Genomic DNA, 57,443 nt, shown 5'->3' with positions numbered 1-57,443 from the left:
TGAAGTCCATGACGACGGAGGGGCGCCCCGGGCGATGCCTCACGTCAGCCCCAGCGCGAACACCGCGAACCCCGCCGCGAGCAGCCCCGCCAGCGCACGGCGGGCGTTCGCGGCGCGGGTGCCCGCCTGCCACGGGGCCTCGAAGTGGCGCGCGTACCGGGCGATCAGCACCAGCAGCCCCGCGAACACCGGCAGCCAGGCGATCCGGGCGAGGATCCAGCCCACCGTGTCCGGCGCGGTCGTCAGCCCCGCCACCGCCGTCCCCGCCCCGGCGAGCGAGGCCGGTACGGCGGCGGCCAGCATCGCGGTCTGGTGCCAGCACAGGATCGTCATCGCGGACAGGTTGACCACCACGACCGGCGCCCAGAGCTGCGGCTTGCGCAACAGCCGCCCGAGCCGGTCGCGCAGCAGGATCGCCGCCCCGCTCTGCGCCGCCGCCAGCGCCACCACCAGCAGCGACGGCGGATGCGAGTTCGTCCGCGCCTCGCCCGGCACCCCGACCATCGACGCCGGGTAGTGGAAGGCGAGCAGCAGCGCGGCGAACAGCACCCCGCCGCCGATCAGCAGCAGCCGGGCCCCGCGCCTCCCGATCCGCCCCTCGCCCCAGGACACGCCCAGCTGATACGCGAAGAGCCAGCCGGGCAGGATGTTGAGCATGCTCAGCCACGACGGCATCGCCTCCGCGAACGGCCCGTAGCGCAGGAAGTCCACCACCGAGACCGACGCCAGCAGCGGCAGCGCGGCCCACCCGCCGAGCTTCCGCGCCAGCGTGACGCAGACCGGGGTGAGCGCCGTGACCACCGTGTACACCCCGACGAACCAGAGCGGCTGGATCACCAGCGTCGACCCCGTACGCAGGGTGTCGCCGGGCACGCCCAGCGCGGACAGCACCGCCAGCAGCACCGCCCACACGGCGGTCACCCCGAGCACCGGCCGGCCGAGGCGGGCCAGCCGGCCGCCCAGCCAGGCGGCCGTCGTCGAGGCCCGGCGGCGGAAGGAGAGCACCGAGGCGTACCCCCCGACGAGGAAGAAGATGCCCAGCATCTGGAGTACCCAGCTCGCGGGTGCGAGACCGGCGAACGTCGAGAGCGGGCTCGCGTTGTGCAGGCCGTCGGCGTCCAGCCGGAACCCGCCGAGCATCCAGTGACCGAGCGGCACGGCGAGCAGCGCCAGCGCCCGCAGGCCGTCGATCGCCCGGTCACGGTGGGCGGGGGTGGACGCGTCGATACGGGCGGCGAGCCGTCGGCCGTTCTTCAGCAGGCCGTTCTCCAGCAGGGCGTTCATCGGGCCACTCCTTCCAGGGCCGGGACGGCATCCAGTGCCGAGGCGGCTTCCGCCGGGGCCGGGTCTGCCGCGTCCGGGGTCGCTTCCGCCGGTTCCGGCGCGTCCGGAGCCGCTTCCGCCGCTTCGCCGCGCGCGATGGCGGCGAAGGTCCGCAGCGAATCCGTCCCGGGCTCGAAGTAGCCGGCATGCCCCCGGGCCTCGTCCGCCGGCACCCGGCGGGCGCCGAACGCCGGATCGGCCGGGTCCGTCCCGTGACCGAGGCCCGCGAAGCGCACGTTCGGCACGTCGTCGATCCAGTCGGTCGGGTCTTTCGCCGCCCAGACCCGGGCGCTCGTCCGCAGCCCGCCCACGTCGTCGGCGCGCATCCCGGGGGAGCCGAGGACCACCAGGTCGGTGGCGGGGAGACGGTGCGCGGCCAGGCCGCAGACCACCGAGCCGTAGCTGTGGCAGAACACGGCCGGCGCGGGCAGCCCGTCCGCCGTCAGCCCCTCCGTGAACCGGGTCAGCCGCCCGGCCCCCGCCTCCGCGAGGCCGCCGGTGGCCGCGTCGATGCCGACGCCCACCGGGGTGGTGTACCCGACCCAGGCGATGACGGCGGTCCCCGGACCGGCCGCGGTGTGCAGGGTCCTGGCCATGCCGACCGGGGCCCCGTGGCTCGCGGTCTTCCGGTCGAAGGTCCCGGCGTCGTTGTCGGACCCGGGCACCACCACCGAGACCCGGTGCGCCGTACGCAGGTCCCCGAAGACCTCGGCGACCTGGCCGCGTCCGCGCGGGTCGAACGCGAGGATCTGGCGGCCGGGGGCGGCGAGCGAGCGGTAGCGGGGGTCGTCCTCGGCGGCCAGCGCGAGGGAGTTGGCGCGGTAGCGCAGTTCGAGGGGCGCCCCGTCGAGATTCCCGACGACGGACGGATGGCGCCCGAGGAGGAGTTGCCGCTCGCCGTCGCTCAACCCCGAGAAGAACGCGGCGACTTCGGCAGGCGTGGCACGCTCCGGATCGGGCAGCCCCGTCCCGAGCGTCCGGTCCGCCCGCCACTGCGTACTGCCCGGCGGCGGCCCGGTCAGCGCCTGCTGCGCATCTCCCGAGACCCAGCCCGCGGTCCCCGCCACCACACTGGTGGCCAGTGCGAACGCGACCACGGTCCTCGCGTATCGACGCATCGTTCCCTCCCTCTCCGGATCCGCACCGACCGGTGCGACCGGGAGGAAGGTAGGAAGAGGACGGGTGAGGGGGCGTCACACCGGAGGGCCAACCGTGAGGTGATACCGGGGTAGGGGGTGGGCCGGAAGAGGTGGGCCTCGCGGGCTTCTACACCCCCGCGTCCCCCGGCGTCACCAGCCCCGACTCGTACGCGAAGATCACCGCCTGCGCCCGGTCCCGCAGGTCCAGCTTGGCCAGCACCCGCCCGATGTGCGTCTTGACGGTCTGCTCGGCCAGCACCAGCCGCCCCGCGATCTCCTGGTTCGACAGTCCCCGGGCGATCAGCTCCAGGACCTCGCTCTCGCGCGGGGTCAGCCCGTTCAGCCGGAGCGCCTGGCCGCCGCGCGTCGCCCCGGAGGGCCGCTGCGCCGCGAAGTCCGCGATCAGGCGGCGGGTCACCGAGGGCGCGAGCAGCGCGTCCCCGGCCGCCACCACCCGTACCGCCGCGATCAGATCGGCGGGCGGGGCGTCCTTCAGCAGGAACCCGGACGCGCCGGCGCGCAGCGCCTCGTACACGTAGTCGTCCACGTCGAACGTGGTGAGCATCAGGACCTTCGGCCGGTGCACCACCCCCACGGGCGGGTTCAACAGCTCGCGCGCGGCGGCCAGTCCGTCCATCTCCGGCATCCGGACGTCCATCAGGACGACGTCGGGGTGCTGGTTGCGGCTGACGGTGACGCCCTGGCGGCCGTCCGCCGCCTCGCCCACCACGTCGATGTCGCTCTGCGCCGCCAGCAGCGCCGCGAATCCGGCCCGCACCATGGCCTGGTCGTCGACGATGATCACGCGGATGGTCACAGATCCTCCGAAGGGGGTGGGGCGGACGGCGACACGGCCGGAGGCAGCGGCATCCGGGCGGCCACCCGGAACCCGCCGTCGGGCAGCGGCCCGGTGTCCAGCGTGCCGCCGGTCAACCGTACGCGCTCCCGCATCCCGACCAGCCCGTGCCCGGTCCCGGTGCTCTCCAGCGGAGCGGCGGGCTTCGGCGCGGGGCTGTTGACGACCAGGACGTTCAGATGGCCCCCGGAGGCCCGGACCGAGACCTGGGTGCGCGCCCCGGGCGCGTGCCGCACCACATTGGCCAGCGCCTCCTGCACGATCCGGTACGCCGACAGATCCACCGCCGGCGGCACCTCGCCCAGCTCCGCGGCGAGCGACAGTTCCGCCGGCAGCCCGGCCCGTACCGTCGCCTCCACCAACTGCTGGAGCCGGTCCAGGCCCGGCTGCGGCGCCCGGTCGCCCTCGGTGCCGTCGCTGCGCAGCACCGACAGCAGCCGTCGCATCTCACCGAGGGACTCCCGCGCGGCCGCCGCGATCGAGGCGAACTCCTCCTGGGCGGGCTCCGAGAGCCCGGAGATCCGGTACGGCGCGGAGTCGGCCTGCACGGTGATCACCGACATGTGGTGCGCGACCACGTCGTGCAGCTCACGGGCGATCCGCGTCCGCTCCTCCAGCAGCGTGCGCTGCGCCCGCTCCGCCTCGCTGATCGTCTCCTGCTCGGCCAGCCGCCGTGTCGCCTCGCTCCGCTCCCGTACGGCGCCGCCGATCACGAGGACCACCGCGCCGAGGATCGGCAGCAGCAGGGCGCTGCCGGTGTTGCGGTCCGCCGGCGCGATCAGATGCAGCACCAGACCGGCCGCGCCCGTCGCCAGCCAGACGCCGACCAGGGTCCGCCGGGTCTCGCGCAGACCGAGGGCCAGCAGCAGGAAGAGGTACGCGACCAGCGCCGGGGCGGTCCACGGCCAGACCTCGTGCCGCTCGTCGGGGTTCGTCAGCAGCACCAGGGCGCCCACGATGTCGGCGGGGAAGATGATCCACCACGCCTGGAGAGGCCGGTGGGCCAGCATCAGCAGGGGAGCGGCCTGGGCCACTCCGAGCGCCCCGGCCAGTGCACCCGGCACGCCGTACTGCGAGGTCAGGACGTTGATGGTGACCGGGATGAAGGTCGCGGTCAGGGCGAGTACCACGACGTACGGCAGCAGCCGCTGCCACCGTTTCGGGGCCTCCGCCAGCAGCGGGGTGGACGGATGGGACGCGTGGGACAGCCCGTGGGCGAGCTCGCGCAGATTGCGGCGGGCGGCGCTCACGAGGCCGTCGGCGGGCGGCGGCGGCCCGGCGGGGGAAGTGGACATGGCCTGGTCAGCCTAGGCAGGCCCGGGGGCGCGGGGCGTCATACCGGGGTCGCGATCCTCGGCGGGTCCGCCTCATACCCCGGTACGGGGCCCCCTCCCGGCGCGTCAGGAGGCGCGTGTCCCCTGCCCGGCGCGGGCCCGGGGAACGGATGTCTCCCGGGGCGGGGCCCGGGGAGACGGGCCCCGCCCGGCGCGGGCCACGGGCCCATGCCCGGCGGGGGCCGGCGCGGGGTCACAGCTCGGCGAGCAGCTGGGCCTTCTTCGCGCTGTACTCGGCGTCCGTCACCAGTCCGGCCTGATGCAGCTCGCCGAGGTGATGTATCCGCTCGGCGATGTCCGCCGGATCGCGCCGCCCGGCGTTCACCAGGACCGGGGTGGAGGCGGCGGGCGCGGGCTGGGTCCGGCGTACGGATTCCAGGACGGCGGCGGCGAAGGGCAGCGACTCGTGCACCGGCCCGTAGCCCAGGCCGAACAGCACGGCCGCCGGATCCTTGTCCGCGGTGGCGACCGGAGGCTCGGCGGACCCGCCCGTGGGCGCCCCGCCGTCCGGGCACCCGCTGCCGCCGGGGCCGTGCAGATCGCCCAGGCTGCCGCCGGCGCGGTGGTCGACCGGGGCCGCCGCGCGGGGCACCAGACGCAGATAGCCGTCCAGCGCCTCGGGGGAGCGCCACACGATTCCAGCCAGTTCGCTCACCCGGAAGGTCTGGTCGCCGGCCTTCCACTTGGCGCTGGAGGCCCCGGTCCAGGACCACCGGAAGGAGATCCGCTCGCCGTCGAAGCTGGCCCGGCCGTCGTACGCCTTGAAGTGCATCGGTGCCTCGGGCGCCGCCACCAGGAACCGGTCGGCGCTCTCGCCGGACGCCGGGTCCAGCAGGGCCCGCAGCTCGTCCGCGTAGTACTCGGCGAGCACCTCCCGCTCCGCCGGAAGCACCAGGCGATAGGGGTCGCACCCCTCCTTGAGCTGCCCGGAGGCAGCCTCCACCAGAGGATCGGCACCCGCTCTCGGCACGGCACGCAGAACCACCGTGCCCCGCTTGCCGGGGGTCAGCGTCACCGACGACAGGGCCGCATACGGGATGCGGCGTTCCCGCAGGCTCTGGAAGAGCTTCGGTGTGCGGATGCCCCGTTCGAAGCGGATGAGCACGGAGTCGGTGTCGAACTCCCAGGTGGCATGAATTCCGGCCAGCACATCACCCATGTGCCTCATCGTATGCGGCACAGTCGCCCGCGTCCCCCCTCGGAGCAAGTCCCAATTAATCCGCCCGACACCGACCTCTACGCGCGTCAGCTGCCCCGCCCACCGGAAATACCGCTGTGGCACGTGCTGTCGGCACGCGCGCAGCTGACCGATCCGTACGCTCCGACGCCGATCGCGGCGAAGTTGTCCAGGCTCTCGGTGCCCGGTTCGAAGTAACCGCTGTGCCCGGCGGCGCCGGCCGCCGAGACGATCCGCGCGCCGAAGGCCGGGTCCACCGGGTCGGCCCCGTGACCGATCCCGCCGAACTCCAGATGGGGGACGTCCCCGATCCAGTCGTCCCCGTCCCGCGTCGCCCAGATCCGGGCGCCGGTCCCCAGCTGCCCGGCGTTGGCGGCCCGCATGCCGGGGCTGCCCGCCACCGCGATGTCGGCCACCCGGTCATGGGCCCGGTGCGCGGCCACCCCGCACACCACGGAGCCGTAGCTGTGGCAGAACAGCGAGACCTTCGAGGCGCCGGGCAGCGCCCCGACCATCGCGTTCAGCCGGATCGCGCCGTTCGCCGCGAGCCCGCCCAGCGCCGCGTCCATGCCGAGGCCGGCCGGGGCGGTGTAGTCGGCCCACGCGATGACGGCCGTGCGCGTGCCCGGGGAGGCCGAGCGCTCCGCCTTGTACAGGGACCTGGCCATGCCGACGGGGGCCCGGTACGCGCGAGTGCTGCGCTCCAGGGTCAGCAGATGGGTGTCGACGCCCGGAACGACGACGGAGACCCGGGCGGCCCGGTCGAGATTCCCGAACACCTCGGCCGCCCGGCCCTTCCCGGAGGGATCGAACGCCAGGATCTGGCGCTGACCCGCGAGCATCGACCGGAACCGGCCGAGACGGGCCTTCGCCTCACCGCGCCCGTCCGGCGAGAGCTTCTCGTCGCGGGCCCGTGTCCTCTCCACGGCCACGGCCTGTCTGAGGGCCACCCGGTTGGCGTGGTAGCGCAGGGTGACCGGAGCGCCGTTCAGATTCCCCACCACCGACGGGTGCTTGCCCGCGAGGGCGATCCGCTGTCCCGAGGTGAGGGTGGCGAAGAAGTGGGCCAGCCGGTAGGCGGGAGCGTCGGCGTCCGGCAGCGAGCGGCCCGCTATCCGGTCCCTCGCCCAGGAGGCGAGCGCGAGCTCACGCTCCCCGCGGGAGTGCTGATCGCGGACGGCGCTCCAGCCCGTCGTCGCCAGCATCACGAACACCACCGCCACGGCGAGCAGAGCGCGCCATGCGGCCAACGTGGGTGAGGTGTCGAAGGAAGTCACTGCGCCACACCCTAGGAGACGCGTGCCGACCCCCGTGATGCGGGTGAGGTACATCACCCGTCCGCGAAGGATTCATCACGGATTTCTCACACAGGGTCACCACCGCCCCGTGGCCCCGCTACTTCCGACGCCAGTCCCGGGCGAGGGCCGGGGCGAGCTGGTCGAGGTACTCCTCGGTCAGGTCGCGCAGTGCCTCCACGCTCGGGTCGAGCCCCCGCCCCCACAGCTGACCGGTCACCCGCATCACCCCGGAGAACGCGGCGACGGCCACCCGCGGCCGGGGGTCCCGTTCCACGTCGAGCCCCTCGCGTTCCGCGATCAGCAGGGCGATCTGGTTCTCCAGGGCGACCCCGCGCCGCATGTGGGCGGCGAGCAGGGTGGGGGTCGACTCGATCATCTGGTAGGTCCGCATATGGAGATCGACACTGACGACCTCCTCGATCGCCTCGCCGATGCTGCTCCACGCGCACAGCACGGCCCGGCGCATGGCCTCGAAGGGGGCTTCGTCCGCGGGGCGGCGGCGCAGCTCCTCGATGAAGCGGGACTCGACCATCTCCTGCACGGCGAAGGTGGCGTCCTCCTTGCTCGCGAAGTAGCGGAAGAAGGTGCGCTGGGAGACCTCCACGGCGTCGACGATCTCGTCGACGGTGGTTCGTTCGTATCCCTGGGTGGTGAACAGGTCGAGGGAGGCGCGTACCAGGGCGTCCCGGGTGCGCTGCTTCTTGCGTTCACGCAGTCCGGCTCGGGGCTCGACTGTCTGCCCGTCGGTCACGTACCGGTTCCTCTTTTCCCGTGTTTGTCCAGCTCAGCATACCTGTGCGCTACGTGTGAGCTACGTGACAGTTACTGTCTTGTGAATTGGTTTGTCAACTGTCAGTGGCTGTCACTAGTCTCGCCGTATGACTAGTCAGACCACCGTCGAGAAGGCGCCGCGGGAGCCGGAAGACAACGCAGTACCCGCCCCGGTCAAGGGGCTTCGCGGCCACCCCTGGCTGACCCTCTTCGCCGTCGCCCTCGGCGTGATGATGGTCGCCCTCGACGGCACCATCGTCGCCATCGCGAACCCCGCGATCCAGAAGGACCTCGGCGCCTCGCTCGCCGACGTCCAGTGGATCACCAACGGCTACCTCCTGGCGCTCGCCGTCGCCCTGATCACCGCGGGCAAGCTGGGCGACCGCTTCGGCCACCGTCAGACCTTCCTGATCGGTATCGCGGGATTCGCGATCTCCTCCGCCGCGATCGGTTTCTCCCAGGAGATCGTCCTGGTCGTCCTCTTCCGTGTGCTCCAGGGCCTCTTCGGCGCCCTGCTGATGCCGGCCGCACTCGGCCTGCTGCGCGCGACCTTCCCCGCCGAGAAGCTGAACATGGCGATCGGCATCTGGGGCATGGTCATCGGCGCGTCCACCGCGGGCGGCCCGATCGTCGGCGGTCTGCTCGTCGAGCACGTCAGCTGGCAGTCGGTCTTCTTCATCAACGTGCCGGTCGGCATCATCGCGCTCGTCTTCGGCCTGGTGATCCTCAAGGACCACCGTGCCGCCAACGCGCCGCGCTCCTTCGACGTCCTCGGCATCGTGCTGCTCTCCGGTGCGATGTTCTCCCTCATCTGGGGCATCATCAAGGCCGGTGAGTCCTGGGGCTGGGGTGACGGCCGCACCTGGGCGTGGCTCGGCCTCGCGATCCTGCTCTTCCTGGCCTTCGGCCTCTGGGAGACCAAGGTCAAGGAACCGCTCGTTCCGCTGGGGATGTTCCGTTCCATCCCGTTGACGGCCGGTGTCGTCCTCATGATGCTGATGGCCTTCGCCTTCATGGGCGGCCTCTTCTTCGTGACGTTCTTCCTCCAGGGCGTCCACGGCCTCAGCCCGGTCGACAGCGGTCTGCACCTGCTGCCGCTGACCGCCATGATGATCGTCTCCTCGCCGGTCGCCGGCCTGCTGATCACCAAGTTCGGCCCCCGCGTCCCGCTGGTGGGCGGCATGGTCTGCACGGCCACCGCGATGTTCGGCATGACCACGCTCACCGACTCCACCGGCACCTTCGCGATGTCGCTCTGGTTCGCCCTGCTCGGCTGCGGGCTCGCCCCGGTCATGGTCGGCGCGACCGAGGTCATCGTCGGCAACGCGCCCATGGAGCTGTCCGGCGTGGCCGGCGGTCTCCAGCAGGCCGCCATGCAGGTCGGCGGCGCGCTCGGCACCGCCGTCCTCGGAGCGGTCATGTCCTCCAAGGTCAGCTCCGAGTTCGCGGACAACTGGGCGGGCGCGGGTCTGCCCGGGGCACCCGACCCGAAGCTGGAGGAGGCCGCCGAGTTCGGCATAGTGCCGACCGAGGCGCTCGCCCAGGCTCCCAACATGACGCCGGACGTCATCGACACCATCGGCGGCGTCATCCACGACACGTTCATGTCCGGCATGGGCCTGGCCTTCACGGTCGCGGGCATCGTCGCCGTGATCGCCGCCTTCGTCGCCACCCTCACCAAGCGCGGCGAGAACGCCGAGGCGGGGGCCGGAGTCGGCCACATCTGACGGCCGAAGCGGCATCTGATACCCGAAGCGGCATCTGACGCCCGAAGCGGCGCAGATCGTCAACACAGCGCAGGCCGGAGCCCCGCCGAATCCTTTCGGCGGGGCTCTCGCCTATCAGGGTGGCGCCCCCCGGCCGCCCTTCCGCACACCACGCCCGGTGACACAGAGTGAGCGGCGGAAGCGAACACCGACCAACCACGGGGGTTGATCCATCATGCGTACGACCGTCCTCGCGGCGGCCGCCCTGGCCGTCACCGCACTCGTTCCCCAGGCCCTGGCCCACGACCGGGCGGCGGCAGCCCCCGAGCGGTCCCCGGGCGTCGCCCTCGGAGCCTGTGAGGCGGGCAGGCTCTGCCTCTGGAAGAAGCCCGACTTCACCGGGGCCCGCCGCACCTTCGAGCTCTCCGGCGTGGACATCGAGAGCTGCGTCCCGCTGCCGAAGGGCGGCGACGCCCAGTCCCTCGCCAACCGCACCGGGCGGCCCGTCACCACCTACCAGTCCGCCGAGTGCGCCGAGACGGGGGAGTTCGAGACGTACCCCGGCGGCGGCACCTGGACGCCCCGGTCCCCGTACCAGGTACGGGCCTTCAAGATCTGGGAGAACTGAGCCCGGACACGCGGGAGGGGCGGTGGCGCCTGGAAACCGCCCTCGGCGCCACCGCCCCTCCCGACCGTCCCTGCCTACGCGTCGCCGCCCGCCGCGCCCGGATCGGCCGCGGCCACGTCCAGGAGCTCGTAGCGGTCCACAGCCGTCTTCAGGGCCGACCGGTCGACCTTGCCCTCCTTGGCCAGCTCGGTGAGGACCGCCAGCACGATCGACTGCGCGTCGATGTGGAAGAACCGGCGGGCCGCACCCCGGGTGTCCGCGAAGCCGAAGCCGTCCGCGCCCAGCGACTGGTAGGCGCCCGGCACCCAGCGCGCGATCTGGTCCGGAACCGAACGCATCCAGTCCGAGACCGCCACGAACGGGCCCTGGGCCGCTTCGAGCTTCCTCGTCACGTACGGGACGCGCTGCTCCTCCTCCGGGTGCAGGAGGTTGTAGCGCTCGACGTCCACCGCCTCGCGGCGCAGCTCGTTCCAGGAGGTCGCCGACCAGACGTCCGCCTTGACGTTCCACTCGTCCGCGAGGATCTTCTGCGCCTCCAGGGCCCAGGGGACCGCCACACCGGACGCCATGATCTGGGCCGGGATCTCGCCCTTCTCGCCGGTGGAGAAGCGGTGGATGCCCTTGAGGATGCCCTCGACGTCCACGTCCTCCGGCTCGGCCGGGTGCTGGATCGGCTCGTTGTAGACGGTGAGGTAGTAGAAGACGTCCTCGTCCGCCTCGCCGTACATCCGGCGCAGCCCGTCCTTCATGATGTGCGCGATCTCGAACCCGTACGCCGGGTCGTACGCGACACAGCCCGGGTTCGTCGAGGCCAGCAGCTGCGAGTGGCCGTCCGCGTGCTGGAGCCCCTCACCGGTCAGCGTCGTCCGGCCGGCGGTCGCGCCCAGCACGAAGCCGCGCGCGAGCTGGTCGGCCATCTGCCAGAACTGGTCGCCGGTGCGCTGGAACCCGAACATCGAGTAGAAGACGTACACCGGGATGAGCGGCTCGCCGTGCGTGGCGTACGCCGAACCGGCCGCGATCAGCGAGGCCGTGCAGCCCGCCTCGGAGATGCCGTCGTGCAGCATCTGACCCGTCGGGGACTCCTTGTACGCGAGCAGCAGATCGCGGTCGACCGCCTCGTACTGCTGGCCGAGCGGGTTGTAGATCTTCGCACTCGGGAAGAACGCGTCCATGCCGAAGGTGCGGTACTCATCGGGAGCGATCAGCACGAAACGCTTGCCGATCTCCTTGTCCCGCATGAGGTCCTTCAGGACGCGGACGAACGCCATGGTGGTGGCGATCGACTGCGTACCCGAACCCTTCTTCGCAGCCGCGTACGTCTTGTCCTCCGGCTGCGGAAGCGGCTTCGCACGCACCACACGGGTCGGGACGTAACCGCCCAGACCCTGGCGGCGGTCGTGCATGTACTGGATCTCCTCCGAGTCGCGACCCGGGTGGTAGTAGGGCGGGTAACCCTCGTCCAGCTGCTTGTCCGTGATCGGGATGTGCAGCCGGTCCCGGAAGCGCTTGAGGTCCTCGACCGTGAGCTTCTTCATCTGGTGGGTCGCGTTGCGGCCCTCGAAGTTCGGCCCCAGCGTCCAGCCCTTGACCGTCTGCGCCAGGATCACCGTCGGCTGGCCCTTGTGCGCCTTGGCCGCCGCGTAGGCCGCGTAGACCTTGCGGTGGTCGTGGCCGCCGCGGCCCAGGTGCAGGATCTGCTGGTCGGTCATGTCCTTGACCATGTCCCGCAGCCGCGGGTCGTCGCCGAAGAAGTGCTCGCGGATGTACTCACCGGTCTCGGTGGCGTACGTCTGGAACTGGCCGTCCGGCGTGGTGTTCAGCCTGTTGACCAGGATGCCCGTGCGGTCCTGCGCCAGCAGCGGGTCCCAGGAACGGTCCCAGACCAGCTTGATGACGTTCCAGCCGGCGCCCCGGAACTGCGACTCCAGCTCCTGGATGATCTTCCCGTTGCCACGCACCGGGCCGTCGAGCCGCTGGAGGTTGCAGTTGACCACGAAGGTCAGGTTGTCCAGGCCCTCACGGGCCGCGATGGACAGCTGGCCCAGGGACTCCGGCTCGTCCATCTCGCCGTCGCCCAGATAGGCCCACACGTGCGACTTGGAGGTGTCGGCGATGCCGCGCGCCTCCATGTAGCGGTTCATCCGCGCCTGGTAGATCGCGCCGAGCGGGCCGAGGCCCATCGAGACGGTCGGGAACTCCCAGAAGTCCGGCATCAGCCGCGGGTGCGGATAGCTGGACAGCCCGTTCGGGGCCTTCGACTTCTCCTGGCGGAACGCGTCGAGCTGCGCCTCGCTCAGCCGGTCCAGCAGGAACGCGCGGGCGTAGATCCCCGGGGACGCGTGTCCCTGGAAGAAGATCTGGTCGCCGCCGTCGCCCTGGTCCTTGCCCCGGAAGAAGTGGTTGAAGCCCACGTCGTAAAGCGAGGCGGAGGAGGCGAACGTGGCGATGTGGCCGCCCACGCCGATCCCGGGACGCTGGGCCCGCGAGACCATCACCGCGGCGTTCCAGCGGGTCGCGTTGAGGATCTTGCGTTCGATCTCCTCGTCGCCGGGGAAGAACGGCTCGTCCTTCGTGGCGATCGTGTTCACGTAGTCCGTGCTGCGCATCTCCGGCACGGCGACGCGCTTCTCCCGCGCGCGCTCGATGAGCCGGAGCATCAGATAGCGGGCCCGCTCACGGCCGCGCTCGTCGACGGCGGCGTCGAGGGAGTCGAGCCATTCCCGGGTCTCCTCAGGATCAAAATCCGGGACCTGGCTCGGAAGGCCGCCAATGATGATCGGGTTGCGATCGGATCCGGAAGCCACACTGTTCCTTCGCTGTTCGGTGGTGCTCGACGGGGCCTGCTCCGGGGAACAAGCCCTCGGGGACAACTCTGGGTGCGCCGTCTCCATGGTGCTACCGCGAGGGCCCGAACGTCATCTCTACCGTGGGGTAACCCCGAGGTTCCGAAACGCGTCCACGGGGCACGCGTGTGGGCAGTACGCGGCTGGGTACGGGCAAACCGCAACCTTACGCCCAAGGCGTCCAAGTGTTCCCAAAGGCTGTTCGACTCCGATTAGCGGATCGAAACCGCATAAGCTGAGGAAGGACGTAAACGGATGGAGTGACCCGGGGGAGACCCCGGGAAGCCGCCGGAGAGACATGCCTGAACTTGCGGCGACGTGGCAGGGAACGTCACCGTATAGGCGGTCTCGCACGCTGGGTACTTGCGCGATTCGCCGAGCCCGTGTGGACTACGGCCAATGCCCCGCGCACGCGCGTGGCTGCAGCATTTTCCGAAGACATGATCAGGAGGCAACCCGTGAGCGCGACCGCGGACCACGCGGAGGAGCGAACCAACCCGGCAGCACGCCTGGGGTTCGAGCCCGGACAAGTGGTCCAGGAGATCGGCTACGACGACGACGTCGAGCTGGAGCTCCGTGAGGGCATTGAGGCCACTACCGGCCAGGAACTCGTCGACGAGGAGTACGACGACGTCGCAGACGTCGTCCTGCTCTGGTTCCGCGACGAGGACGGCGACCTTACGGACGCGCTGGTGGATGCCATTGGTCTGATCGAGGACGGCGGCACGGTCTGGCTGATGACGCCGAAGACCGGCCGTGACGGATACGTCGAACCGAGCGACATCAATGAGGCTGCCCAGACAGCCGGTCTCGCCCAGACCAAGAGCATCAGCGCGGGCAAGGACTGGACGGGCAGCCGTCTGGTCACCCCCAAGGGGGCCAAGGCCAAGCGCTGAACCACGTATCGCACCATCCGGGGCCCCCACGGGCGCACGCCGCGCCTGTGGGGGCCTTCGTGCGTCCGCAAGGGCGCGGCCCCCTCCAGAACCGGCCCACGGCCCCTCCGGGACCGGCACGGGGCGCCTGCGTAGGGTGGGTGTCACCCGGACGGACCCGGCCCGGGATGCGGAGAAGCGGCGAAGGGATACGTGTTCCATGACGATCGAGGTCGGCAGTCAGGCCCCGGACTTCCAGCTCAAGGACAACCACGGCCGGACCGTGCGGCTGTCGGAGTTCCGCGGTGAGAAGAACGTGGTGCTGGTGTTCTACCCGTTCGCCTTCACCGGCGTCTGCACCGGCGAGCTGTGCGCGCTCCGCGACGAGCTGCCCCGCTTCGAGAATGAGGGCACCCAGCTTCTCGCCGTCTCCAACGACTCCATCCACACCCTGCGCGTCTTCGCCGAGCAGGAAGGCCTGGAGTACCCGCTGCTGTCCGACTTCTGGCCGCACGGGGAGACCTCGCGGGCGTACGGCGTCTTCGACGAGGACAAGGGCTGCGCGGTGCGCGGCACCTTCGTCATCGACAAGGCGGGCGTCGTCCGCTGGAGCGTCGTGAACGGCCTCCCGGACGCCCGTGACCTGAACGACTACGTCAAGGCGCTCGAAGCGCTCTGAGACGATCTCCTGGCGACGCCTGGTCAAAAGCCTGTTTTGGCCGGGAACCGGTCACTAGGATCCACTCGTTGATCCGATGCCAATGAACGACGGGGAAGACGGCGTCCGCCGGCCCCTGAGAAAACTACTGGAGGACTCGTGGGAGTCAGCCTCAGCAAGGGCGGCAACGTCTCGCTGACCAAGGCCGCGCCCAACCTGACCGCGGTCATCGTCGGTCTGGGCTGGGACGCCCGCACCACCACCGGCGGTGACTTCGACCTCGACGCCAGCGCGCTGCTGGCGAACGCCGAGGGCAAGGTCGCCGCCGACGGCAATTTCGTCTTCTTCAACAACCTGAAGAGCCCCGACGGCTCCGTCGAGCACACCGGTGACAACCTCACCGGTGAGGGCGAGGGCGACGACGAGGTCATCAAGGTGAACCTGGCCGGTGTGCCGGCCGACGTGGACAAGATCGTCTTCCCGGTCTCGATCTACGAGGCCGAGAGCCGCCAGCAGAGCTTCGGCCAGGTCCGCAACGCGTACATCCGCGTGGTCAACCAGGCCGACAACACCGAGCTCGCCCGCTACGACCTGAGCGAGGACGCCTCGACGGAGACCGCCATGGTCTTCGGCGAGCTCTACCGCAACGGCGCCGAGTGGAAGTTCCGCGCCATCGGCCAGGGGTACGCCTCCGGCCTGCGCGGCATCGCCCAGGACTTCGGCGTCAACGTCTGACGTCGCTGGGCCCCAGGTCCTGTTCTCGGACTCCCGTCGTCGCCCGGAGGGGGCGGGCGGGAGTCCGACGACAGGGCCAGAGGGGTGGCCGGCCCGATGCGCCGGACGCCCCCCGACCGGGCGCTTTCGACGCCCGGCCCCGGGCGTCGAAAGCGCCCGGCAGCGTTTTACACGACTCGGGGAGGACACACATGGGCGTCACGCTCGCCAAGGGAGGCAATGTCTCCCTCTCCAAGGTCGCACCCAACCTCACCCAGGTGCTGGTCGGGCTCGGCTGGGACGCACGCTCCACCACAGGAGCCGCCTTCGACCTCGACGCCAGCGCCCTGCTGTGCCAGTCGGGCCGCGTGCTCGGTGACGAGTGGTTCATCTTCTACAACAACCTCACGAGCCCCGAGGGCTCCGTCGAGCACACCGGTGACAACCTCACCGGGGAGGGCGACGGCGACGACGAGTCCGTCATCGTCCGCCTCGACCAGGTTCCCGCCCACTGCGACAAGATCGTCTTCCCGGTCTCGATCCATGACGCGGACAACCGGGGCCAGGCGTTCGGCCAGGTCAGCAACGCTTTCATCCGTGTGGTCAACCAGGCCGACGGCCAGGAACTGGCCCGCTACGACCTCAGCGAGGACGCCTCGACGGAGACCGCGATGATCTTCGGCGAGCTCTACCGGTACAACGGCGAGTGGAAGTTCCGTGCAGTCGGCCAGGGGTACGCGTCCGGCCTGCGCGGCATCGCTCTAGACTTCGGCGTCAACGTTTCATAACCCCGCGCTCGGGCCTTTCGTTTGGATCATGCCGGACCCCGCGAACCCGGCATGATCCAAACGAGAGGCCCCAGGCGCCGGGGGACCCCGCCGCACCGGGGGAGACCCTTTACCAACACGATGAGGTAGCCAGTGGTTCTGAAAACCTTCGGCTGGTCGTTCGCGGTCACCGCGCTCGGCCTGGTCGCAGCGATCTTCTACGGGGGGTGGCAGGCATTCGGCATCGTCGCGATCCTGTCCGTCCTGGAGATTTCGCTGTCCTTCGACAACGCGGTGATCAACGCCGGAATCCTGAAGAAGATGAATGCCTTCTGGCAGAAGATCTTCCTCACCATCGGCATCCTCATCGCCGTCTTCGGAATGCGGCTGGTGTTCCCCGTCGTGATCGTGGCCGTGAGCGCCCAGCTCGGGCCGATCGAGGCCATCGACCTGTCCTTCAACGACCCGGACAGGTACAAGGAACTGGTCACGGACGCCCATCCGTCGATCGCCGCCTTCGGTGGCATGTTCCTGTTGATGATCTTCCTCGACTTCATCTTCGACGAGGACCGTGACATCCACTGGCTGCGCTGGATCGAGCGCCCGCTCGCCAAGCTCGGCAAGGTCGACATGCTGTCGGTCTGCGTCGCGCTGATCATCCTGCTCATCACCGCCATGACCTTCGCGACCCAGGCCCACCAGCACGGTGGCGGGCACGTCGACAAGGCGGCCACCGTGATGCTCTCCGGCATCGGCGGTCTGATCACCTACCTCGTCGTCGGCGGGCTCTCCGGATTCTTCGAGGGCAAGCTGGAAGAGGAGGAGGAGCGCGAGCACGAGGCCGAGGAAGAGGCCAAGAAGAAGGGCAAGCCCGTCACCGGGGTCGCCCTCGCCGGAAAGGCCGCGTTCTTCCTCTTCCTCTACCTGGAAGTCCTGGACGCCTCGTTCTCCTTCGACGGCGTCATCGGCGCCTTCGCCATCACCAACGAGATCGTGCTGATGGCCCTCGGCCTCGGCATCGGCGCCATGTACGTCCGTTCGCTCACCGTCTACCTGGTGCGCGAGGGAACGCTCGACGACTACGTCTACCTGGAGCACGGCGCGCACTACGCGATCGGCGCGCTCTCGATCATCCTGCTGATCACCATCCAGCACCAGATCAACGAGTTCATCACCGGCTCGGTCGGCGTGATCCTGATCGCCCTCTCCTTCTGGTCCTCGGTCAGGCGCAACCGCGCCCTCGCCGCGGAATCCGATGGCGGCGGCGGCTCGGCAAGCAAGTCCGAAGTGTCCTCCGGGGTGTGACCCGGTAAGGATTGAGGAACGCTCTCTGCGGGGCGGCCCACACGGCGACGGCTCTCCGGGATCTCCCGGACCCGGCCCGGTGGCCGCCCCGCAGCGATGTCCGGGGCGCGCGAACAGGTGGGGGTTGGTATGGGATTCTTCGACGGCCTGTGGCCGGGGCGCGCGGCGCAGTTCGACTCGGGCAACTCGACGTCGAGCGCGATCGTGCTGTCCAAACGCAACGCGACGATCTCGCTCAACAAGCAGGGCGCCCTGTCGGGCAACCTCCGGGTCAACCTGTCCTGGCGGATGCGGACCTCGGACATCGAGGGCCGGTCGCGCCAGAGCGGCATGCTGCGGCACCCCCTCCAGCTCTTCAAGCCCGAGGTGGTCCAGGCGCACACCCAAGGCGTCGTCAACGTCGACCTGGACCTCGGCTGCATGTACGAGCTGATGGACGGCACCAAGGGAGTGGTGCAGCCGCTGGGCAGCCTGATCGGCGACCTCAACGGCCCGCCCTACGTCCGGCTCAGCGGCGACGACCGGTTCGGAGCGCCCTCGGGGGAGACGGTCTACGTCAACCTCGACCAGCGCGACCAGATCAAGCGGCTGCTGTTCTTCGTCTACATCTACGACCGGACGCCCGCGTTCGACCGGACGCACGCCAAGGTCACGCTCTACCCGGGCAACGGCCCGCGCATCGAGATCGAGCTGGACGAGCGCGCACCGCAGGCCCGCTCCTGTGCGGTGTTCACCGTGGAGAACATCAAGGACGAGCTGATCGTGCGGCGCGAAGTGAAGTTCGTGTACGGCTTCCAGTCGGAGCTGGACCGGCTGTACGGCTACGGCATGCAATGGGGACGCGGCTACAAGACCCGGACCTGAGCCCGGGCAGCCGTGCGGTCCTGAGGACGTACGCGGGAATCAGGACGTACGGCGGGAACGGGGCGTACGCGGGAACCAGCACGTGCGGCGGGAACGGGGCGTACGCGGGAAACCGCGCGTACGCGCGGGAACCGGACCGGGGCGGCTCAGGACCGGACGAACTGCGGACCTTGTGGAGGCAGCGCGAAATGGGGGTCGGGCGCGTGCGCGGCGGCTGCCGCGGGCTGCGGATAGCCGTACGCGGGCGGCTCGGCGGCAGGCTGCGGATAGCCGTACGCCGGCTGATGGGTCACGGCGGCGGCAGCGGGGTGCGCGACCGGCGGCGGATAGCCGTAGGAGGGCTGCTGGTGCTGGACCGTGGCCTGGGAGTCCGGCCCGGGACCGGGCGGCACGGCCGGCAGCGGGGGCACAGCGGCCGGGAGAGGCCCCGGTGCCACCGGAGCGACCGGGTCCTGCGCCCCGTTCACCGCCTGGGCCCCGTTCGCGGCCTCCGACTCGTCCACCGAGATGCCGAAGGCGGTGGCCAGGCCGATCAGGCCGGTGGGATACCCCTGGCCGACCGCGCGGAACTTCCACCCCTCGCCGCGGCGGTACAGCTCGCCGCAGATGATCGCCGTCTCCTCCCCGGTCTCCGGCCGGACATCGAACACCGCCAGTGGCTCGCCCTCGGCGAACGCGGCGTCGAAGAGGAGTATCCGCAGGTCCAGGACCTGCTCGAAGGCGGCCCCGTCGGAGGAGGCCGCGATGACCACCTGGTCCACCGACGCGTCGAGCGCCCCGAGGTCCGCCTCGACCGTGTCCGTCAGCCCTTCCGGGACACTGCGCTTCGGCAGCCGCCGGACCAGGCCGGAGGGGTGCCGGGGCTGGTTGTAGAAGACGAAGTCCTCATCGGACCGCACCCGGCCGGACGCACCGAGGAGCAGGGCGGAGGCGTCCACGTCGGGAACCCCGGCGCCCGGGGTCCAGCGCAGCACGGCCCGGACGGCCGCGGCATCGACGGGGACGTTCGAGCCCTTCAGCATCGTGTGCGTCATACGGTCATCCTGCCTGCTGGGGGCCCGTGCGGACAACGCGGGGGGCGGCACGACCGTGCCCGTTCGCGGTGTGGGCAAGGCGTGAAGATACCGCGACGGGAGGCTGGACAAGGGGCGGGTAACCGGAAATTCATGTACATGGGGAACTGTTGACACCCGTCCGTACGTACTATTACCGGCCATACATTGTTCGGCCGGTCAGGCAGTTCGGGGGAAAATCATGCGTCACTTCGGGCACATATCGCCCACTGCCCGCGAGGGTCTGTTCTTCAGGGAGCCCTGCACGTTCACCGCGGACTCCCCGGCACGGATGCTCTCCGTCGCCCTGGGAGCCACGCTCTACTCCCCGGCGACCCGGCTGTCGCTCGCCGACGACGTGTTCAAGCAGGCCGCGCGCGGCGTCGTCTCCATGGTGCTGTGCCTGGAGGACTCCATCGACGATGCCGAGGTCACCGGCGCCGAAGCCAATCTGATCAGGCAGTTCGCCGAGCTGGCCGCCCGCGACGCGGCAGCGGGGACCCAGGCCGCGGCTTCGGGGACCGCCCCGCGGGACCCCCGCGAGGCCGCGGACGTCGTGGCCGCCGATGTACCGCTGCTCTTCATCCGGGTACGGGAACCGGCTCAGATCACCGACCTGGTGCGGCGCCTCGGCGACTCGGTCCGGATGTTGTCCGGTTTCGTACTTCCCAAATTCACCGAAGAGCGGGGGCGGCAGTTCCTGGAGGCGCTCGACGAGGCCGAGTCGGAGTGCGGACGACGGCTCTTCGCGATGCCGGTCCTCGAATCCCCCGAGTTGCTCCATCTGGAGACACGCGGCGAAATCCTCCAGGGCATCGCCCGCAGCGTCGAGAAGCACCGGGACCGGGTGCTCGCCCTGCGGCTCGGCGTCACCGACTTCTGCTCGGCCTACGGACTGCGCCGCGCGCCCGACATGACGGCGTACGACGTCCATATCGTCGCCTCCGTGATCGCCGACGTGGTCAACGTGCTCGGCCGGGCCGACGGCACCGGCTTCACGATCACCGGACCGGTCTGGGAGTACTTCCGCCGCCAGGAGCGCATGTTCAAGCCCCAGCTGCGCCGCAGCCCCTTCCTGGAGGGCCGGGCCGAGGAACTGCGCACGGCCCTCATCGAGCACGACCTCGACGGACTGCTCCGCGAGATCGAGCTCGACCGTGCCAACGGCCTGCTCGGCAAGACCTGTATCCACCCCTCGCACGTGGCGCCGGTCCACGCGCTGTCCGTGGTCAGCCACGAGGAGTACACCGACGCCCAGGACATCCTGAGCCCGGAGCGCGAGGGCGGCGGGGTGCTGCGCTCGGCGTACACGAACAAGATGAACGAAGTGAAGCCCCACCGGGCCTGGGCCGAGCGCACGCTCCAGCGGGCCGAGGTCTTCGGGGTGGCGAGGGAAGACGTCGGCTTCGTGGACCTGCTGGCCGCCGGACTGACGAACTGAGCGCGCGTCGATGAGCGAGCGCGTGACGAGAGAAGAGACCGTGGACGTGGTGTGGTCGGGCAGCTGGGTGGCTCAGCGGCTGGGAGTCGCCCTCGAAGGCGACGGAGAACTCCGGGAACTGCTGGGCCTGGCCCTGCGCCGCAACCCCAAGCGGGCGCATCTGCTGGTGTCCAACGTGCTGGGCAAGCATGTGCCCCAGCGGCCCTCCGTCGTCCACGGGGCCGGGTTCGAGCTGGGTGAACGGGTACGGGCGCTGCTCGGCGCCCAGGAGGCCCGCCGCGCGGTGGTCCTCGGGTACGCGGAGACGGCCACCGGCCTCGGCCACGCCGTCGCGGACGGCCTGCGGGACGCCCCGTACCTGCACTCCACCCGCCGCCCGGTGGCGGGCGTCGAGCAGGCGGGCGGCTTCGAGGAAGCCCACTCGCACGCCACCTCGCACCTGCTGCTGCCGGAGGACCGCGACCTGCTGGCGAGCGGCGGGAGGGGGGCCGACGCCTCCGTGCTGGTGCTGGTCGACGACGAGTTCTCCACCGGCAACACGGTCCTGAACACCATCCGCGCGCTGCACGCCCTGCACCCGCGCGAGCGGTACGTCATCGTCGCCCTGGTCGACATGCGCTCGGCCGGCGACCGTGACCGGCTGACCGCCTTCGCCGCCGAGATCGGCGCCCGCGTCGACCTGGTGACGCGCAGCACCGGAACGGTCGCCCTGCCGGACGGCGTGCTGGAACGCGGCCAGGCCCTGGTCACGGCCCAGGAAGCGGAACAGGCGGACCGGGCGGCACGGGGCGGGCGGGCGGAGGACCCCGCAGGGGCCGCCGGAGGTGCGGACACCGCCCCCGTCACCCGCGTCGACCTCGACTGGCCGGCCGCCGTGCCCGACGGAGGACGGCACGGCTTCACCCCCGCCCACCGGACGGCGCTGGAAGCGGCGCTCCCGGGCATGGCGGACCGGATCGCGGCCACCCTGGGCGACCACGACGGCCCCCGCCCCCGCCGGATCCTGGTGCTCGGCTTCGAGGAGCTGATGTACGCCCCGCTGCGCCTCGGCACCGCCCTCGAAGCCGCGCTGGGAACCGACGCCGAGGTCCGCTACTCCACCACCACCCGCTCACCCGTCCTGGCCGTCGACGACCCCGGCTACGCGATACGCACCCGCCTCGTCTTCCCCGCCCACGACGACCCGGCCGACGGACCCGGCGACCGGTACGCGTACAACGTGGCGGGCGCCGGCTTCGACGCGGTGGTCGCTGTCGTCGACTCCATCGCCGACACCCCCGAACTGCACGCCCCCGAGGGGCTGTTGTCCCGGCTCGCCGAGCACACCGGCCGCGTACTCCTCGCGGTCGTCCCCTCGTACACCCCTGTACCCGTCCCCCACCGGCAGGAGCCCGCCGTGCTGCCCGAGCCCCTCCGAGGCCCCGACTTCTCCAGTTACGCGCCGGACGACGTCGGCTGGCTGCTCCAGGACCTCTCGGGCACCGAACTGGAAGCGCCCACGGAGGAGCGCGAGGAGGCGATCCAGAGCGGCGGCGCGCACTACGCGGAGTCGCTGCCCGTCGAGTACCAGCCGAGCGCCGCCTACCAGGCCCTGTTCACCGCCGCCCTGGAGACCTCCGCCGCGCGCATCGCCCGCGCGGTCGGCACCGTCACCGAGACGGTCCTCGCCGAACGCGGCCCCCGCCCCGTGCTCGTCTCGCTCGCCCGCGCCGGAACCCCGGTCGGCGTGCTGATGCGCCGCTGGGCCCAGCACCGGCACGGCCTGGACCTGCCGCACTACGCCATCTCCATCGTCCGGGGCCGCGGCATCGACGCCACCGCCCTGCGCTGGCTGGCCGCCCATCACGACCAGGCCGACGTGGTGTTCGTCGACGGCTGGACCGGGAAGGGCGCGATCACCCGCGAACTGGCCGCGGCCATCACCGAGTTCGAGACCACGGGCGGACCCGCCGGCTTCGACCCGGAGATCGCGGTGCTCGCCGACCCGGGCGGCTGCGTGCGGACGTACGGCACCCGCGAGGACTTCCTCATCCCCTCGGCCTGCCTCAACTCCACGGTGTCCGGCCTCATCTCCCGTACGGTGCTCCGCGCCGACCTGGTCGGCCCCGACGACTTCCACGGCGGGAAGTTCTACCGGGAACTGGCGGACTCCGACGTCTCGGGACTCTTCCTCGACACGATCGCCGCCCGCTTCGACGAGGTGGCGGGCCGGGTCGAGGCCGAGGCCAAGGAACTCCTCGCCGCCGACCGCGCCCCGACCTGGGAAGGCTGGGCGGCCGTCGAGCGGATCAGCGAGGAGTACGGCATCCACGACGTCAACCTGGTCAAGCCCGGCGTCGGCGAGACCACCAGAGTCCTGCTCCGCCGAGTCCCCTGGAAGATCCTCGCGAAGCGCGGCGCCGGCGCGGACCTGGAGCACATCCGGCTGCTCGCCGAGCAGCGCGGCGTCCCGGTCGAGGAGGTCGACGACCTCCCGTACAGCTGTGTCGGTCTGATCCACCCCCGGTTCACGCGCGGCGCGACGGGCGCGGACGGCAAGGCGGTGCAGGGCGCATGAGCGCGACTTCGCAGGCCACCCCGGTGGCGACGACTTCACCGGCCGTCCCGGTGGCGGCGACTTCACCGGTCACCCTGGTGGCGAGCGACCTCGACCGCACGCTGATCTACTCGGCGGCCTCGCTCGACCTGTCGATGCCGGACGCGGAGGCCCCCCGCCTGCTGTGCGTGGAGGTGTACGGCCACAAGCCCCTCTCGTACCTGACCGAGACGGCCGCCGCCCTCCTCACCGAGGTGGCGACCTCCACCGTCTTCGTCCCGACGACCACCCGCACCCGTGAGCAGTACGGGCGCATCCACCTCCCCGGCCCCGCCCCCCGGTACGCGATCTGCGCCAACGGCGGCCACATCCTGGTCGACGGCGTCTCCGACCGCGACTGGCGGCAGCGGGTCGAGGCCCGCATCACGGAGGAGTGCGCCCCGCTCACCGAGATCCGCGCCCACCTCGCCACCTCCGCCGACCCGGCCTGGCTCCTGAAGGAACGGGTCGCCGAGAACCTCTTCGCCTACCTCGTCGTCGAACGCTCGCTGCTGCCCGAAGAATGGGTGAAGGAACTGGCCGCCTGGGCCGGGCCGCTCGGCTGGACGGTCTCCCTCCAGGGCCGCAAGATCTACGCGGTCCCGGCACCGCTCACCAAGAGCGCCGCCATGCACGAGGTCGCCCGCCGCACCGGCGCCACGCGCACCCTCGCCGCCGGGGACTCCCTCCTCGACGCGGACCTGCTGCTCGCCGCCGACCTCGGCTGGCGCCCCGGCCACGGCGAACTGGCCGACGAGGGCTGGCGGGCCCCGCACGTGGTGGCCCTGGAGGAGCGGGGAGGGGCGGCGGGCGAGGAGATCCTGCGCCGGTTCCTGGCGGCTGCGGCCGGCTGAGTCGATATCCCCTGCGGGCGGGCGCGCGTTGCGCGAGGCTGGGGGCATGACCAAGGGCAACGACACCACGATCACGGACGAGCTGTACGCGTACATGCTGGCCCACAACCCGCCGCTGGACCCGGTCCAGCGGGAACTGGTGGACACCACGTACGCACGGTTCCCCGACCACGCGGGCATGCAGTCGGCCGAGGAACAGGCCCCGCTGCTCGCCTTCCTCGTCCGGCTGGTCGGCGCCCGGCATGTGGTGGAGGTCGGCACGTTCACCGGCTTCAGCGCCCTGGCGATGGCCCGGGCGCTGCCCGCCGACGGCACGCTGATCGCCTGCGACATCTCCGAGGAGTGGACGGCGTACGGTCGTGAGGCCTGGGCGAAGGCAGGCGTCGCGGACCGGATCGACCTGCGCATCGCCCCGGCCCTGGACACCCTGCGCGCGATGCCCGCCGAGCCGCACATCGACTTCGCCTACCTCGACGCGGACAAGGGCGGATACATCGCGTACTGGGAGGAGCTGGTCCCCCGGATGCGGCCGGGCGGGGTCATCGCCACGGACAACGTGCTCTTCCACGGCGGGGTCACGGACCCGGGGGCGACCGGTCCTACGGCGGCGATCAAGGAGTTCAACGACCACGTGAGCGCCGACGACCGGATGGACAGCGTCCTGCTGACCGTCTCGGACGGCCTGACGCTGTCCCGCAAGAAGTGACGGCCTGACGCTGTCCCGCAAGGAGTAGGGAGTAAGGAGTAAGGCCCCCGGCCGTCGCGGGGGCCCAAAAGGTTTCCGGCCGGGTTCAGCCGCAGCAGCCGCCCCCGCAGCAGCCCCCGCCCCCACCGCCGCCGGAAGGCGCGGGAGCGGACCCGGCTCCACCGCCCACGGCCACGGTGGAGAGCAGCTTGACGGTGTCGTCGTGGCCTGCGGGGCAGGAGGCGGGGTCCGAGGACCGAGCCATGGGACGGCTGACTTCGAAGGTGTCTCCGCAGGTGCGGCAGCGGAATTCATAGCGAGGCATGGGCTCAGGCTAGAGCCATCGCGGCCGGAGGGCTACGCCCCCCCGGCGGTCGCCTCAGGCCCCGGTGCCGCGTTCCTCGCGGATGTCGGAGACGACCCGGGCGGCGGTCTGCCGCACGGCCTCGGTCTCGGTCAGGAAGTGCCAGTAGTCGGGGTGGCGCCCCTCCAGGCCGGCGATGGCGCGTTCCAGCCGGGCCACGGAGTCGTCCAGGGGCCGGGCGTGCCGGGGGTCGGGCGTGTGCCGGCCGGCCATGGCGAGGCGCTGGGCGTCCCGCACCGCGAACCGGGTCCGCTCGATCTCCTGCTGCGGGTCCTTCGCCACGGCGTTCAACTGCCGCAACCGGTCCCCGGCGGCGGAGACCGCCTCGTCCGTGGCGTTGAGGAGGGCGCGGACCGTGGACAGCCGGGACGTGGCGTCCGCCCAGTGCTGCTCGTCGCGCGCCTTCGCCGCCTCAGCGAGTTTGTCCTCGGCCTGCCGGACGTTGACGGCGGCCTGCTCCGGGACGGGCTGGAGGTCCTGCCAGCAGGCGGCCGAGAAACGCCGCCGCAACTCGCTGAGCACCGGCTCCACCGAGCCCGCCCGAGTCGTCAGGGCCTGGGCGCGGGTCCGCAGCGAGACGAGCCTGCGGTCGATCTCGGCCGCCCGCTCGGGCAGCCGCTCCGCCTCGATGCGCACGGCCTCGGCATCGCGCAGCACCGCGTCGGCCCGCTGGAGGGTCTCCGGGACGCCGTGCGTCCCCGCGCCCTGGTTCAGCTTGGTCAGCTCCGGGGCGAGCGCGGCGAGCCGGGCGGCCAGCTCATCGGCCCGCAGTCCCGAGGCCCGGGCCCCGTCGAGGGCGTTGCTCGCTCCCAGGAGCGCCTGCCGGGCCCGCTCGACGGCCGGGGCGAGCCGGGCGAGCTGCGTCTCCGCGCTGCCCAGCAGAGGCCCGAGCCCCTGGGTGAAACGATCCAGCTCGCCCTTGACCCGTACGAGGTCGTCCTTGGCCCGGGTCAGCTCGGTGCGGGCCCGGGAGGCGACGGCGGGTTCCAGATCGTCCCGGTCCAGGTCATGGCTGTCGACGGCGGTGATGTAGGTGTGACTGACCTCGTCGATGCGCCGACCGAGCGCGGCGAAGTCCTCGGATGCCTTGCGGCCGCGCGATGAGCTGTCCACGGCGTTGATGGTCTCGATGGAGATCCTGAGATCACGCTGGGCGCTGTCCAGCTCGTAGAACGCCTCGGCGGCGGCGTCCTTCGCGGCCTGTGCCTCGGCCCGCTCGTTCTCCCCGCGCCCGCCGAACCACCGGCGCGTACCGCCACCGGCGAAGGCGGCGGGCAGCGCGGCGAGCACGAGGGGCACGGGCAGGAGCATCAGCGCCAGGACATCCCGGCCGCCGGAACGGCCCCGCGCGCGCGGCCTCGGCGACCTCCCGGGGGCGTGCTGCCCCGGCAGGCCCTGACCACTCTGGACGGCGGAACTCCCACCCGCTCCTGCCTCCGGCCGCGCGTGTGTCGCCGTCACATCCCTCTCCCGTGCCGATTCGCCCTGCCCGGTACATTCTCCCACCAGGTAAGGACGAACACACGGGTCGGTTAGTTCGCGCTTCGCACAGTGACTTGGCCGTTGTCGCTGCGCGCCTTCACCACATGCGCGCTGTCGTCGCCGCGCGGCACCCCGACCGAGACGTCCCCGTTGTCCGCGGAAGCGTTCACCGCGTACTTCTGGCCGCCCGGCGGCAGGTCGATGGTGATGCTCCCGTTGTCGCTCACGGTGTCCACGAGGTCGGGCACGGAGCTGAAGCCCAGCCGGATCTCCCCGTTGTCGGCACGGGCGACCACGGAGGAGGCGGATATCCGGTCCGCCCGCACCTCCCCGTTGTCGCTCTTCAGCTTCAGCGCGCCGCTCGCGTCCCGGACATTGATCTCCCCGTTGTCCGACGAGAGGTCCAGCGCCCGGTCGAAGCCGGTGGCGCTGATCGTCCCGTTGTCCGACGAGGCCGTGACACCGACCCCGCGCGGCACCTTCACCCGGTGCCGGGCCTCGCAGTTGTTGATCAGCGCGTCACACTTCACGCGGAGCGTGAGGGTGTCGCCCTCCATGCTCCAGACGGGGTCGGGCCCGCTGCCCAGCACCACCCACCCGTCGACCTGCCGCTCCACCTCGACCTGCTCCACGTCGGCCGGCACGAGATCCACGGTCGCGTTCTCGGAGTCGATGGTCAGGGTCTTCCCCTCCAGCGCGAACGTCTTGCGCTCCACGGGGGCGCCGTCGACGTCCGTACTCCCGCACCCGGTGAGAGCCAGGACCAGCAACGCGATCCCACCCCCCAGAGCGAGGGCCCGCCCCGGCGCTCCCCGGAGCGTGCGGGTCGCTGCGCTCTTGACGATGTCCACGGTGATCGTTCCCCCAGTGCGTGCTGCCGTACGGTGCCGCACCGGACGTCGCTGCCGGTGCACTCAAACCGTATGCACCGACGCCCCCCGGCGGGATCCGGACGGCTACCGTCTCTTGGTGGGGTTATCCCCCGCACCGACCGTGGCCCCGCCCCCGGCACCGCCCCCGACCGTGGCGCCGCCCCCGGCACCGGCCCCGGTGGAGGCGGCCCGGTCCCGTCCCGACCGGTTTATGAGCAGGGGCGCCGACCCATGTACGCTGTTGCCTCATCCACGGGTGCGTAGCTCAGGGGTAGAGCGCTGCTCTTACAAAGCAGATGTCGGCGGTTCGAAACCGTCCGCGCCCACTCGTACGAAGGCCCCCGACCGATCATGGTCGGGGGCCTTCGGCGTCTCCCTCACGTGAGGCGCAGCGCGAACGGTCCCTCGAAGGATCTGCCCGTCGCCCGCACCGTCCCCGACCGGGGCGGGCGCACGCGGTCGATTACGCAGGAGGTAAGGCCGGAAGCGCTGAGAGGGCGGGAGCGTCGGGGCTCCTCCCTGGGCGCGTGTACGGGGGCATCTGGATGTCCGCCGCGCGACGGACCGGCCTACCCTGGGCCGGTGCGCCGCGAGAGCAGCGGATGAACGTGTCGTCGTCCATCGGCCCCGTGCGGTGACGCAGGCTGCGGTGGAACGGCGATACGGCGATACGGCGATACGGCGAGACGGCGGTTCGGCCGAACGACGAGGTACGAGGGGGCAGTTCATGGGGCAGACGCTGGCCGAGATCCTGGGCGGGGCGGCGCACGGGCGGTTTCCGGAGACCGACGGGAGGACGACCGTGGTCGCCGCGCCGAGTGGCCGCGACACGGGGGTGATCGCCTTCACCGCGCACTCCGTCGTGTTCACCGATGAGGACCCCGAGTGGGTCCATGCGACGCTGGCCGCCCTGGAGTGCGATGCGCTGGCCGCCACGATGCATCCCCGCTTCCTGACGGCCTTCCTGGAGCGCACCGGGCGGGTCACCGACACGATCGACCTCCTGACCGTGGCGGCCTCGCTGCCCGGTGAACCCGCGCTGGAGCTGCGGGAGGTCACCGATCCCGTACACCCGCGGGTGATGAGTGCCCGTCGACGCCGGGACGGGGTGCGGATGTGGGAGGCCGACGGGGGAGTGCTGGTGCTCGGGCGCGGGGTGGCGGGGCGGTGGGAGGTCGCCGTCGAACTGGACGAGGACGCCCGGCACCGGGGCCTCGGCCGCGCCCTCGCCGCCGCCGCACGGCACCTCGTACCCCCGGGCGAGCCGCTCTGGTCGCAGCAGGCCGCGGGCAACGCGCGCAGCATCCGGGCGTTCCAGGCCGCCGGATTCCGCCCGGTCGGCTCGGAGGCGCTGCTGTTCGGCCGCGGTCGGGGGCAGGACGCCGGGGGAGCGTGAGGGCTGTGCCGCGCATTCCCCGTACGGCGGCTGTGGCCTCCCGCCCGGTACGGGGGCCGGCACTCCCGTACCGACGAGGGCGCCGGGGACTTCGCCACCGACGCCGATGGGGCGGCCGAGGAGGCGATCCTCGCCATCATCCGTGCCGCCCGGCCCGGGGGCGCCGGAACGCACGGGCTGCTGATGTCGTTGATCCGCGGTCGCGGGCGGAGTGCCTGAGCCACCGCACCGCCTGTGCCGTCCGGGGTGCCGCCGACGCACCTCGGACGGCACAGACTCAGACGTGCAGCTCGGGAGGGAAGCCGGTCCAGCGGAGTTCGGCGGGCAGGTGGCCGGTGTCGTTGAACAGGAGGAGGGCCGGGGGGCGGCCGGGCGCGTAACGGATGACGGTCAGCGCGGCGTTGGCGTGGTTGATGCCCAGCCAGCGCCACTCCGGGGCGTCCAGGGCGGCCCGGACGAGCCAGCCGACCAGGAAGTTGTGGGTCACGAGGAGTTCGTGGCGGGGTTCGTCGCCCTCGACCGTTCCCGTGAACCGCGCGAGAGCCTCCCGGGCCAGCCCGGGCCCCTGCTCGCGCTCGGCCGCCGGGAACCCGGCCAGCCGGGCGAGCGTCTCGTCGGCCGACTCCGCCGGCAGCTCCTCTCGTCGCGGCAGGTACGGGAGGTAGTCGCCGGCCGGTTCGGACCGCAGCAGAGGAACTCCCGCCAGCCGCTCGCCGACCAGCCGCGCCGTCTGCTCGGCGCGCGGGAGCGGGCCGTGGTGGATCGCCGTGATGGGGGTCCCTCGGAGCCGCTCCCCGAGCAGGGCGGCCTGGCGCCGGCCGTCGTCGGTCAGCGTGCTCTCGTCGGCGGAGGCCTGGCCGTGCCGGGTGAGGTAGAGGTAGCGGGCAGCCGTTGCCGTCATGGGCGGGTCCTCCGTCGCGGTTCATGATCGAACGAACGTCTGCGGGGACGCCCGGCCATGATCGGGCGGTTCCGCCGAGGTGAGCGGGACAGGGGCCACGCGTCCCGGGATGCGCGGGGGCAGTGCTCGGGGCACCGTGGAGGCATGGCCGAGCACCCGCCCGTGATCGTCTATCCGCCCTCCGCGACCGGAGGGCGGCGGGTCACCGTGCACGGGCAGATCGTGGGCCTGGCGCACGGGCGGGGCGAGGTGGCCGCGCTGCTGCGGTCCGCCGGGTTCGCCCCGGGGCCCGACAAGGTCGTCGAGCTGGACCGGCCGGGGCTGATCGAGTGGCGCGGCGGCGACCTCGACACGTGGGAGTGATCCCGGTGAACCATGTGCTGCACGCCTTCCTCACCGTCTTCTCGTGCCTGGCATGGGGGATCGTGTGGGCGGGCGTCGCCCTGGCCAACCGCGTCGAGCGGGTGGCGCTCACCGTCGACGCCCAGGGGCGCGTCGTCTCGGTCGGCGCGCCGTGACACCTCACCCGAACGGGCGCGTCCGGGTGGCCCTGCGCCGGGGCCGGGAGGAGCGTCGGAGCTGATCCGCACGCACTGACCAGGGCAGGTCAGGACAGCAGGCGCCCGTTGGCGCCTGTTCCGGCTAAGGAGTCCTCATGTCGCAGCCCAGCACCCCCGCACCCGGCGCCTCGCGCCCCGCCGATCCCCGTCCGGGCGGCAACACCGGCAGTCCGTGGGCGGCCGGGGGAACCGTGTTCGCCGGTGTCCTGCTCTTTGTGGACGGCATCCTCGGCGTCCTGAAGGGCATCGCGGGGATCGCGTCGAACGATGTCTATACGAGCGTCAACGACTACGTCTTCAAGTTCAGTGTGACCTCGTGGGGCTGGATCCACCTGATCCTCGGCGTGATCCTCATCCTCGTGGGCTGGGGCATTCTCAAAGGCGCGACCTGGGCCCGCGGAGCGGGTGTCGTTCTCGCCTCCCTGAACCTCATCGCCAACTTCATGTGGCTCCCGTACACCCCGGTCTGGGCCATCGTCACCATCGCGATCGACGTCTTCGTCATCTGGGCCCTGTGCACCGACCGGTCGAACCCGAGCGACCTGGTGCGGAGCAGCTGAGCGAGGAGAGCGGACGGCAGGCGGACCGGCCTGGCGGCTGCCACGGGTGTGCGTTGTCAGTGGGGCGGTACACACTGGAGTCATGTGCCGCAGCATCAAGACGCTCCGCCCGCCCGCCCTCCCCGAAGAGGCCACCGAGGAGGACATGCGGGCCGCCGCCCTTCAGTACGTACGCAAGGTCTCCGGGTTCCGCGCGCCCGCCGCGCACAACCGGGAGGTCTTCGACCGGGCCGTCGACGAGATCACCGCAGCCACGATGAAGCTGCTCGACGGCCTGGAGATACGGGGCGCGGCCCGGGGCTGAGGCGCGCCGCCCGCTAGGCCCTGTCGTCGAACTCCCGTCTAGCCTCGGATCCGGATGCGGACCCGGGGGTTCATCCGGCTCCGGATGCCAGTGCCTCCGTAGTCGTCGGCACCATCTCCGATGCCGATGCCGATGCCGATGCCGATGCCGATGCCGATGCCGAATTTGTCGTCGCCGCTGTCTTGGTCCTGGCTTCGGCCGCTGTCCGCGTCCGCGTCCCCGTCCGCGTCGCCGGGCGCTTCACCAGGAACGTGGCCAGCGCGCCCGCCACGAACAGGGCCAGTACGGAGACGGCCGTGCCGAACCACGTCGAGCCCAGCCACCGGCCGCCGAAGTAGCCGAGGCCCACGCTGTAGCCCGCCCATGCCAGGCCCGCTAGCGCGGACCAGGGAAGGAAGTCCCGCTTCCTGCGGTGGGCGGCGCCCGCGCAGAGGGAGACCACGGAGCGGCCCGCGGGGGCGAACCGGGCGATGATCACCAGCGCGCCACCGCCCCGGCTCAGCGCCGTGCCGAGAAGTTCCTGCGCGGAGGTGAGCCGCCGGGAGCGCGCGATGGCCCGGTCCAGCCGGTCGCCCCCGCGCCAGGCGAGCCGGTACGCGACGAGGTCGCCGAGTACCGAGGCGGTGACCGCGCACAGGATCAGTACGACGAGCGAGGGAACCTGCCCGCCGGTGCCTTCACCGGCATCGCTGACGGTCGTACTGCCCGCTGCCGCCGCCGTGGCCGCCGTGATGACGAGAACGCCACTGGGCAGCAGGGGCAGAAAGACGTCCAGGAGAACGGAGAGGGCGACCACCGCGTAGATCCATGGGCTGCTGGTCAGCGCGGCCACACTCTCTGGCACCGTCTACTACTCCCTGCTCGTGTCAACGCCGCGACGTCGCAGGGGAGCGGCATGGGCGGCAGGTTCAGCTGTACAGCGTACGCGTGAGGGTCATCCGGACGCCGCCCGGGGCGGGTGATGTTGTGCAGGTCACGTACACCTGGAGGCCTTGTGGCCGTTAGGCGGGGAGAACGACCGGCACGAGCGAGGAGCAGCGCATGACGGCATGGATGGTACGGGCGGGACGGGGTCCGGCGCACCCGATTTCGGGGCGACGGGGGACGGCGGGACGCGAGGGCGGGGCGAGGTCGCGGGGTCGGCGGGTCTCACGGGTCCCGGGCGTACTGGCGGGCACGGCAGCCCTGCTGGCGCTGGCCTGCGGAGTCGGCGTCGCCCACGGAGCGGGCGGCGGCGCGGCGGACGCCTCCGGCAGCCACGGCGGGCACGGGACTCCCGCGGCCGAGGTCTCGGCGAGGGAGCCGGGCGGCGGCGGTGGAGAGCCGAGCCGCGAGGGCGACGTCAGCGTCGCCGTGGGCGGCAGTTCGTGGACGCGGGCCGCGGGGGTGTTCTCCCCGCCCGGTTCCTTCGTCCCGTCCGACGCGCTGACGTACGACACCGGGCTGGTGCCGGCGGGCGCGCGGATCGAGGTCACGCAGTTCGCGGATCCGTCCGGCACCCGGGTCGGGGCCCGGCTGCGGGGGCTCGTGCCCGGCCGTGCGTACGGAATGCACGTGCACACCTCGCCCTGCGGCGCCGACCCCGCCGCTGCCGGGCCCCACTACCAGCACCGCCCGGCGGTGACGGCGGACCCGGTCAACGAGGTGTGGCTGGACTTCCGGACGGACGAGGAGGGCGACGGCCGCGCGGAGGCCCTGCACGGCTGGGGCTTCCGCGAGGGCGGGGCACGGTCGGTGATCATCCATGACCGACAGGGCGGTGCGGGGGAGCGGGCGGCCTGCTTCACGGTGCCGTTCGGGCCCCACGGGCGGGATTGACCGGGCTCCGCTCTTTCGCGCGGACGACGGCGTACGGCGGTGTCCCGCTCCTCCGCGTCACCGGAGGGGCGCGGGCACCGCCGTACGCCGTCGTCCGCTCCGTGCGAGGAGGCTGCGGGGCGACGCCGAGAAAGCAGGGCGACGCCGAGACAGCAGGGTCGGGCCGAGATACCGGTCAGGCCGAGACGGCCGAGGTCTTGTCGCGCCTGGGCGTGTCCGCGGCGACGGCCGCCGTGTTCCGCGAACCGAAGAAGCGGTCCAGAGCGACGGCTCCCGGGCCGGTGAAGACCAGCAGCAGGAACGCCCAGCAGAACATCGCCGAGGCCTCGCCGCCGTTCTGGAGCGGCAGGAACGCCTCGGGCTGGTGCACCTTGAAGTACGCGTAGGCCATCGACCCCGAGGCGACGAAGGCTGCGACGCGGGTGCCCAGGCCCAGGGCGACCAGGGACCCGCAGACCAGTTGGATCAGTGCGGCGTACCAGCCGGGCCAGGCGCCGCTCTCCGCCTGGTTGCCGCCGAGTACTCCGAAGAGTGTGGCGGCGCCGTGGAAGGCGAAGAGCAGGCCGACGACGAAGCGGAAGAGGCTGAGGACGTAGGGCTGGGTCTGGTTCAAGCGGATGAGCATGGGGGGCGGGCTCCTTCGGTCGTGGTGGGGACGTGAACCGATTGAGCGCCAAAGGTTAGGGAGACCTCAGCATTGCTTGCAACTTCAACATTCTGTCGAGTGGCTGAAAATCGCCTCCTACTCAGGGGTGAGTGAACGCTCAAGAACCGCTTCGAGCTGGGCTCCCTGCTTGCTCGCTTTGGCCTGGACCAATGTCAGCGCAGACTTCCGGCCATGCAACGTGAGCGTCATGAGCTGGTTGCCGAACCAGGGGCCGCCCGCCTTGTTCCAGTTCACCGGCGACGCGCCCGTACGGCTGTGGCGGGACAGCAGTCGGCCGATCCGCCGGCCCGCCCGGCTCCAGCCGAAACGGAAACCCGCTCGGATCGACCGGGGGATCGAATTGTGCACGGGTGAGCAGGTCAGCTGAAGGACACGGGCGATCGGTGCGCCCCCGGAGCCAGGCCCGGAATCGGTCCCCGGGCGGGAACCGGGTCCGGGGTCGGACTTCGGCCACCGTGGCTCGGCGACGTACGCATGGTGCACATCGCCCGAGAGGACGCATACCGTCGCCGGGGCGTCCGGGCCGCTCCCCGCTTCCCGCAGCAGCTCCGTGAACCGGTCGAAGGATTCCGGGAAGGCGGCCCAATGTTCCAGGTCGGAAGCGCGGCGAAGCTTCTCGCCGAAGCGTGCCCAGCGTGGCCCGCGTACGCCCGCGCACAGGGCTGCGTTCCAGCGCTCCGCGTCATGGACGAGCGGGGGCAGCAGCCACGGCAGGGAGCTGCCGATGAGGAGATGATCGTAGGAAGAGGGGTCATTCAGGACCGCGTCCCGCAGCCAGTCGGCTTCCTCGGCGTCGAGCATCGCCCGCTCCTTCTCGGCCAGGACGCGGGCCGCGCGGGTGTCGACCATCACCAGCCGTACTCGGCCGAAAACACGCCGGTAGCTCCACCGGGTACGGGCGGGATCCGCGTCGGTCTCGGCGGCGAAGCGGCGCAGCGTCTCGGTGCCGTCGGGTGATGCTCTGACCGCCGCGTACACGGGGTCGGCGGCCAGCTCGACGGGGGAGAGATTGCCCAGGTGCTGGTGGACCCAGTACGACATCAGCCCGCTGACGATCCGTTCGTGCCACCAGGGTGTGGCGCGCATGTCCCGCTGCCAGGCGGCGCTGGTGTTCCAGTCGTCGATGACGTCGTGATCGTCGAAGATCATGCAACTGGGGACCGTGGAGAGCAGCCAGCGGACCTCCGGATCGCGCCACGACTCGTCGTAGAGGTAGGTGTACTCCTCGTAGTCCGCGATCTCCGTGCCCGGCGCCTCGCCCAGGTCCCGGCGGGCGGCGAGTCTGCGGCGGGTCGCCCCGGAGGTCTCGTCCGCGTACACCTGGTCGCCGAGGAGCAGCAGGACGTCGGGCCGCTCGGCCGCCGGATCCGCGGCGAGGCGAGCGGCCAGGGTCACCAGGGCGTCCGGACCCACGGGGTCGTGCCCGCCGCCGGGAGCGGCCGCCCACCGGCACGACCCGAACGAGATCCGCACCCCGTCCGGCTCCGCCCCCGCGTCGCCCGCGGTCGCCCCGGACGGCGTGGTGATGGTGCTCGGCGGGAGGCGGGTGCCGTCGGGCGGCCAGACGCGCCGGGATCCGATCAGCACCTCGTAGGCCGTGGTGGAACCGGGGGTCAGCCCCTCCACGACGACCAGGGCGTAGTGGTGCCCGGCCACCGAGAACGTGGGCGACGCCCCCGAGGCGCCGTCCGCGCACCGGACCTCCACGGTGCACGGACGGCTCGCCTCGACCCAGACGGTCGCGGTGGTCCCCGACTCCCAGTCGACGTACCGCAGCAGTGGTCCCAGGCGCAGCCCGGCCATGTGATATCTCCTCGCGACGCCGTCACGGATGGGGTCCGTAACGTACAGAACGCGGGAGGAAGGTGCACGGGTTCCGGTGGTCGGGCCGTGCGGACGGGTCGGGGAGTCAGCGGCCGCGACGTGGGGAGAGACGTGCGCGGCGTGCGTCACGGTGCCGGAGACGTGGCCGACGGAGGAAAGTGAAGTAGCTCAGCTTTTCGGTGCAAGGAGTGCAGGCCATTGTTCAGGTCCGCCGGGGGAGCTTGCGGCCGAACTGTACGCACGCGGCGTTAAGTTGTCTCACGTGAACGAAATGGAGCTCCTTGAACGGGCAGGTGGTCCGGTGACCCGGAGCCGCATCGTGAACGACCTGACCACGCTGGGGGTCCACCGTGGTGACACGGTCATGGTCCACACCCGGATGTCGGCCATCGGATTCGTTCCGGGCGGAACCCGGACCGTCGTCGAGGCTCTCGCGGAGACGGTCGGGGACACCGGCACGCTCATGGCGTACTGCGGCTGGAACGACGCTCCGCCCTATTCCCTCGCCGACTGGCCGGAGAACTGGCGGGAGGCGGCCCGATCCGCCTGGCCCGCGTTCGACCCACTGCTCAGCGAGGCGGACCACGGTGTCGGCCGTGTCCCCGAGGCGCTCCGCAGGTGGCCGGGAGCGGTACGCAGCCGTCATCCCGATGCCAGCTGCGTGGCTGCCGGACCGGCCGCACACAGGTTGCTGGACGATCACCCGTGGGATGATCCACACGGGCCCGACAGTCCGCTCGCCCGGCTCACCGCGATCGGTGGCCGCGTCCTCCTCCTCGGAGCCCCTCTCGACACGTTGACTCTGTTGCACCACGCGGAGGCCCTGGCCGAAGCGCCCGGCAAGAGGTACGTCACGTACGAACAGCCGATCACGGTGGCCGGTAAGCGGGTGTGGCGACGGTTCCGGGATGTCGACACCGAGACCGAGGCGTTCGACTACGGGCAGGTGCTCCCCTCCGGGGTGTGGCCTTTCACGGCCATCGCCCAGGAGGTACTCGACGCCGGTCTCGGCCGCACCGGCATGGTCGGCGCCGCCCGAAGCCACCTTTTCGAGGCGGCCGACGTGGTCCGTTTCGGGGTCGACTGGATCGAAAGCCATCTGGGGGCGGCGGCTCCGGCCGACGACTGAACCGTGCCGGCTCGCCGCCCCCTCCTGGGCGGACGGGGCGGCGAGGCGGCACGGTGTCCGGCCGCCCGTAGTCCCGCCTCGCCACCCCGGTGCAGCGCCTCAGCCGACCCCACCCGGGGCCACCGGACGTGCCCCGCCCACGCCCGGCTTGACACGGATATCACGGCGTAGTCGGCCGTCCGCCGCGGCCGCCAGCAGCTTCTCCTGCCGCGGCCCGGCTCCGTACGGGACCACTTCCAGACCGGCCACCAGCTCCTCCAGCACACCGGCGCCCGCGAGGACGTCCGCGTAGCGATGGACCAGTAACTGCTTGCAGCGGCGGTACGCCCCCGGGGCGGCCATCACACGGCGGGCGACCTCCGCCGCGTTCTCCTCCGACAGCGCCAGCCACGGCGCCCGGCCCAGCAACAAGCTGTCTCCCTCCGGCCGGCCGCTGAACGCCCGGACGGCCGCGTCGCGGACGTCCGCCCGGGGCAGCAACGCGGAGGCCAGGACATCCGCCCAGCCCGGTTGGTCCGCCGCGCACAGGGCCGCCACCCCCGCCTCGGGGAACCGTGCCGCCACCAGCAGGGCGAGCTGCTGCACCGCGTTGTACCCGGCGATCCAGTCTGCCGGGTCCGTGATGCCGGCCAACCGGCGCCATGCCGCGTCCAGCCTGGCCACCGCTCCCTCGGGTCCCGCTGCGGAGGCCCGTGCCACCTCGGACCGGATGTGCCCGTCCAGGCAGAGCATGCCGATCGCGGTGCCCAGGGGAAGGGTCTCCAGGGTCTCGAAGAGCTCGGCGTCCTCGTACACCAGCCGGTAGTCGACCAGGGCACGGAAGATCCGCTTCCACTCCGGTCCCAGGAACGCCCCGTCCAGACCGGCGACCTCATCCACCGGCACGTAGGAGAAGTCGTAGGAGCCGTCGAACAGGGTGCGGAACACGCCCAGTGCCAGACGCATCCCGGCGGGTGTGAACCGCTCGCCGTTCGCCTGCCGGGCCTCCACTCGGAGGGTCCAGGTACCTGCCATCCTCACCCGCTCGCCACGGAACTCCAGCTCGGGGAACCAGCTCTCGCAGCGCTCCAGCAGGATCATCAGGCCCGTCAGCCGACCGGAATCGGCCTCGGTCACGTCCGGCGGCTCCGTCCACTCGCCCTCCACCCGGTCGGGACGGAACAGCAGGCTCGCCTTGTGGATTCCCAGCGGAACGTCCAGCTCGAACGCGTTCCGGGTGAAGCGCAGCAACTTGTTGCCGCCCGGTCCGAACCGGTCCGACAGCCGCTGGAGTTCACGCACCACCGAGGGCGCCCGCTCTACCGGGTACCTGGCGGTACGGTGCAGCAACCACTGGTGCAGGGCGTTGTGCAGCTGGTGCGGATGGTCCGGTCCGTGGCCACCGGCCAGCGGCTCGCCCGCAGCACTCAGCTCCAGCAGGCGGCTCCAGGTGAGTTCCTCGTCCAGCACGAAGTTCTCGGGCACCGGTCGGCCACGCCATTCGCGGACCCATCGGCCGAAGCCGGCGACCGACCGTTCCTCAGCCGGTGACAGGTCGTACCCGGCGGCCGCCGACAACCAGGCGTCGAGGACGTCGAGATAGGCCCGGTAGGCGGCCTGGTCCGGGCGGCTCACCACCTCCAGCAGCAGCCGCTTGAGGGTGCTGTCGTACGCCTCGATCAGATCGCTGCGGACCAGATCCAGCAGAACCGGGCTTCCCTCCGGCGCCCGGGCACCGCCACCGCTGTCCTGCGCGGTCCCGGCTCCGCCGTCGTGCCACGCTCCGGCGCCCGCGTACGCGCGGAAGGCCTCGTTCAGGGCGTGCCCGCACCGCGCCGCGTCGCCCGCGTCGGCCGCCGAGAGATCGACCCGGCGCCGTTCGAGGGCAAGGCACCGCACGGCGAAATCGGGTTCGGCGGCGGCCATTTCGAGCAGGTGGTGGATCTCGGTGGGCGGAGCCGAGGAGCGGGCGGCGAAGCGGCACAGCTCCTCGGTCCGGACCGGGTCGTCGACCGGCAGGGCGGCCACCGCACGGCCGATCACCTCGTCCCGCTCAGGTGTGTCGTACACGTCCAGAACCGTCATGGCCACGGTGAGCGACTCCACCGCGCCGATCAGGGCGAGCGCCGCCTCCCTGCCCGGGCCGACGTGCGGCCCTCCGGCAGTACCGGCCAGGGCCAGCACCCGGGGAAGCACCTCCGCCAACGCGGTATCGGACAGCGCGACCGCGTCCTCCAACCGGGCCAGCACCACTGGCAGCCGGACGTCGACGGCGCCGGCGATGGCAGCGCCGAGGGCCCCGGGCGGTACCGACCGGGCGCAGCGCGGCAGCACGGCCGGGACGCCGAAGGAGTCCGCCCGTGCCGCGCGGAGGCCGCGTGTGTACCCGTCGGCCGTGTCCCGTACAAGTTCCGTCACCCGGTCCGCGGGAACCCCTCGCGCCAGAAGTGCCTCGGCGAGGCGGGCGGTGAACGCCGGCGACGCCACCTCGGCGCCGTCCCGGACGAACACCTCCGGTGCGGGCCGGAAGCTGTTCGCCACGATCCGGTCGCGCACCCGGGGCGGTACATGGGGCAAGTCGTACAGACCGGATGCTCCCGGCATCAGCGTCGGACCGGGCGGCACGCCGTCCACGAGCACCGCGGCGGCGGCCTCCTCGCCGTCCGCTCGGGTGAACAGCAGGCGGCACCCCTGCGGTACGGCCGACATCCGCCGGGTCTCCACCTCCACCTCCGGGGGCCGGCCCGTACCGAAGTGGCACTCCTGCGTCCAAGGATCGGCCAGGGCGTACGACGCGGTCTCCGGCAGGTCCTCGGGGCGGCCACGCAGCACCGCGACCCCGTGCTGCCGGAACATCACCGCGGCGTGTTCCGCCGGGGTTCCCCGCTCGACCAGGACGTGGCCGAGACGCTCACGCTGCTCCGGCTGCATCAGCAGGTAGCGGCTCCAGGCGTCCTCCAGCCGCACGGACGTAAGGAACGACGTCGCACGGACGCGGCGGGGCGGCACGAGGATGTCGACCGGCGCGCTGAGGCAGGCCGCCCTCCAGGCGTCCCGGGACTTCTCGGTCAGGGCGTCCAACGAGGGTTCGGGATCGAACGCGGTGGCCGGCCGGACCTGCACCAGCGTGGACCGCGCGGTCTCCACGCGGCGCAGCATCTCCCCCTGCCACAGGACGGTGCCGGGGACGCCGGTCAGCCACGCGAGGCTGTTGCCCCCGTCGCCGGATTTCTGCGCTGTTCCGAAGCCGAAGCCGAGCGACAACTGGCCCACCAGCCGGTCGTCGGATGTGAGTTCGGTCAGGCCGGTGACGGATACGGTGCCCGCGTCGGTCTCCAGGACCCACTCCGAATCGAGCCGCGGCATGGCGAACCGCTCGTGCAGCCGCACCAGCAGCCCGGCAAGCGCGGCCACATCCGCCGGTGCCGGCAGAGGGGTCTCCGATGCCGCTACCGGGGGTCCTTCGGCTGAGGCCGCCACATCGACAAGCGGCTGCACGAACGCCGCGATGGGCGCGGGGCGATACGAGGGGTCGGTCAGTCTCTGCTGGGCGATCGCGTGCTCGCCGTATCCGCTGAACACCACCGCTGCGACCGTGCTGTACAACGCCTCAGGGCCGGCGCACACCAGGCTTTCGTAGCCGCCCGCGTTGACGTTCTCCTCGTGGTCCTCGTCCCCCGAACTGCGGACGATCCACGGTGCGTCGCCGCAGACCGCGTGCAGCTCTTCGGCGAGATCGGGGCGCCGGTCCCTGAGGAACGCGGCGTAGCCCGCGGCGAGTTCCCGCTGCGCGGTGTGCCCCACTGAACCGTCGAGGGGGACGGCGGCGCCGTCCTGGGCCAGGTAGGCGTACGCGTCGACAGGATCGAACGGTAGTAACGGGAGGGCCACTGCGGTGAATTCGGGGTCACGGGAAAGGGCGAGAAGACGGGCGCATTTGGCACCGTATTTGTCCTTCTCCTCTGCCGGTTCGTACGGTCGTCCCTGTTCTTTTTCCATTTTCGATGCCTGCTCTTCTCTGTGTTCGGTACGCATGCGCGGACTCGCTCCCGCCGGGGATTCAGTCGTCCAGGAGCCGCGCCAGCAATTCCTCGGTCCCGGCCCGGTCGCGGTCGGCTTCCCGCAGGCCGTCCAGCACGTTCCAGGCGACCCGGTACCGGCTCGCCTCGTCGACCTCCACGGGTCCCGCGTGGTGAGCGAGCCGCGCGCACACCTGGGTGAACCGCTTCTCGGCGTCCGCCAGCACGGCGTCGTCGAAAGAAGCGGACACCGCTTGGTTGTCGCCCGCGTAGAAGAGCAGCCCCTCGGCATCCGACGCCCGGTAGAAGTCGTCCTCCAGCTCTTCGGTGGCCGGGACGAACTGAAAGAACGTGCCGTCGCCGACGACATCCACCGGAAGCGATGCCTCCGCGAGAGCCTTCCGGACGTGCCTCAGGAAGCGGTCCCCCGCCTCGCGCACGGCGCGCTGCGGCTGTCCTGTGGCCACCCGTGCCAGGGCCGCGTCCGCCGCCGCCAGGATCGTCGGTTCGAAGAACGAGGTGAACGACACCTCCTTCAGCGGCCGTAGCAGCCTGCGTGAACCGCCGACCGCCGACACCGCGTGCCCGTTCGCCATGCCCTTGGCCACCGTCCACACCTCCGGCGCCAGGAGCTCCGCCGTAGACAGACCCGGTCCGTACCGCAGCCCCACCTTGACCTCGTCCGCGACGACGGCCACCCCGGCATCGGTGCACAGCCGGCGCACTTCCCGATACCACGCGGGTGACAGGTGCATGTGATCCGGGGACACCACGACCGCCGCGACCCGCTCCCGCCTCGCCAGCAGCTCCGCAAGCAGTTCGAGGTCGTAGAAGAAGTCCACCACCCCGTCCGCGTTGGGTTCCAGCGGCGTCGCGGAGGGATACCACATCGGGTCGTAGCCGTGGTAGCCGCAGCTCAGGATCAGCGGCCGACCGGTCGCCTCGCGCACCGCCAGCACCGCCGCGCGGACCGCGGCTGTACCCGACCTGAACAGGCCGACCACCTCGCCGCCGCACAGTTCGTGCAGCCGCTCCAGTACGGAGCCGACGCGGGGGCTCCACCCCGTGGCGGAGCCGTCGGCGCCCCTCGCCGCCCGCTCGACGGCTTCCGCGACGCCCGGATCCCCGTGCCCCAGCAGAACAGAGCCCCGCGCGTTGTCGAAATCGATCCAGTCGAATCCGGATTCCGCTACGAGACGGGCACCGGACGCGGAAGTGAAAACCCGTGGGCGGCGGTCCGCGTCACGCGGGCAGGTGGGGAACTCGGCCAGCAGTGAAAAGTTTTCCGTCATTGTCCACCTCAGATGAAGGCTTGCGTTGAAAGGAAATCAGGACGGACGCACAGTGAGAAGCGAATCGGTCGCCGAAACGACGGAGACACGACCCCGACTTCCGGAAGGTATTTACGTGATGACATCCGACGTGACGCTGCCGTCCCTGCACCAGGCATTTGTGGAGACGGCCCGGTGGGACGGCAGCGCGATGGCCCTGCACGCGTGCGCCTGTTTCGCCGAGCAGTTGTCCTCCGACGCGGCCGCCGCCGCGCAGACCCTCGGGCGCGGGACCGAACCACAGAGCCCCACCACCGGGCCGCGGGTCGTCACCGCCGGGCTGCGCGCCCTGTGCACCACGATCGCTCGGGAGACCGCAGCGTCCCCCGAGGCACCGGCACGCGATGCCGACCTGCGTCTGCACTCCGTCGAACGAGCCCTCCGCCTGGCCACCGAAACGGTGAACGCCCTGTGGCGCTCCGAGGACGCGCACCGCGATCCGGTGACGGCCGCCCTGCTGCGGCACGCCGCCGACTGGAAGACACCGGAGTGCTACGGCTACGACCTCGCCGACCCCGAACTCACCCTCGGGCAGGCGGCCGACTGGCTTTCCGCCGGGAATACGGCCCCGCCCGTCCTCGTCGTGGCCGTCCGCACCGGCGGCTCCTATCTCGCGCCCTACTGGCAGGCTGCCGCCGAGGACGCCGGCCGCTCCGCGGGCCCCTGGCACAGCGTTCGCCCTGTCCGGGGCGAGCACGGCATCACGCTGCCCGACGTCGAACTCGCCGCGCTGCCCGCCGTACTGGCGACCGGTACGGACATCGTTCTCGTCGACGACCAACCGGACACCGGCGCCACCGCTCTGGCGGTGCGCGACCAGTTGGCCGCCCGGTACGCCGGTGCGCACCGCATCGTCCTCGCCTCGCCCGGCCGCCTCTACGACCTGGCCGACACTCTGGTGCGGCTGACCGTCGAACGTCCGCCCGTACGCGGTGACGGGAGACGGCTCTGGCAACTCACCGGCTCCGCCGACACCGGCCCGCTCGTGGCGCGCGCCCGCCAGGCCGGCGTGCCCCTGTCGGCCGACACCGCCTACCGGGCGGAGCGATTCCGTGACACGTTCACCGAGGTGTACGGCCCCCCGCGCGACACGACGGCGAAGGAAAGCGCGGCCCGCCGCATCGACCCGCGGCGCCGGCCCTTCACCCTGTCCCCGGTGGAGTCCACCGGTTTCCGCCGGGCCGCGTATCACTTCCGGTTCATCGGCACGGGCACGCACGGTCTGCACTGCGCCCGCACCCTGCACGCCCTGAGCGGTCTTCTCCCCGTCGGAACGGTCTTCACCGACGGCTATCTCGTGACGCCCCACGAGCGGGACCTGCGTCCGCTGCGCCAGGCCCTGCCGGAGCTCGACAAGACCGAGCAGCGCCGGGTCCTCGGCGAGGTGGCCCGCTCCTGGCATCGGCTGCGCGCACTCGGGGAGTTGGGCCGACCGGGCCCGCAGGCCGTGTACAACCCGCGGGAGCGGCTCGACACGGCGCTGCGCCGACTGCGCGACCACACGGGTCGCCCGCTGCCGGTGGACAGGAACTGGCTTGCCCGCCGGGTTCCCGACCGGGCGCCGGTCGGCGGCGTCGACGAGGTGCTGTTCCGCACCCCCCTGCCGTACGGGCACTCCCCTTGGCACTGGCAGCTCGCGGGAACGGGCCTGCTGCGGTTCGGGCTCGACTGGATCTGGGGCGGGGGCGGCTGTCTGGAGAGCGAGATCGCCTCGTTCCTCGTGGAGAACCGACTCGACGCCCCCGCCATCGGCCTGCTCCGCGAGGCGGTGGCCGACGCCACTGACGACACCCGCGCCTTCGACGCCGCACTCCGTCTGGGCGGTGAAGCGCTCCACTGGAACGTCAAGACCTGGCTGCGCCGCGCCCCGGAGCCGACCGGGCCCGCCGTCGACCGCATCACCGCCGAGTTGGCGGCACAGGCCGAGTACGTGGCGGGCCTCGCCTGACGCCTGTCGCCGGCCACGCCGGGGCGCACCCCGGCGCACCGGCGCGGTCGGCCCGTGGGAGGCCCCGCTCACCGGGCTTCACCGGTGGGCAGGGCCGTCCACAGGCGTTCCGCATGAGATGCCGCCCGAGGGAAGCCGGACTGCTCCGGCGGCGCGTCACCCGCCGCCGGGACCGGCCCGGCGGAGCGGCGGGCGTGATGAAGTGCCTCTCGGACGCACTCGTCGTCGGTCTGGCTGGCGTACACGTACATGCCACGCACCTTCTGCTCCACCACACCGGATATGTCGACCCTGACGTACGGCGCCAGCCCTCGTCTGTCCCGCAGGGTTCCTGCCACCGCGGCGGCGTCGTGCTGCCCGGCGTACGGCAGGTCCTCGTAGAACAAGGTGAGGGCCCCGCCGCAGGCCGTGCCGCGTACGGCATCGTGGACCAACAGGTGGTCGATGTGGCTTCCGACGCCCGCCGGGGCGAGCACGCTGTCGGCACCCGACCGCTCCACCGCTTCGGCGACCTCCTCGGCGACCGCCTCGCGGATGCCGTCCTCCTCCACGGGGGACGAGATCTCGGTCACGTCGTCATAGCCGCGCAGACCCGCGTCCGCGAAACCCAGCGGCCAGTAATCCGCGAAGCCCCGCAGACGGCAGTAGCGCAGCTCCTCCTGGCGCCGCTGCGCGCTGACGACCTGTGCTCCGGCCCGGCGCAGCCGCCGCGGCAGCGCCCAGGCCGACCGGGTGAAGACAGTCAGCAGGGTGGTGTGCACGGGGCGCCCCAGGGTCGCCAGCAGCCCGCCGCAGGAGTACGCCACATCGTCGGGGTGCGGCGAGATCAGCAGGGTTCGCCCTTCCCTCAGCCGCTCGGCCAGCCGCGTCTCCTCACTCATCGCGGGCGGCCCCCTCCCGGATGAGCTCCGCGTACCGGGCGGCGACGGTCCGCCACCCGTGGGCCGGCCGCGGTAGCGGTGCCGGGAGCCGGCCGCCCTCCCCGTCGCCGGCCGCGCAGGCCACCACCTGCTCCAGCAGTTCGTCCACCGTCGCGGCCCGGAGCGAGGCGAAGCCGGGCAGATTGCCACCCTCGCCGAGGGTGGCGACCGGCACGCCCAGTTGGACCGCCTCCGCCGCCGCGAAGTTGAACGTTTCGTGGAACACCGACGGCAGCAGGAACAGCGCCGAGCCGCCGAAGACCCGCTCCCAGTCGGTACGGATGTCGTAGGTGTCGAGCACCTCGATCCGCCCGTCCGGATCGGGGAACGCGTGGACAAGCTCCCGTGCCTCACGGCCCCGGCGCGACCAGGTGGCGAAGATGACCCGCAGCCGCAGTCCGGCGCCCAGCAGACGGCGCAGGCACCGTTCCGCGTCAGCCGTGTCGATCTTTCCGAGCTGGAGGAGGACGGGGCCGGAAGGATCGTGGAGGTCCTTGTCCGGCAGGTGGTCGGCGGCCCAGCCGATCACCGACCGGTCGGCGAAGCACCGTGTCCAGGGCAGGTCGCGCAAGAACACCTCGCGCATCGGCCCGTCGGGATGTGCGCTCCGCGCCGGGCATCCGGGCGGTACGGTCCGCCCGGACACGGCGGGCTCGGCCGCGTGGACCGGGCACGTTGCCGGGGCGGACAGGTCCCCCGCCAGCAGGCTGACGTCGTGCCAGATCCGTACCGTACGCCGGTGCAGTCCGGGCAACCGCTGACATGCCCCGCCCCCGAAGAGGGCGCTCTCGACGAGGGGGAAGACCGCGTCCACCCGGTCCCGTTCCACTCGCGCCGCCAGCGCGTCCAGGTCGGCGCCCTGGGACTCCGGGTAGAAGGAGGCGTCGACGCCCCCCGCGCGCAGCGACCGCACCAGGTACCACAGGGCGGTCTCCACACCACCCCACGACGGGGAGGAGAAGCCCTCGTCGTAGATCTCGAAGAGGGCTCGCGGGCCGGCGGCCTCAGGCATGTCCGGCCTCCGTCGCGACACCGGCTCCCGCTCCGGCGGCGGCCCTCGTTCCGGTACAGGCGAGCACAGCCGTCACCCGTTCCACCAACTCGTCGACCATGAACCGCCGTTGCGTCTCCTTCCTCAACCACAGGGTGCAGTCGAAGTAACCCTCCAGCCGGTTGATGACATGGGCGAACTCCCGGTCGTCGACATCCAGGTATCCGCGCGCGACGATCTCGCCGGGCTCGTCGCCGCTCTCATCGGCGAGGCACTTCAGGACGAGCATGCGGGTCAGGCCGTCCTGGCCAGGTGCGTCTTGCTGTTCGCCACCACCAGGGAAGCGCATCCGTCCTCCGTTCGGTCCACAATGAACACACCGGTATTGCTGATCTTGAAACGCGTGCGGTGCAGCAGGACGTCGTCCAGCCCCAGCAGTTCGAAGAGCAGGGCCTGGAGCGTCTCGGAATGGGACACCAGCACCCAGTGCCCACCGGCACCGCTGACCGGGCAGCGCGCGTCCAGGAACTCCCGGACCCGTCCGCGCTGTTCGGTCCAGCTCTCCACGCCGGACACCCGCGCGTCCGGCCGGCGTAGCCGTTCCTCCAGTAAGGCGTCCCACTCCCGGACGGTCACCGGGTGCGCGAACGCCTCCGGCGCGCGCAGCTCCGCCAGCCGCCCGTCCGCGACGACCGGCACGTCCAGCGCGACGGCCAGCGCCTCCGCCGTGCGCGCGGCTCGCGTCTGCGGGCTGCTGTACAGCCGGGCCCCGGGCCCGGAGCCCGGCTGTACAGCCGGGTCTCCGGGCAGGTGGGAGGCGAGCGCCCGGACCTGCTGCTCGCCCCGGGGCGTCAGCTCCGCGAACGGGTCGAAGCCTGGTAGCAGGTCGTGATCCTCCAGGACGTTCAGGCTCGCCTCCGCGTGCCTGATCAGAACGAACCGCTGGTGGGCGCCGGCGGGCCGCCGCGGACGCGGGCCGCCCCCGATCCCGTCGCCGGTCATACGAGCGGCAGGGGCGTCCGGCCGAGCGGCGCGGTCATCCGCTCACGGGAGTTGTTGAACTCCTGATTGGCGATGCACGTGCCGCACGGCCAGTCGTCGAACTCCCGGATCGGGCCGAAGCCGTGTACCAGGTGCTTGGGCACCGAGTAGCAGTCGCACTTGACCATCCGGATCTCGTCCCCGGACACCTGGTAGTTGTAGCCGTTGGTGATCTGGTCGCAGACCGCGTCCCGCTTGCCGGTCTCGAAGATGTGGTTCCACCGGCGGAAGTACTCCGGCGGCGCCAGGAAGTCGGCCGGGTGCAGGTCGGCGTAGCGCAGGTTCACCGTGAGCGGCCGCCCCTTGAACGCGAGCAGCGGCATGAAGTGCAGCTTGCCCCGGTAGCCGCGCGCCTGCAGCAGGTCGATCCAGCCGTTGACCTGTTCCACGCTCTGACCCCAGTACACGGCCTGGAGCTCCGCCTCCAGCTCCACGGCGGCGTCGATGATGCGGTCGACCTGGGCCTGTTTCAGACCGCGTTTGGAGTTCATCTCCTCGGTGTGCCCGTCGACGGAGAACACCCACAGCAGGTCCGGCCGGCCTTCCAGGGCAGTCGGCAGCTTGGTGCCGTTGCTCAGCACCTCGATCCGGTACCCCTCCGCGGCACGCTTCTGCAGATGGTCGACGATCTTCCGGTACAGCGTGATCTCGCCGTCGGACTCGACCCGGAACAGCACGTCGTCCGGTTCGTAGTCGGCGAAGATCCGGTCCAGTGAGCGGATGGTCGCCGCCTGGTCCACCTTCGCCTTCTTGATTTCACAGTAGGAGCACCGGATGTTGCAGGCGCCGTCGACGACGATGTTGCGGTAGGCGCGGACACGCCGCACGGGCGGCGGCCAGACGTTGTCGGATCCCATGATGGTGCCTCCTCGATCGGTTGGGGTGGCGCAGTGCCGGAAGAACGGGATGCGTGGGGGGAGAGTGGACGGGGCGGGGAGACTCAGGCGTGGACGGTCTGTCGCGCGACGAGGTCGACCCCCACCGCCCTCGCGCTGCGCAGTGCGTGCGCCTGGATGGTCAGCGTGGGGTTCAAGCCGCCCGGGTACGGCATGAAGCTGCCGTCGACGACGTACACGTTGGGCGCCGAGTGGATCCGGCCCCAGCCGTCCACCACCGAAGTGGCCGGATCCGCGCCGGCCCGGCAGGTGCCGTGGAGGTGGCAGCTGCCCCGGGCGAAGTCGCTTTCCTCGTGGCGGATGGCGCGTGCCCCAGCCTGCCGCAGGAGGTCCTCGCACCGGTCGGTCATGTAGGACAGGCGCCGCAGGTCCCGCGGGTCGGTGGTGTAGTCGATGACGACGGAGGGCACACCGTCCTCGTCGAGGTGGTCGGAGAGCCGTACGCGGTTGTCCAGATTCGGGTGGTCAGCCAGAATCGTCTCGATCCTGAGCTCCAACGCGTCGTGCCGGATGAGCCGCGGGTCGTCGTTCTTCGACTCGTAGATCATGCCGCCCACCCCGGTCGGGCAGTCGGGGTCCAGGTAGTGGTCGAGGAAGGCGATCGTCGAGAACGGGCCGCCGTGCTTCCGCCAGTCGGCCACCGTGAGTCCCTCCGGCGGCTCGACGACTCCGCTGACGTACTCGCTCAGCTTCATCGTCAGACCGCGTCCCACCAGCCCCGAGTGGTTGCCCACGCCCTGCGGCGCGTGCCCGCCCCGGGAGCGCAGCAGCAGGGCCGCCGTCTGGATCGCGTTGCATGCGACGACGAACGACCGAGCCCGTATCCGGTTGACTGTGCGGGAGAGCCGGTCCAGGCAGGTCACCGCCGTGACCCCGTCCCGACTTTCCTGCTCCAGCCGCAGCGCCCGCATTCCCGTCCGCAGGGTGAAGCCGACATGCCGGGCCAGCGGGGTGAGGAACACCGACACGGCGTCAGCCTTGGCTCCGGTCGGACACTGGTGGCTCACGCACAGCGAGTCCCGGCCGCAGGCAGAACGTCCGTTGTGCACATGTCGGTTGATGGCGAGCGGGGTGGGGAACGGGTCGTAACCCAGTTCCGTGCCTGCCTCGTGGAGCAGCTCCGCCGCCGCCGTGGGCGGGTGTCCCGGGCCGCGGCTCTTCTCGCTTCCCTCACCGCCGCAGACACCGAGTCGACGCTCCAGCACCTCGTAGTAGGGGGCGAGTTCCGCGAGCTCGTACGGCCAGCGCAGGTCGAGGTCGCCGGCGTCGATCAGCTCGCCGGGGTCGAAGTCGAAGGGGCGGTACCGCCAGCAGGCCCCGCCGTAGAACACGGTGCCGCCCCCGAGGTTGGAGGTCGTCCACGGCCAGCCCTCGTCCGACCACCCCCCCTTGCCGTCCGGAACCAGAGCCGTGCGGCACATGTCGTCCAGCTCCGGGTTGCCCAGCCGGGGGGAGAGCCGGAACCCCTCCTCCAGCATCAGCACATCCAGGCCCTGCCGAACCAGCCGGTCGGCGGCCACCGAACCGCTGGCGCCGCTGCCGATCACGACGACATCCCAAACCCGCCCGTCGTCCTGGGTGTCCCACCCGTCGCGATGGGCCGGGCCCAGGGCGTCGGGGTGCCACGCGTGCGGGGTGTCCGTGGGCAGGGTGCCCCGTAGACGCTTCATCGTCTGCCTTTCGTAGGGGTGGTCGGGTGCGGTGCGGGTGCGGGAGCACCGGAGGGCAAGCACGCGAGCGCCGGGAGAGGCCGGGAGCAGCCCGAGAGACGCTCCGGCGCGCGTCACGCGCGTGTGGCGGCCAGCCACCCCCTCTGCATCCCGGCGAACCTGCCCCCGGAGACGGCGAGTGCGGCGGGCGAGCCGTCTTCCACCACCTCCCCGTCCTCGATGACGAGGACCCGGTCCGCGATGGTGACCGTGGACAGGCGGTGCGCGATGATCACCGCGGTACGGTCGGCCAGGACCCGCGCGAGCGCCTCCTGAACAGCCCGCTCGGACGGTGCGTCCATGCTGGAGGTGGCCTCGTCCAGGATCAGCAACCGGGGAGAGGTCAGCATCACGCGCGCCATGGCGATCAGTTGCCGCTGTCCGGCCGACAACGCCGAACCGCGCTTGCGTACGTCGGTGCCGTACCCCTCCGGCAGCGCGCTGATGAACCCGTGCGCGCCCACTGCCTCCGCGGCTGCCTGGACCTCCTCCGGGGAGGCGTCCGGTCGGCCCAGCGCGATGTTCCGCGCCACCGAACCGGAGAACAGGAACGCCTCCTGCGTGATCATCGAGACCGCGCCGCGCAGTTCGCCGTCGCCCAGGTGGCGCAGATCGACCCCGTCCAGAGTGATCCGCCCGGACGTCGGGTCGTACAGCCGGGCGAGCAGCTTGGCGATGGTGGATTTCCCCGCTCCGGTGGTGCCCACCAACGCCACGGTCCGACCCGCCTCCAGCGTCAGGTCCATGGCCGACAACACCGGCCTGCCCTGCTCCCCGTACCGGAAGTGCACGTTCTCGAACCGCACGGCGCCCAGGCCGGCACCGTCCCGGTCCCGCGATCCGGGCAGCGGAACCGCCCGCGCGGGTTCGGCCACCGCCGGATGGCGCACGAACAGCGCGCCGATCTTCTCCAGGCCGGCCGAGGCCGACGCGAAGGCGTTCGCGAAGCTCGCCAGCTCGTCGATCGGGTCGTAGAGCCGGTGCACGTACAGCAGGAAGGCCGTGAGCGCGCCTATCTGCAGATGGCCCTGATCGATACGGAAGACACCCAGGGTCAGCAAACCCACCAGGGACAGGTTGCCGATGAGCTTCACTCCGCCGCTGAACACGGCGCTCACCCACCCGGACTCCGTGCGCGCCACCGTATACCGGCCGTCGAGGTCGGCCAGCCGACGGGCGTTGGCGTCCTCGCGACGGAACGTCTGGACAGCCCGTATCCCGTTGTACGCCTCCACGGTGTGCCCGACGATGCCTTCGATCGCGGTCCGGGTGTGCCGGTAGGCGATCCGGGACCGGCGTCGGAACCACCGCGTCAGCACGAACAGCGGCAGGAAGAGCACGATGACCACGGCGGCCATGGGCCCGTCCAGCCACAACATCACCGCGAGGATGCCCACCATGGAGAAGACCGCCGAGAAGAGCCCGTCCAGCCCCATCTCCAGCATCTCCTCGACCGACTCGACGTCGCTGGACAGGCGCGCGATGACCCGGCCGGACGGGTACGACTCGTGGAAGGCGAGCGGCTGGCCGGTCACATGGGCGAACGCCCGGTGCCGCAGCTCGAACAGCAGATCCTGCGCGATGCTTCCGGAGTAACGCAGGAACACGTACTTCAACGTCGCGGTGGTCAGTCCAGCCACCAGCGCCGCACCCGTGAATCCGACCAGCGGCGACCAGCGCCCCTCGGCGGCCGCCGGAAGGCCGCGGTCGATCGCCGCGGCGATCAGCAGCGGTGCTGCCAGCCCACAGGCGTTCTCCACCAGGGCGAGCGTCGTGGCGGCCGCCAGCCGCCGTCGCTTCGGCCACAGGAGCATGCGCAGCAGGGCGTTGCGCGCCTCTGTCCTCGTGTGTTCGGTGTCGCTCATCGGCCGTCCGCCTTCCCGGCGGATCCGCTCGGCGCCCTGCCGTCCACGCGGTTCCGGCAGACCTCGCCGAAGGCGTCCTCGTCCGTGTCCTCGTCCATGTCCGAGGGGACAGAGGGAGCGCGGACCAGCAACCGGTACCCCGGTTCTCGCGCCATGAGCTCGTCGTGCGTGCCCGTCGCCGCGACGCGTCCGCCGGAGAGGAACACCACCTGGTCGGCCCTCCGGAGCGTGGCCGGCCGGTGAGCGGTCATCACCGTGGTGCTGCGGCCCAGCACGTTGCCCATCGCCTCCTGCTCGGTCCGCACGTCCAGCGCGGACAGGGCGTCGTCCAGGACCAGCACCGCGGGCCGCGGGAGGACCGCCCGAGCCAGCGCCAGTCGCTGACGCTGGCCACCGGACAGGCCGAGTCCCTGCTCGCCGATCATGGTGGACAGCCGGTCGGGCAGCGTCCGGACGAATCCATCCGCCCGCACCGCGCGCAGCGCCTGCCAGACCGGCTCGTCGGAGTCCGCGCGATCGCTTCGGTCCTGCTGCGCCACGCCCAGCAGGACGTTCTCCCGCACCGTGCCCGAGAACAGCGCCGGGTCGTCGAACGCGCAGCACACGGCAGACCGCAACTCGGCCAGGGCCATCTCGCGCAGGTCTGTGCCGTCCAGCGTGATCCGTCCGACGGTCGGGTCGTCGAGCCGGGACAGCAGGGACAGCAGCGTGCTCTTGCCGGACCCGGTGGCACCGACCACGGCCACCGTCGTGCCCGCCCGGATCGTCAGGTCGACGCCGCGCAGCGACGCCGCGCCTCCCCGGTGCGTGTAGTGCACGTCCTCCACTCTGATCTCACCGCGGACCGGCCGGGTCAGCGGCCTCGGGCACTCGGGGTCCGTCACCGTCACCGGTTCGTCCCGCAGCTGCCAGTAGCGGTCCGCCGCCGCGGCGGCCGTCGCGGCGTCGGCGGTCAGCCAGCCCAGGGTGTCCGCGGGCCAGCGCAGAAAGGTCGCCACCGTCACCGCGGCCAGCAGCGTGCCCAGAGTCAGCGAGCCGGTGACCACGCTGTGCCCGCCGTACCCGATCATCGCCACGATCGCCAGATCCGGCAGCGCCGTGATGACCCACCAGAGCGCAGCCGTGTACGACAGCTTGCGCATCTCGAGACCGCGCAGGTGCCGGGCCTGCTCGGTGAACCGGCGCACCGTCTCCGGCCCCCGTCCGAACACCTTCAGTACCCGTACGCCGAGCACCGACTCCTCCACGGTGGTGGACAGGTCGCCGCTCATCTCCTGCGCGGACCGGGCCACGAGCCGGAACCGCCGCTCGAACACCGTGGTCGCCAGCACCATGGGCGCGTACGCCACCAGCACGATCAGCGCGAGGTGAAGTTCCAGTAGGGCCAGGACCCCCAGACCGACCACCAAGGCTGCCATGTTCACCAGCAGGTAGACAGCGGAGAACGCCGTGAACCGTCCGATCTCCGTCACGTCCGACACCGTCCGGGAGAGCAGCTGCCCCGAATGCCACTGGCCATGGAACGACAGCGGCAGTCGTTGGACATGCGCCGACACGTCCGCCCGCATCGCGGTCTCCAGCCGGGTCGCCGGGCGGATGACCAGCAGTCTGCGCGCACCCAGCAGCACCGCCTCCACCACCCCCAGCAGCGCGAAGCCGGCGACGTACCAGGGCAGCGTTTCGAAGTCGCCGCGGGCCACGGGGCCGTCCACCACCCGTCGCAACACCAGGGGCATCACCAGGCCGGCGAGCATCGACCCGAACGCCGCCCCGCACGCGGCGGTCATCAACCACCGGTGCGGCCGCAGATAACCGGCGCACCGCCGCAACGAGGTCAGGGCCGCCATCCGGCACCCCCCTCGGCCTCCCGTGCATCGGCCGCCACCGCGACCGGCCTGCCCAGCGCTACCTGGTAGTGCTCCAGCGCCCGGTCGGTGGTGTCGGCGCCGTAGGAGGCCAGCAGCCCGGGTATGGCCGCGGCCACCGCCGCGCGGCACTCGCCTGCGGCCGTCACCGCGTGGCCGACCGCACGGGTCAGCGCGTTCACATCCCCGCGTTCCACGAGCAGGGCGGGCGTGACCGAACCCACCGTGTCCCGCAGACCTCCGACCGCGTAGCCGGCCACCGGTGTGCCGCAGACCATCGCCTCCAGGGCGCTGCCGCCCAGTTCCTCGTGGGCGGACGGCATGGCCAGGACGTCCAGCGCGGTCATCACCGCGGGCATGGCGTCGTGCGGCAGGAAGCCGGTGAACACGAACCGGTCCGCCAGCCCCGCCGTTTCGACGGTCTCTCTCATCCGCCCCCACTGCGGTCCGTCGCCGACCACGAGGAAGATCGCTCCGGGAGCGCCCGCCACCGCGTCCCACCGCCGGGCCATCGCGACGAAGTCCCGCCACCCCTTCTCGTGCGCGACCCGGCCGACCAGGCCGACCACCGGTACGCCCTCCGGCACGCCCAGCGTCCGTACGAACCCTCGGGCTACCGGAGCCGGCACCCGGCGCACCGCTCCGACCGAGTCGGGCAGCACGTCGATGCGGGCACGGTCCATCGGCAGCTTCCGCGCCACGATGTCGGCGGTCCGCGAGGTCAGCGTGGAGACGCGGATGGCGTGCCGCAGCGCGAAGCGCTCTGCCAGGTGCACCAGCCCGTGCTGCAGTCGGTCGAAGCGGGACATCGGCTCGTAGACGGCCATGCGCGAGCAGTGCAGGGTCAGGCAGTACGGGGCGCCTGTGATCAGCGCTACCAGCGGTCCGGCGAGCAGGGCCCACAACTGTCCGTCGGCGTGTACGTGGATCAGGTCCGGGCGCCACGTGCGGCGCAGCCGGAGGCTGGCGGCGATGACGGCCGCCAGCCACGCCTGGTTCAGCCCCACCAGCCCGGTGAGTTCGGAGCGGAGCCGGGGAATCGGAGCGCGGGTGACGCGTACGACCAGTCCGGGGCGGTCCGTCCGGGTGCGGGGCAGGCCGGGAAAGCCCACGGTCATGACCTGCTGCTCCACGCCGCGGTCTGCCAGCTCCCGTGAGAGGCGGAGGATCTGCACCTGCATGCCACCGACGGCGTCGAACTCGGCCGGCCATTCGGTGACGCAGTCGTGGTGGAAGAAGGGAGTGAGCCTCAGCACGCGCACGGGATCTCCAGGGGAGGGACGGCGGTTGGCAAAGGACGGAACCGGGGGAGCGGAAGAGGTGACCAGGGCGGGAAACGGGGACGGGGGAGAGCCGGGGAGGCACTCGAAGGAGGCATGGCACGCGAAGGGGCGCGGGGAGTCCGGGCCGGCCCGTCGCCGGAGCGGACCACTGCCGGTGCGGTGGGCTCGCTCCCGGTCGGAAGGGAGCGAGCCGCCACCACGGCAGGGGACCGCCGCCGGCGCGAACCGTTATCGCAGTGGACCTGCCGCCGCGTAGGCGGCGCCGTCGCCCGCGGGCCCGTGTTCGGCACCCGGTCCACGGTCGGCGGCCCTGTCGACGGCTTCGCCGAGGAGCGCCAGCGGCACCGGCACCAACGGCATCGCGCCGGTGTGCAGCACCTCTCCCGGAGCCGAGAGCAACACCATGGGGGTATGGCCGGGCTGGTGTTCCAGGTACCCGCGCTTGTTGTCGTACGCCAGCCAGTCCTTCACCCGGGCGGGGTCGACGAACTCGGGGATCACGGGCTCCACCCCCGCCGCGGCGACCAGCGCGCGGTGCAGGGACACGAACGCGCCGTCGGTGTGGCCCATGAGCCGCGATACCTCGGCGGCGATGGTCATCCCCACGGCCACCCCGGCTCCGTGGGCGACCTGTCCGCGGGAGGCGTGCTCGATGGCGTGCCCGGCGGTGTGACCGTATTCAAGGACAAGGCCCGCCCGCCGCTCGTGCTTGTCGTCCCGGGTGACGTCCGCCTTGGCGGCAAGGCTCTCCGCGATGATCCATCGCATGGTCCCGTCGTCGTACCGGGCGTCGGGGCGCAGCTCGGCACCGAGACGGCCAAGCATGGACGGCCGGATCGCGACGGCGTTCTTGACGACCTCTCCCATCCCCGAACGGATCTCGCGCTGCGGCAGGGTGCGCAGCATGGCGGTGTCCGCGAGCACCTCGACCGGCTGGTGGAAGGTGCCGACGAGGTTCTTGCCGAACGTGGCGTTGACAGCCTGCTTCAGGGACAGGACCGAGTCCAGCATCGCCACCACTGTGGTGGGCACGTGGATCAGGCGGATACCACGGAACAGCAGTGCGGCCAGCAGGCCCGCGATGTTCCCGGTGACGCCGCCGCCGAGAGCGACGACGACGGAGCGGCGGTCGGCCCCGTGCTCCAGGGCCTGCTCGGCGAGCGCGCCGATCGTGGTGAGTCCCTTGTTCACCTCCCCCACCTCGTGGACGAGCAGCCGGGCCGGTCCCGCCTCCTGTTCGATGCGGGCGATCAGGTCGAGGCCGTACAACTTGGCCACCGTGGTGTCCGCCACCACCAGATACCTGCTGGCGCCGTACGCGGCGAGGTGTCCGACGATGTCCGCGGAACAGTCCGTGCCGAGCCGGTAGGGAAATGACGCGTCTTCCATCGCAATAGGTGTAACCTGCATGGGTATCCCGATCCTCCGGGGTAGCGGGCCTGGGACGACGCTGGATGCCGCCGTCAACGCGCCAGTTCGACGTCGTGCCGCAGGACTTTGTCGAAGGCTGCGGCGATGTCCTCCATGTCCTCGGCGTCGCCGAGCAGGGCGGTGTGGTGCAGGGTCACGGTGCGGCGGGCCACGTCCTCGCACACCGGCAGCGCGAACCGTTTGGGGTCGATCCGTTCCTCGTGGGCCAGGTTGAGCGTGTAGCGCCTGCGTGTGTGCGGCGCGTACAGCCGGTTGGCCGGGATCGGGGTGTAGCACGGGGCGACGGTGAGGCCGAGCTCCGCGGAGAGCGCGTCGGTCACGGCGGACAGTGTGGTGTTCTCGAACTTCCCGTCGGGCAGACGTGCCGCGTAGGTGTAGTACGTGCGTGACGTGGTGCCTTCGGAAGTGGTCTGCGGGCGCAGGCCGAGCCCGGCCAGGCGCTCGTCGAGGAGCGTCGCGTTGGTGCGGCGGCGTTCGTTCTGCGCGTCGAGGAGGGTCAGCTGCTCGGTGAGGATGGCGGCCTGGAACTCCGACAGGCAGCGGTTGTTGCCCATGAGCTCCCCCGTCTCCACCAGCTCCATCGCCCCGGGCGCGGGCGGCACCTCGGCCAGGCAGCGACCGTCGGCCCGCAGGTGCTCCACGCGGCGTGCGAACTCAGCGTCGCGGGTGATCACCGCGCCACCCTCGCCGCTGGTTAGCACCTTGCTGTGCTGCATGCTGAAGGTGCCGGCGGTCGCGAGGCCGCCGACCCGGACGCCCCGGTAGGTCGCGCCGTGCGCTTGGGCGCAGTCCTCGATCAGCGGGATGCCGTACCGGTCGGCGAGGCCGTTCAGCGCGTCCATGTCGGCGACCGCCGAGTACAGGTGGACCACGACGATCGCACGGGTGCGCTTCGTGATCAGCGCCTCCACGGCCTCGGGGACGAGGCAGAGTGTGTTCGGGTCCACATCGCAGAAGACCGGGACGGCGTTGACGCCCAGGACGGTGGAGCCGGACGCCACCCAGGAGAGCCCCGGAACGATCACCTCGTCGCCGGCGCCGACCTCGCATGCCTCCAGGGCCAGCATCAGGCTGGCGGTACCGCTGGCGGCGGGCACGCAGTGCGCCACCCCGTTGTAGTCGGCGAACGCACGGGCGAAGCGCCGTTCGTGGGAGTCCGTACCGAGGTACGGGCCGCTGATCGACCACCGGCCCGAGGCGAGCACGTCCGCCACCGCCCGGGGCACACCGGGAGCGGGCTGGGGCCAGGCGGGCCAGGGACGCGTGCGTATCGGGTCGCCGCCCTTTACCACTAATCGGGAAACCATGAGGACTTCCCTTCTCAGACGCGGAGGTTGAAGTAGGAGCGGGTGTTGCCGTCGGCGCGGCGGAGCGCCACGTCGAGTGCCTTGGCGTGGTCGTCGAGGGCGAACTCGTGGCT

General features: G+C 71.6%; 50 protein-coding genes, 1 tRNA gene and 1 pseudogene (1 of these 52 running past the window's edge). 22 read left to right on the top strand and 30 right to left on the bottom strand.

All coding sequences use genetic code 11. The annotated features are described in order from the left end of the window. Positions 1 to 39 precede the first annotated feature (39 nt). The 7 genes from D581_RS0116460 to D581_RS0116430 all read right to left on the bottom strand — a co-directional run bounded on the left by D581_RS0116460 (position 40) and on the right by D581_RS0116430 (position 7,878). The gene (locus D581_RS0116460) at positions 40 to 1,284 is read right to left on the bottom strand and encodes an acyltransferase family protein (protein WP_018958317.1); all 1,245 of its coding nucleotides are present in this window, start codon (positions 1,282 to 1,284) and stop codon (positions 40 to 42) included. Next, the gene (locus D581_RS0116455; protein WP_026290574.1) at positions 1,281 to 2,441 is read right to left on the bottom strand and encodes an alpha/beta hydrolase; all 1,161 of its coding nucleotides are present in this window, start codon (positions 2,439 to 2,441) and stop codon (positions 1,281 to 1,283) included. Before D581_RS0116455 ends, D581_RS0116460 begins: the two co-directional genes overlap by 4 nt. Positions 2,442 to 2,589: 148 nt before the next feature. Next, a complete protein-coding gene (locus D581_RS0116450) occupies positions 2,590 to 3,279 on the bottom strand; it encodes a response regulator transcription factor (RefSeq protein ID WP_018958315.1) in 690 nt (229 codons plus the stop codon). Beyond that, positions 3,276 to 4,613 (bottom strand): sensor histidine kinase, encoded by a 1,338-nt coding sequence (locus D581_RS0116445; RefSeq protein ID WP_018958314.1) that lies wholly within the window; start codon positions 4,611 to 4,613, stop codon positions 3,276 to 3,278. Before D581_RS0116445 ends, D581_RS0116450 begins: the two co-directional genes overlap by 4 nt. 232 nt (positions 4,614 to 4,845) lie before the next feature. Beyond that, positions 4,846 to 5,811 (bottom strand): DUF4429 domain-containing protein, encoded by a 966-nt coding sequence (locus tag D581_RS0116440; protein WP_018958313.1) that lies wholly within the window; start codon positions 5,809 to 5,811, stop codon positions 4,846 to 4,848. Positions 5,812 to 5,897: 86 nt separating this feature from the next. Next, positions 5,898 to 7,106: an alpha/beta hydrolase gene (locus tag D581_RS0116435; RefSeq protein ID WP_018958312.1), complete on the bottom strand. Its 1,209-nt coding sequence runs from the start codon at positions 7,104 to 7,106 to the stop codon at positions 5,898 to 5,900. A gap of 118 nt (positions 7,107 to 7,224) precedes the next feature. Next, positions 7,225 to 7,878 (bottom strand): TetR family transcriptional regulator, encoded by a 654-nt coding sequence (locus tag D581_RS0116430; protein WP_018958311.1) that lies wholly within the window; start codon positions 7,876 to 7,878, stop codon positions 7,225 to 7,227. Between the two features lie 250 nt (positions 7,879 to 8,128). Between D581_RS0116430 and D581_RS0116425 the strand changes: the two genes are divergently transcribed. Together D581_RS0116425 and D581_RS0116420 are read left to right on the top strand one after the other, a co-directional pair. Beyond that, on the top strand, positions 8,129 to 9,625 hold the full coding sequence (locus D581_RS0116425; RefSeq protein ID WP_469220331.1) for an MFS transporter: 1,497 nt from the start codon (positions 8,129 to 8,131) through the stop codon (positions 9,623 to 9,625). A gap of 214 nt (positions 9,626 to 9,839) precedes the next feature. After that, positions 9,840 to 10,232 (top strand): peptidase inhibitor family I36 protein, encoded by a 393-nt coding sequence (locus D581_RS0116420; protein ID WP_018958309.1) that lies wholly within the window; start codon positions 9,840 to 9,842, stop codon positions 10,230 to 10,232. Positions 10,233 to 10,306: 74 nt separating this feature from the next. Here D581_RS0116420 and aceE read toward each other — a convergent pair whose 3' ends face one another. Then, positions 10,307 to 13,039: a pyruvate dehydrogenase (acetyl-transferring), homodimeric type gene (aceE, locus tag D581_RS0116415; RefSeq protein WP_018958308.1), complete on the bottom strand. Its 2,733-nt coding sequence runs from the start codon at positions 13,037 to 13,039 to the stop codon at positions 10,307 to 10,309. Between the two features lie 497 nt (positions 13,040 to 13,536). Between aceE and D581_RS0116410 the strand changes: the two genes are divergently transcribed. The 6 genes from D581_RS0116410 to D581_RS0116385 all read left to right on the top strand — a co-directional run bounded on the left by D581_RS0116410 (position 13,537) and on the right by D581_RS0116385 (position 18,261). Further along, positions 13,537 to 13,974: a DUF3052 domain-containing protein gene (locus tag D581_RS0116410; protein ID WP_003969400.1), complete on the top strand. Its 438-nt coding sequence runs from the start codon at positions 13,537 to 13,539 to the stop codon at positions 13,972 to 13,974. Between the two features lie 199 nt (positions 13,975 to 14,173). Next, positions 14,174 to 14,632 (top strand): peroxiredoxin, encoded by a 459-nt coding sequence (locus D581_RS0116405; protein ID WP_003969401.1) that lies wholly within the window; start codon positions 14,174 to 14,176, stop codon positions 14,630 to 14,632. Positions 14,633 to 14,770: 138 nt separating this feature from the next. Beyond that, positions 14,771 to 15,346, top strand: a complete 576-nt coding sequence (locus D581_RS0116400; RefSeq protein ID WP_003969402.1) for a TerD family protein — start codon at positions 14,771 to 14,773, stop codon at positions 15,344 to 15,346. A 191-nt stretch (positions 15,347 to 15,537) separates the two neighbouring features. Beyond that, positions 15,538 to 16,113, top strand: a complete 576-nt coding sequence (locus D581_RS0116395; protein ID WP_018958307.1) for a TerD family protein — start codon at positions 15,538 to 15,540, stop codon at positions 16,111 to 16,113. A gap of 132 nt (positions 16,114 to 16,245) precedes the next feature. Next, entirely contained in the window at positions 16,246 to 17,397 is a 1,152-nt protein-coding gene (locus D581_RS0116390) for a DUF475 domain-containing protein (RefSeq protein WP_018958306.1), read from the top strand. Positions 17,398 to 17,526: 129 nt separating this feature from the next. Next, entirely contained in the window at positions 17,527 to 18,261 is a 735-nt protein-coding gene (locus tag D581_RS0116385; RefSeq protein ID WP_018958305.1) for a TerD family protein, read from the top strand. 146 nt (positions 18,262 to 18,407) lie between these two features. Here the strand turns inward: D581_RS0116385 and D581_RS0116380 are convergent, their stop codons facing one another. Continuing rightward, complete coding sequence (locus D581_RS0116380; RefSeq protein WP_018958304.1) at positions 18,408 to 19,295, bottom strand: TerD family protein; 888 nt, start codon at positions 19,293 to 19,295, stop codon at positions 18,408 to 18,410. Between the two features lie 220 nt (positions 19,296 to 19,515). Between D581_RS0116380 and D581_RS0116375 the strand changes: the two genes are divergently transcribed. The 4 genes from D581_RS0116375 to D581_RS0116360 are packed head-to-tail and all read left to right on the top strand — an operon-like array spanning position 19,516 to position 24,889. Beyond that, positions 19,516 to 20,754 (top strand): HpcH/HpaI aldolase/citrate lyase family protein, encoded by a 1,239-nt coding sequence (locus D581_RS0116375; protein ID WP_018958303.1) that lies wholly within the window; start codon positions 19,516 to 19,518, stop codon positions 20,752 to 20,754. Between the two features lie 10 nt (positions 20,755 to 20,764). Beyond that, entirely contained in the window at positions 20,765 to 23,311 is a 2,547-nt protein-coding gene (locus D581_RS0116370; RefSeq protein ID WP_018958302.1) for a phosphoribosyltransferase, read from the top strand. Then, complete coding sequence (locus tag D581_RS0116365; protein ID WP_032752752.1) at positions 23,308 to 24,183, top strand: HAD family hydrolase; 876 nt, start codon at positions 23,308 to 23,310, stop codon at positions 24,181 to 24,183. Before D581_RS0116370 ends, D581_RS0116365 begins: the two co-directional genes overlap by 4 nt. A gap of 46 nt (positions 24,184 to 24,229) precedes the next feature. Beyond that, entirely contained in the window at positions 24,230 to 24,889 is a 660-nt protein-coding gene (locus D581_RS0116360) for an O-methyltransferase (RefSeq protein WP_018958300.1), read from the top strand. A gap of 85 nt (positions 24,890 to 24,974) precedes the next feature. Here D581_RS0116360 and D581_RS1000000139715 read toward each other — a convergent pair whose 3' ends face one another. From D581_RS1000000139715 to D581_RS0116350, 3 genes are all read right to left on the bottom strand, one after another. Continuing rightward, positions 24,975 to 25,193, bottom strand: coding sequence for an FmdB family zinc ribbon protein (locus tag D581_RS1000000139715; RefSeq protein WP_078625853.1), 219 nt, complete (start codon positions 25,191 to 25,193; stop codon positions 24,975 to 24,977). 54 nt (positions 25,194 to 25,247) lie between these two features. Next, positions 25,248 to 26,693, bottom strand: a complete 1,446-nt coding sequence (locus D581_RS0116355; protein WP_078625852.1) for a coiled-coil domain-containing protein — start codon at positions 26,691 to 26,693, stop codon at positions 25,248 to 25,250. A gap of 71 nt (positions 26,694 to 26,764) precedes the next feature. Beyond that, positions 26,765 to 27,565 (bottom strand): DUF4097 family beta strand repeat-containing protein, encoded by an 801-nt coding sequence (locus D581_RS0116350; protein WP_018958298.1) that lies wholly within the window; start codon positions 27,563 to 27,565, stop codon positions 26,765 to 26,767. A 275-nt stretch (positions 27,566 to 27,840) separates the two neighbouring features. Here D581_RS0116350 and D581_RS0116345 point away from each other — a divergent pair. The 3 genes and pseudogenes from D581_RS0116345 to D581_RS1000000142120 all read left to right on the top strand — a co-directional run. Next, positions 27,841 to 27,912 (top strand) — tRNA-Val (locus D581_RS0116345). Between the two features lie 401 nt (positions 27,913 to 28,313). After that, on the top strand, positions 28,314 to 28,982 hold the full coding sequence (locus tag D581_RS0116340) for a hypothetical protein (RefSeq protein ID WP_018958297.1): 669 nt from the start codon (positions 28,314 to 28,316) through the stop codon (positions 28,980 to 28,982). A gap of 42 nt (positions 28,983 to 29,024) precedes the next feature. Next, positions 29,025 to 29,159: pseudogene (locus D581_RS1000000142120) on the top strand (inositol monophosphatase family protein); the annotation flags it as partial. Between the two features lie 100 nt (positions 29,160 to 29,259). Here D581_RS1000000142120 and D581_RS0116335 read toward each other — a convergent pair. Then, complete coding sequence (locus D581_RS0116335; protein WP_018958296.1) at positions 29,260 to 29,883, bottom strand: histidine phosphatase family protein; 624 nt, start codon at positions 29,881 to 29,883, stop codon at positions 29,260 to 29,262. 144 nt (positions 29,884 to 30,027) lie between these two features. Here D581_RS0116335 and D581_RS0116330 point away from each other — a divergent pair, with 144 nt between their 5' ends. The 4 genes from D581_RS0116330 to D581_RS0116315 all read left to right on the top strand — a co-directional run bounded on the left by D581_RS0116330 (position 30,028) and on the right by D581_RS0116315 (position 31,307). Beyond that, positions 30,028 to 30,246, top strand: coding sequence for a hypothetical protein (locus D581_RS0116330; RefSeq protein ID WP_003969420.1), 219 nt, complete (start codon positions 30,028 to 30,030; stop codon positions 30,244 to 30,246). 5 nt (positions 30,247 to 30,251) lie between these two features. After that, the gene (locus D581_RS1000000141300; RefSeq protein WP_199787807.1) at positions 30,252 to 30,401 is read left to right on the top strand and encodes a hypothetical protein; all 150 of its coding nucleotides are present in this window, start codon (positions 30,252 to 30,254) and stop codon (positions 30,399 to 30,401) included. 137 nt (positions 30,402 to 30,538) lie between these two features. Beyond that, entirely contained in the window at positions 30,539 to 31,003 is a 465-nt protein-coding gene (locus D581_RS0116320; protein ID WP_018958294.1) for a DUF7144 family membrane protein, read from the top strand. Between the two features lie 82 nt (positions 31,004 to 31,085). After that, entirely contained in the window at positions 31,086 to 31,307 is a 222-nt protein-coding gene (locus D581_RS0116315) for a DUF2277 domain-containing protein (RefSeq protein WP_007459290.1), read from the top strand. Between the two features lie 70 nt (positions 31,308 to 31,377). Here D581_RS0116315 and D581_RS0116310 read toward each other — a convergent pair whose 3' ends face one another. Continuing rightward, positions 31,378 to 32,151, bottom strand: coding sequence for a VTT domain-containing protein (locus D581_RS0116310; RefSeq protein ID WP_026290571.1), 774 nt, complete (start codon positions 32,149 to 32,151; stop codon positions 31,378 to 31,380). Between the two features lie 197 nt (positions 32,152 to 32,348). Here D581_RS0116310 and D581_RS0116305 point away from each other — a divergent pair, with 197 nt between their 5' ends. Continuing rightward, entirely contained in the window at positions 32,349 to 33,125 is a 777-nt protein-coding gene (locus D581_RS0116305) for a superoxide dismutase family protein (RefSeq protein WP_018958292.1), read from the top strand. A 175-nt stretch (positions 33,126 to 33,300) separates the two neighbouring features. Here the strand turns inward: D581_RS0116305 and D581_RS0116300 are convergent, their stop codons facing one another. Both D581_RS0116300 and D581_RS0116295 read right to left on the bottom strand, forming a co-directional pair. After that, on the bottom strand, positions 33,301 to 33,750 hold the full coding sequence (locus D581_RS0116300) for a DoxX family protein (protein ID WP_018958291.1): 450 nt from the start codon (positions 33,748 to 33,750) through the stop codon (positions 33,301 to 33,303). A gap of 117 nt (positions 33,751 to 33,867) precedes the next feature. Further along, positions 33,868 to 35,595, bottom strand: coding sequence for an alkaline phosphatase D family protein (locus D581_RS0116295; RefSeq protein ID WP_018958290.1), 1,728 nt, complete (start codon positions 35,593 to 35,595; stop codon positions 33,868 to 33,870). Positions 35,596 to 35,878: 283 nt separating this feature from the next. Here D581_RS0116295 and aac(3)-VIII point away from each other — a divergent pair, with 283 nt between their 5' ends. After that, a complete protein-coding gene (gene aac(3)-VIII, locus D581_RS0116290) occupies positions 35,879 to 36,745 on the top strand; it encodes an aminoglycoside N-acetyltransferase AAC(3)-VIII (RefSeq protein WP_026290570.1) in 867 nt (288 codons plus the stop codon). A 99-nt stretch (positions 36,746 to 36,844) separates the two neighbouring features. On the opposite strand, the gene D581_RS0116285 is transcribed toward aac(3)-VIII, so the two are convergent. Next, complete coding sequence (locus D581_RS0116285) at positions 36,845 to 40,615, bottom strand: hypothetical protein (RefSeq protein ID WP_018958288.1); 3,771 nt, start codon at positions 40,613 to 40,615, stop codon at positions 36,845 to 36,847. Between the two features lie 169 nt (positions 40,616 to 40,784). Further along, complete coding sequence (locus D581_RS0116280) at positions 40,785 to 42,035, bottom strand: aminotransferase class III-fold pyridoxal phosphate-dependent enzyme (RefSeq protein WP_018958287.1); 1,251 nt, start codon at positions 42,033 to 42,035, stop codon at positions 40,785 to 40,787. Between the two features lie 118 nt (positions 42,036 to 42,153). On the opposite strand from D581_RS0116280, the gene D581_RS0116275 reads away from it, so the two are divergent. Further along, positions 42,154 to 44,022 (top strand): phosphoribosyltransferase, encoded by a 1,869-nt coding sequence (locus D581_RS0116275; RefSeq protein ID WP_018958286.1) that lies wholly within the window; start codon positions 42,154 to 42,156, stop codon positions 44,020 to 44,022. A gap of 68 nt (positions 44,023 to 44,090) precedes the next feature. On the opposite strand, the gene D581_RS0116270 is transcribed toward D581_RS0116275, so the two are convergent. The 12 genes from D581_RS0116270 to D581_RS1000000138980 form a co-directional block, all read right to left on the bottom strand. Further along, positions 44,091 to 44,903: a PIG-L family deacetylase gene (locus tag D581_RS0116270; protein WP_018958285.1), complete on the bottom strand. Its 813-nt coding sequence runs from the start codon at positions 44,901 to 44,903 to the stop codon at positions 44,091 to 44,093. Continuing rightward, positions 44,896 to 45,954, bottom strand: a complete 1,059-nt coding sequence (locus D581_RS0116265; RefSeq protein ID WP_018958284.1) for a hypothetical protein — start codon at positions 45,952 to 45,954, stop codon at positions 44,896 to 44,898. Before D581_RS0116265 ends, D581_RS0116270 begins: the two co-directional genes overlap by 8 nt. Then, positions 45,947 to 46,222: a DUF6137 domain-containing protein gene (locus D581_RS0116260; protein ID WP_018958283.1), complete on the bottom strand. Its 276-nt coding sequence runs from the start codon at positions 46,220 to 46,222 to the stop codon at positions 45,947 to 45,949. The genes D581_RS0116265 and D581_RS0116260 overlap by 8 nt, the downstream gene beginning before the upstream one ends. Before the next feature lie 5 nt (positions 46,223 to 46,227). Then, complete coding sequence (locus D581_RS0116255; protein ID WP_018958282.1) at positions 46,228 to 46,935, bottom strand: histidine phosphatase family protein; 708 nt, start codon at positions 46,933 to 46,935, stop codon at positions 46,228 to 46,230. Next, positions 46,932 to 47,831, bottom strand: coding sequence for a radical SAM family protein (locus D581_RS0116250; RefSeq protein ID WP_018958281.1), 900 nt, complete (start codon positions 47,829 to 47,831; stop codon positions 46,932 to 46,934). Before D581_RS0116250 ends, D581_RS0116255 begins: the two co-directional genes overlap by 4 nt. 83 nt (positions 47,832 to 47,914) lie before the next feature. After that, entirely contained in the window at positions 47,915 to 49,540 is a 1,626-nt protein-coding gene (locus D581_RS0116245) for a GMC oxidoreductase (protein WP_018958280.1), read from the bottom strand. Positions 49,541 to 49,653: 113 nt separating this feature from the next. After that, positions 49,654 to 51,444, bottom strand: coding sequence for an ABC transporter ATP-binding protein (locus D581_RS01000000137320; RefSeq protein WP_018958279.1), 1,791 nt, complete (start codon positions 51,442 to 51,444; stop codon positions 49,654 to 49,656). Then, on the bottom strand, positions 51,441 to 53,291 hold the full coding sequence (locus D581_RS01000000137315; RefSeq protein WP_018958278.1) for an ABC transporter ATP-binding protein: 1,851 nt from the start codon (positions 53,289 to 53,291) through the stop codon (positions 51,441 to 51,443). The genes D581_RS01000000137320 and D581_RS01000000137315 overlap by 4 nt, the downstream gene beginning before the upstream one ends. Then, positions 53,279 to 54,571 carry a glycosyltransferase family 4 protein gene (locus tag D581_RS0116230; protein ID WP_018958277.1) on the bottom strand — a complete coding sequence of 431 codons (1,293 nt, stop codon included), beginning with the start codon at positions 54,569 to 54,571 and terminating at the stop codon, positions 53,279 to 53,281. Before D581_RS0116230 ends, D581_RS01000000137315 begins: the two co-directional genes overlap by 13 nt. 249 nt (positions 54,572 to 54,820) lie before the next feature. Next, positions 54,821 to 55,981 (bottom strand): 2-deoxy-scyllo-inosose synthase, encoded by a 1,161-nt coding sequence (locus D581_RS01000000137310; RefSeq protein ID WP_018958276.1) that lies wholly within the window; start codon positions 55,979 to 55,981, stop codon positions 54,821 to 54,823. 74 nt (positions 55,982 to 56,055) lie between these two features. Beyond that, complete coding sequence (locus D581_RS0116220; protein WP_026290568.1) at positions 56,056 to 57,330, bottom strand: DegT/DnrJ/EryC1/StrS family aminotransferase; 1,275 nt, start codon at positions 57,328 to 57,330, stop codon at positions 56,056 to 56,058. A 14-nt stretch (positions 57,331 to 57,344) separates the two neighbouring features. Continuing rightward, positions 57,345 to 57,443, bottom strand: the final stretch of a protein-coding gene (locus tag D581_RS1000000138980; RefSeq protein WP_018958274.1) for an alcohol dehydrogenase catalytic domain-containing protein. Its footprint extends 924 nt past the window's final position; the window shows 99 of its 1,023 coding nt (coding positions 925–1,023); its start codon lies off the right edge, out of view; the stop codon is at positions 57,345 to 57,347.

The sequence above is a fragment of the Streptomyces sp. CNB091 genome, assembly GCF_000377965.1.
Note: the sequence above shows the minus strand (reverse complement) of the source record. Positions and strands in the feature narration are given on the sequence as shown.

Coding starts and splice junctions, on each gene's coding strand:
- D581_RS0116460 (WP_018958317.1), bottom strand. CDS start 1,284: ATGAACGCCCTGCTGGAGAACGGCCTGCTGAAGAACGGCCGACGGCTC.
- D581_RS0116455 (WP_026290574.1), bottom strand. CDS start 2,441: ATGCGTCGATACGCGAGGACCGTGGTCGCGTTCGCACTGGCCACCAGT.
- D581_RS0116445 (WP_018958314.1), bottom strand. CDS start 4,613: ATGTCCACTTCCCCCGCCGGGCCGCCGCCGCCCGCCGACGGCCTCGTG.
- D581_RS0116440 (WP_018958313.1), bottom strand. CDS start 5,811: ATGGGTGATGTGCTGGCCGGAATTCATGCCACCTGGGAGTTCGACACC.
- D581_RS0116425 (WP_469220331.1), top strand. CDS start 8,129: ATGATGGTCGCCCTCGACGGCACCATCGTCGCCATCGCGAACCCCGCG.
- D581_RS0116420 (WP_018958309.1), top strand. CDS start 9,840: ATGCGTACGACCGTCCTCGCGGCGGCCGCCCTGGCCGTCACCGCACTC.
- D581_RS0116405 (WP_003969401.1), top strand. CDS start 14,174: ATGACGATCGAGGTCGGCAGTCAGGCCCCGGACTTCCAGCTCAAGGAC.
- D581_RS0116395 (WP_018958307.1), top strand. CDS start 15,538: ATGGGCGTCACGCTCGCCAAGGGAGGCAATGTCTCCCTCTCCAAGGTC.
- D581_RS0116385 (WP_018958305.1), top strand. CDS start 17,527: ATGGGATTCTTCGACGGCCTGTGGCCGGGGCGCGCGGCGCAGTTCGAC.
- D581_RS0116380 (WP_018958304.1), bottom strand. CDS start 19,295: ATGACGCACACGATGCTGAAGGGCTCGAACGTCCCCGTCGATGCCGCG.
- D581_RS0116375 (WP_018958303.1), top strand. CDS start 19,516: ATGCGTCACTTCGGGCACATATCGCCCACTGCCCGCGAGGGTCTGTTC.
- D581_RS0116370 (WP_018958302.1), top strand. CDS start 20,765: ATGAGCGAGCGCGTGACGAGAGAAGAGACCGTGGACGTGGTGTGGTCG.
- D581_RS0116365 (WP_032752752.1), top strand. CDS start 23,308: ATGAGCGCGACTTCGCAGGCCACCCCGGTGGCGACGACTTCACCGGCC.
- D581_RS0116360 (WP_018958300.1), top strand. CDS start 24,230: ATGACCAAGGGCAACGACACCACGATCACGGACGAGCTGTACGCGTAC.
- D581_RS1000000139715 (WP_078625853.1), bottom strand. CDS start 25,193: ATGCCTCGCTATGAATTCCGCTGCCGCACCTGCGGAGACACCTTCGAA.
- D581_RS0116340 (WP_018958297.1), top strand. CDS start 28,314: ATGGGGCAGACGCTGGCCGAGATCCTGGGCGGGGCGGCGCACGGGCGG.
- D581_RS0116335 (WP_018958296.1), bottom strand. CDS start 29,883: ATGACGGCAACGGCTGCCCGCTACCTCTACCTCACCCGGCACGGCCAG.
- D581_RS0116330 (WP_003969420.1), top strand. CDS start 30,028: ATGGCCGAGCACCCGCCCGTGATCGTCTATCCGCCCTCCGCGACCGGA.
- D581_RS0116320 (WP_018958294.1), top strand. CDS start 30,539: ATGTCGCAGCCCAGCACCCCCGCACCCGGCGCCTCGCGCCCCGCCGAT.
- D581_RS0116315 (WP_007459290.1), top strand. CDS start 31,086: ATGTGCCGCAGCATCAAGACGCTCCGCCCGCCCGCCCTCCCCGAAGAG.
- D581_RS0116305 (WP_018958292.1), top strand. CDS start 32,349: ATGACGGCATGGATGGTACGGGCGGGACGGGGTCCGGCGCACCCGATT.
- D581_RS0116300 (WP_018958291.1), bottom strand. CDS start 33,750: ATGCTCATCCGCTTGAACCAGACCCAGCCCTACGTCCTCAGCCTCTTC.
- D581_RS0116295 (WP_018958290.1), bottom strand. CDS start 35,595: ATGGCCGGGCTGCGCCTGGGACCACTGCTGCGGTACGTCGACTGGGAG.
- D581_RS0116280 (WP_018958287.1), bottom strand. CDS start 42,035: ATGACGGAAAACTTTTCACTGCTGGCCGAGTTCCCCACCTGCCCGCGT.
- D581_RS0116275 (WP_018958286.1), top strand. CDS start 42,154: ATGACATCCGACGTGACGCTGCCGTCCCTGCACCAGGCATTTGTGGAG.
- D581_RS0116270 (WP_018958285.1), bottom strand. CDS start 44,903: ATGAGTGAGGAGACGCGGCTGGCCGAGCGGCTGAGGGAAGGGCGAACC.
- D581_RS0116265 (WP_018958284.1), bottom strand. CDS start 45,954: ATGCCTGAGGCCGCCGGCCCGCGAGCCCTCTTCGAGATCTACGACGAG.
- D581_RS0116260 (WP_018958283.1), bottom strand. CDS start 46,222: ATGCTCGTCCTGAAGTGCCTCGCCGATGAGAGCGGCGACGAGCCCGGC.
- D581_RS0116255 (WP_018958282.1), bottom strand. CDS start 46,935: ATGACCGGCGACGGGATCGGGGGCGGCCCGCGTCCGCGGCGGCCCGCC.
- D581_RS0116250 (WP_018958281.1), bottom strand. CDS start 47,831: ATGGGATCCGACAACGTCTGGCCGCCGCCCGTGCGGCGTGTCCGCGCC.
- D581_RS0116245 (WP_018958280.1), bottom strand. CDS start 49,540: ATGAAGCGTCTACGGGGCACCCTGCCCACGGACACCCCGCACGCGTGG.
- D581_RS01000000137320 (WP_018958279.1), bottom strand. CDS start 51,444: ATGAGCGACACCGAACACACGAGGACAGAGGCGCGCAACGCCCTGCTG.
- D581_RS01000000137315 (WP_018958278.1), bottom strand. CDS start 53,291: ATGGCGGCCCTGACCTCGTTGCGGCGGTGCGCCGGTTATCTGCGGCCG.
- D581_RS01000000137310 (WP_018958276.1), bottom strand. CDS start 55,981: ATGGAAGACGCGTCATTTCCCTACCGGCTCGGCACGGACTGTTCCGCG.
- D581_RS0116220 (WP_026290568.1), bottom strand. CDS start 57,330: ATGGTTTCCCGATTAGTGGTAAAGGGCGGCGACCCGATACGCACGCGT.